The following is a 49818-nucleotide window of genomic DNA, read 5'->3' as shown; positions in this document are numbered from 1 at the left end:
GTTTTTACAATCAGTTCTTTGTTCGGACTAATACCTATTTGAAAAGCTAGAATCTCTTGACTCGCTTCATCAATCATCGCTGAGATATAAGCCCACTGATGGTTAGCTAAGCGGACCTGTGTCACGTCAGTATGAATAACATGATAGGGACGTTTTTCATTGAAGTTTTGTTTTAACCGATTGTCCGCAATCTTACCAACCGTACCATGGTAAGATGAATACTTCCCATTACGATGGCGATTATATAAGGTTACTTGAATATTTAATTCCCGCATTAACTTGCGAATAGTATCCCCACTCAGGTGTAATCCTATTTGATCCAGCTCCATTTGAATACGACGATAGCCCGCGGTCCAACGTCCACGAAGTCTAAACCGTTGGGCAATCTTTAGAATTTGAACTTTAGCTTCTTCATATTTATCGTGGGAGTGGGCAATTCGTTTACGTTCATCATGATAGGTTGCCTTGGCAAGCCCAATGGCTTTGAGAAGATCGCCAATCTTATAGCGCAGTTTCTTTGGTCGCTGTGATTGATCGTCCCTGATCTGATCCACTATTTGGGTTTTCTTCCTGGCTTTGAGGGTCCGAACAGGGACAGCGATTTTTTTAGGATATCACGCTCCATTTTAGTATCATAAAGTTCTTGGTTCTTCTTCGCTAATTCTTCCTTTAATCGTTCCAGCTCACTCTTATTAGCGAGCTGACGAGCCTGTTTTTTAGTATGTTTCACTTTAGACGGCCTACCTTTCGGGTGAGGCTTCAAAGCTGTAATACCGTCCCGTTCAAATTGCGAGCGCCAGCTCGAAACTTGCGCTGTTAAAATATCAAAGCGAGCGGCAACTTCAGCCATCGAATCCTCATGAGTTTGGTAGTAGTCTATCACATTTAGTTTAAAATCGGTGGTAAATATTCGTTTATGCCGCCGTTTTTTTAGTGTATCGATTCCCCTCAATTGGTATCTCTGAATCCATTCTGCGATACGTCGCCCACTAATTTGATATTTCTTACTTAAATCATTAGTACTTTGTGAAGTCGAAAGGTATTTTTGAACAATTTGGTTTTTCAGTTCTGGTTTATATTTGGTCATATAAAAAAGTGCCTCACAATCATTAGATTTCTTGTCTAACAATTGTAGGGCACTTCATTTTCAATACTAGTTAATTGCGATTGGTTTAATTTGATTAAAATCATTACTGTTCTCAGTTTCTGCATTACGAATATCAATATCATTTTGCAAATTTAAGAAATAACGGTCTGATATCCCAAACAATCTACCTAAACGAATAGATGTGTCAACAGTAATTTGCCGACGATCGTGAAGAATATCTTGAATACGGGAAGTAGGGACACCTATTTCTTTTGCAACACGGTATGCTGAAAGGTTAAATGGCTCCATGAACTCTTCTCTTAAAATTTCACCAATCGTAGGTGTAGGAATAGCATTCATTAAATTCACTCCCTTTTAATGATAATCAACAATTTCGACATTCTTAATATTATTTTGTCCATGAACAGTAAAACAAATTCTAAATTGATTATTAATCCTTATACTATATTGTCCCTCTCGATCTCCAGATAGTTGCTCTAAATGATTTGCTGGTGGAATTCTAAGATCATTTATATTTTCAGCATTATCAATCATAATTAATTTTCGCAATGCAATACGTTGAATCGATTGGGGCAACTTTTTAGAAAATTTTTGTTCAAATATTTTTTCTGTTTCTTTATCTGCAAAGCTTAATATCATGATATTTCTCTCTAGTTTTTTATAATTATATCCTTATTGCATGTATATGTAAAGAAGATATGATTTTCACGTTTTATATAAACATTTTTTGGAGAAGGTATTTTTTGAGGGTAGTTAGTTGAGTAAGTTTGTTTTGCTGGAGAGTGATAAGTGTATCTATTTTTGACAAAGTGCTACCAATATAATTTTGTTCAGTTAGTAATGGTAACTTTATTGGTATTATCTTTAAAGTTTCAGCATTTAATTTATATCTTCCGCTTCCAACCAAATATTTAGCATAAGGTACAGTCTTCAAATCGTATGTTAAAAATTTATTCGAAATTATTGACCTTTTACCTGTTAAAACATGTGAATGATTATTAATCCAACTTGGAGAACAAATGAAATAAACAGGGTAATTAAAAATACTATTTGCACCATCTTCTGCAACAAGGACATGCTCACCTGTATGAGTATATCCTTTAACATAATCTTGAACTCCATTTGCACCATAGTATGGTATATTCCCTGGAATTCGTTTAGAAGCTTTAACTGGTTTTCTTTTATTATCTTCTAACTCTATAACTTCCCCCAACTTACGCTGCTCCCAATCACCATTAAAGTTTTTAAATCTTAAGTTAGGTTGTTTGTTATTTTTATCAACAAATAATTGTTGTAACATCGCCTTTTTAAGTTGTTTAAGTTGTTCCAATTTTCGTTGCTGGAGGGTGATAAGTAATTCTACCTTATTTAAGAAGTTACTTACTTTACTTTGTTCGGCTTCTTTTGGTAAAGCTAGACGAGTGTTTGAAACAATATCACTATTTAGATTAACTTGGCTTCCTGGCTGACCATATTTTCTCCATAAAGGTCGAAACTTTTCTAGCCAATAGAACATATAGTTAATATTAAATTTAGAATTTAAAAAAATTAGGAAACCATCGTGTACGCCAATTGGGACATAGTTAATAGCTGGAAATCCAACTGAAGCGGCAATGCTTAATAGAAGATGTGGCTGCTCGAATACTCTTGTTTTTGCTTCTCCAGCTTTAGAAAGATGTTGTGTCAAATGACGAATACGACCATTTTGTTCCGTAACATCCGAAATTCTAATCCACCCTACATGTGAATCTTTTTCAAACCATTTTGGATCTTTAATAGGTCTTGGTGACGCTCCTCTAACTATTTTAGAAACTTCCCCCAACTTACGCTGCTCCCATTTAACATTAATCCGTACTTTTATAAAAATTATTGATAATACTGAGAAGTAACTGGTAAAAAGTTACGATATAATAGGTATTTAGAATATACATTTAATGGGTGAAATTATGGCAGAATATAAGAGAAGATCAGTAGAAAAAGCAATTATTATGGCATTAAGAGATTTGGGTGGATCAGCAAGCCGAAAAGCTATTCGGAAAGCAATCGCAGACAATGAGTATGATGGATTAACCTATGATCAAGTCTATTCAACTAAAGAAGGTAAAACTGGAACTTATTCACCATTCTTATTTGACTTTAATTTTGGCATTCGAAATTTACGAAGCATTCAATATATAGAAGAGCCTCATCGTAATCAGGATATTGTTCTTACGAAGGCCGGAGAGAACGATGATTTAACAAATTATCCTTCGCTAGAGCAGAAAAAAGAAATTCGTGCTTATTGGGATAAAAAAGATAAAGAGCGTGCAGAGCGTAATAAAAGTAAGCAAAGTGAAAAAAGTGGAGACGAATCAACAGGACCAGAAGACCAAGAGGATACTAAAGATTTAAACTGGAAAAACCAATTGATTACTCAATTAATGAAGTTTAATCCTAGTAAATTTGAAAGCTTTTCACGCTTGCTGATTTCAAAAATGGGTGTTGTAATTGATAAAGATCGTGGAATTGTTCGTTCTGGTGACCATGGGATCGATGGCTTTGGATATTTTACATCTGATGAATTCAGAACTAGTCGAGTAGCGATTCAATGTAAAAGGTACACCAAAGGAGCAGTATCTGAACCTGAAATCGATAAGTTTAAGGGTGTAATGGATAGTTTTAATGCAGAATATGGGATATTTATCACAACTAATTATTTCACAGATCGCGCTCGAAAAAAGGCAACTCAAGGAAATAATACTGTAACATTAATTGATGGGCAGACACTAGCTGAATTGGTTGAAAAATATCAATTACATATTACGCCAATTAGTACGTATGCTTTAGATGACTATTACTTTGATTTGAAGTGAATTTAGGAGCTGAAAATGATTGATTATACAACGTTAAAACATCAAGCGGATGGTACTCCGACTTGGGATGCATTTTTAGGAATTATTTTAAAAGTTTCTGTTGAAAGGCAGAATTGGCAAAGCAGTGAATTAATACAAAGAACTTTAGAAGAAGCTAATTTACCGCAAAGCATGTTGCAAATGCGTTATCCACAAAAGAGTCACGATTTGGTCATGCGTAATCGAGTTAGTTTTGCTTTAAGTGATTTGGCAATTTCAGGTTTATTAGATCGACCCAAGAGAGGCCTTTATCTCCCGACTAGTCGCGGGCAAGAGCTTATAAGAAATACAAACAAGAAAAAAGTAACCAAAAGAAAAATAGACAGAAGCAAGAAAATAAAGATTTAGCTGAAAATCAAATTAATGAATGGTTTAATCAGCAAAACGAAAAAACGCAGGATGAATTATTAAATCACTTGATAAAGATGAATCTATATAAATTTGAAAACTTAATGGTTCAGTTGTTATCTGTAATGGGCTACAAGGGTGATGAAGGGCAAGCTTTAGTAACACAAAAATCAAATGATCATGGGATTGATGGAATTATTAATCAAGACTCACTAGGTTTGCAAAAAGTTTATCTTCAAGTAAAAAGATATGCGCCAGATAATTCAGTTCAAATGCCAGAAATTACAGCATTTAGTGGTTCAATTAAGCTCAAGCATGCAGATAGAGGTGTATTTATTACAACTTCTACATTTACTCAAGGTGCAATCAACGCAGCAAAGGACTTAAATATTACATTGGTTAATGGCGAGATGTTAACTAATGTAATGATTCAGTATCAGGTCGGAGTAGAAATAAAAGAACATTATATGACATATAAAATTGATGGTAATATGTTTTAAGATACTAAATCTTCTTTAAGCCTGAAATCGCTTCCTTACATTATCACCCAAATGCGTTATAATTAAACTAACTTATGCAAAGGGGCGATTAGATATGAAGTGTCCATGTCATAACTTATCAAGGAACCAAAAGATTGTTTTATTAACGCTTGTCGCAGGAGCCTTAATTTGGCCAATGTATTTACTGTATAAGCTAGCAAAGAAGAATTAATTATGCGAAGGATCACTTGCGAGTGGTTCTTTTTCTTTTCATGATATAATTTAGAGATTAATTTATGTATGAACAGGCTTGCTAATGTTGGCTCAAAAAGAAATAAGGTGAACTTATGAAACATATGTGGAAACTTAACCTATTTCAAAAGATAATTGTTTGGTTATTTATAATTGCTTTAATTACCTGGCCCATATATTTTTACGTAAAGGCAAAATGGGGCTAAAATAAGAGTGTAGGTAGTGATAGGTTTTTGAATAAAGGAGTAGATTCTTATGAAGAAAAATAAAACTGAAAACAAAACTACACAACCTAAGAAGCATTCAAAGAAGAAGTTTACTATTTTAGCTCTTTTAGCTGGCGCTATTGCTTTACCAATTTATTTAGTAAAGAAAGCGTAAAATTATAACTTATATTGAAAAGGATCACGATCAGGTGGTCCTTTTATTATGTCTTTTTAATTTTATTGATCGACATTAAACGGAATAATGTTCATTTGTTATAATTAATGTAACCGCTATACTAATAATTCACAAAGAAAGGATGACGATAACAAATGACCAAAAAGATAATTCTTGACTGTGATCCCGGACATGATGATGCATTAGCGTTAACGATAGCCGTTGCATCATCGAAGATTGATGTCCTTGCCGTAACAACTTCTGCTGGTAATCAAACACCGGACAAAACTTTAAATAATGCGATGCGGATGTTAACCTTACTCCATCGAGAAGATATTCCAGTTGCTCAGGGAAATCAAACTCCGCTGGTCGTGCCGCTTGAAACTGCACCGGAAGTTCATGGGGAGACAGGTTTGGATGGTGCGGACCTTCCTGATCCAGATTTTGAAGTTCAACCAATTCCAGCTATTGAATTGATCGCTAAAACGCTTCGTGAAAGTGATGAGAAAGTTACCTTAGTAGTTACCGGTCCAATGACAAATGCGGCCTTATTCCTGCGAGTTTATCCCGACTTGGCAAAAGAAAAGATTGATCAAATTGTCTTTATGGGTGGAGCAATGGGACTTGGCAATTGGCGGCCATCAGTTGAATTTAATATTTTTGTTGATCCAGAAGCGGCTAAAATTGTAATGAACTTTGGCCTGCCTCTGGTAATGGCACCGTTGAACGTGACCCATAAAGCTCAGATTATGAAGGGTGAGATTGATCAAATTGGACAAATCGACAATCCAGTTGCCCAGGCTTTCCATGGTCTCCTAAACTTCTTTGAACAGTATCATGAAAATCCAAAATGGGGTTTTAAAGGTGCGCCCCTCCATGACCCATGTACGATTGCTTGGTTGATTGATCCTACTATGTTCGGTACTGACAAAATGAATGTGGATGTTGAAATTCAGGGCGATCTTACACGGGGAGAGACGGTTTGTGACTACTATCAATTAACTGGCAAGCCCCAAAATACTGAAGTTCTCCTTGATATTAATCGTGAGAAATTCATCCAATTGATCATGGACACCCTGCAAAGCTTTTCAGATTAATCATTTAAATTAAAAAAAGCCTCCATTCTTGAGAAATCCTTGAATGGAGGCTTTTTGCTAATGGTTATTTTTCTGAATTAACCGTTTGATTTCGTCTAACTCAGCCTTTAGTTGGTGATTTTCATGTTGAATTTTGACTAACTGGGCGGAAACCTTTCGTTCGTCTTTTTTAGCAAAAAATTCAGTAATTGTACTGGTGAGCATCCCAATAAAACCGATCCCCAGAAGCATCAGGACAATCGCGGCCGCTCGTCCAATTCCGGTCTTGGGAATTACATCCCCGTAGCCAATCGTCGTTGCAGTTGTGATTGCCCACCACAGGGCTGTTTCGTAAGAGACTTTCTCTGAAATACAAAACATTGCAGCAGCCACCATTATGACGGCAATTGTAATATACAGGTAATAGAGTAGCTCGTTTCGTTCAAAGAAGGTGCCAAGGCGGCCGGTGAAACCAACTAAACGCATGATTCGCATGAGTTTAAGCAACTGAAATGTTCTCCCAACTTGATTAATTCGGAAGAGAAAGAACAGGCTGCTGGCGGGAATGATTGAAAGAAGGTCAAAGATATTATCTTTAACAAATTCACGTTTATCCGGTGAAATAACCAAGCGGATAATGTAATCAGTAAAGAAGACCAACCAAATTCCATTGTCAATCATATTATATGGGTAGGTATCAATGTTAATTCGCTTGGCATAATATGCGATCAACATTCCGATAGAGATAACGGCTAAAATAGCCATAGCAATTTGATAGACAATGTAGGTAAACTTTTTATGCACGATTTTTTCTCCTGCCCATAGATTTAATTTTATCTTAAGCGTCTCTTAAAAGGGATGCAAGAATTATTCTGCTTTTCGTTTCCATACGATTGTAATGATTCCGGCAATAATGGTCCAACCAAGGCCAATTAGACTAAGCATTGCGCCTAGTTTAAGTCCCGGTAACTCGTAGTTAAAGGTAACATGGTGAGTTCCGGCAGGTAAATATACTCCTAAGAAAGCCTGATTTGTTCGTAAGGTGCTTGTCTTTTTGCCATTAACCTTCACTGACCAGCCAGTAGAATAAGGAATAGAAGAGGTGAGGACGCCAGGACGAGTGGTTTTAATTGTTCCTTGAACTTGGTTACGTTTAAATTTGACGTTTTCTAAGCGATGATGCTGCAATGTTTTAACTTCATGATAATAGTTATTATCCAGTTTTTCGGCCACTACTCGGTATTTGAGCTCATAAGTTCCGAGCTTTGAGGGCTGGAAGGTGAGAGAAGTCGGGAGTTTGCCGTCATAATAACCAATATTAGGCGTCGAATTGGTAACATGTTTAAACAAGGAAAGAGTACTTTGTCGCGCCTGTTCAATTGTGGCAGTTCCAAACTTACTACCGATATTGAGCTTAAAACTAATATCTGGGGAACCGTTTAAAACATGGTAACGCCAATAGCGATAATGAGTATAGCGTTGATTAATAACATTTCCTGGATTAAGGATTGTTTCCTTTAAATGTGCTTGTTCGTACGCAATCTGTTCTTTCATGGAGAAGGGAGTATACTTGATCTTTGAAAATTCAATATGCAACTCACTACCCTTTAGTTTTTGCTGCATTTTTTTACTTTGCAGTTCTGGTAATTGTAATTGATACGTTTCTTCACTATCGGTATAGGTCAATTTAGCCGGGTTAACCTTATTCAAGCGGTTGGAAACTAACTCGCTTTTAAGGGGATAGACATGCGTCTTGAGCTTAGCGGCCTTCATTCCTCGGAGCTTTGCTTGCTTATCAACCAGAACTCCAGTAGCTAAAACGCGTTCTTTTTCGGTTGGTGAGAGTGATTGATAATCTTTTTTGCTAATGTAGTTATCTTGCCAGTAAAGTAATGGGAAGGCATAGTTCGTTTTATACCGCATCGTTTGCGTAGGCACAAACTCATCCTTACTTTGTGGATTGCTTGGCTGTCCCTCATCATAATTGATGACTGGATCCGTTGCTTTATCTAAAAAGTACCCAGCGGGAATCTTTGTCGCGTTATCACCATTACTTTGAACAAAGAGGTACTTGACGCCGAAGAAATTGTCCATAATTGTTCGGTCATCGGCTTGCCGAATGGGGATATTAGCTTGATATTGATTGTTTTGCAGACTTGTATTAAATTCTCCTAAATACTTATTTTGTAGTGAATAATAAGAATCAATGTTATGTAATCCGGAAGTAAGATCATTATCAAGGTTTGGGCCGTCAATAATTTTGTTTTGACTAATCGTTGAAACGCGGTAAAAGGAATTATTTTTCAGATCTTGATCAAGTTTACCGTAACGATTAGTAGTAATGGCCTGATACTCTCCCCGGCTCAACGTACTACTAGAAAAATCACCATCATAGGGGAAAGCGGCGTAGATGGCGTTTACCCCAGCATTAAGCATTGTAATCGCTAGTAACCACCGGTAAGGGTGAGCAAGTTTATTTAAGTGAATCAACCAGATCGCCATTAGGGAGCCAATTAAGAAAATGACAGGCATAAAAATATCATTTTCATTTTCAAAAAAGAAAGTTGCGATCAAGACAATGAGGTAAATTCCTGTTGCCCAACTCAGAATCATCATTGTCCGTTGATTAAGGGTAGATATATTTTCAGCTAAAATACAGACGGCCATTGCCAATGGAAGATAGATCAAGAGCGTCCAACGGTTAGACGCTGACATCATTCCATTAAAGAAAGCGCCGACTGCTGGAATTAAGAGCATGATTAGTGCAAGACCTAGGCTGATCGTTAGCAAGGGATACTTTCGGGGGCGAGAATAAATGTAAACAAGAGCGATAAAACCAATCGAGACGATCCCTAAAGCAGACCAGAACATGAAATACCACTGGCCACCGTTAATCAATGACTTAGGTAAAAAGAGATAATAGTAAAGAGGATAGGTCTTTAGGCCATTAGCAAATAATGATCCAGTCCGGGTTGAATTGGTGACAGCAATAATTTCTGGGACGAGCAAGACTGCCGATAAGAGGACACTAGTAATTGTCGCAAAGGCAAGTTTAAGAAAAGTTTTCCCATAATTAAGCGTGCGGCGATAATGCGTGCCTACTCGGAGAACAAGGTAGAGAAATGAACCAATTCCTAAAACATAGGCAAGGTAATAGTTGCTTACTAGCATCCATGTAAAGGTACCAGCAAGTGGCCACGGTGAGCCTTCTTGTAATACCCGTTCAATCTGGACCACGATTAATGGGAAGATGATAAATGGCGTGGTAAAGAACGGCTGTGCGATACAGGCATAGAGTAAAAACGAATTGACAAGATAGGTTGTGGCGCCCATCAAAATTACGCTATTACGAAACTTAAAGTGTTGAGCAAAATAGACAAAAGCTAGACCAACACAATACATGCGCACGATATTAATTACCTGGTAGGCGAGGGTAATCTTCGCCGCTGGAAATAACAATGCAAGGTAAGAGAAAATGTCCCCCATCGTATAGTAGGAATATACTTGAAAGGTATCACTGCCTAGTCCCATTTGCCATGACCAGAAGTTTAGGTGGGGATGGTGGAAGAAGCTAATCAGTGCTTCCCGATACTTTGCTAGTAAGGGTAAATGCTGATTGAGGGCATCTTTACTGAGGATAAGAGTATGACCGGTAATTAAGTATGTACCGAAAATACATAGGGCTAAAAAGATGAATAAAATAGTGTATTCACCGTATAGTCGTTTTACTGGCCGTTTTTTAAATGAGAAATCCATAATTCCTCCTTGGATTAACAATCATTTTTTAGGATATCTCTAATATTTTAACAAAAAATTATTAAGAGCGACGTCCTTAATTTTTCAAGTTATGGTGGTAAGTTGTCCAGTAATAAATTACAATGAAAATTATCTTTGTATTATAAGGAGTAATTATTTTATGGAAAATTTAGGTAACACTACAGTAGCAAAGAAATGGGGATCTTTTTTACTGCTGTATTTAGGATATATGATTTTATTTGCTGACCGAACGGTAATGAATATTTCCCTCGCTTATATTGGGAAGGACTTCCATGTTGGAGCGGCAGCATTAGGGACAACTGCAAGTGCGTTTTTCTTGGGGTATACATTGATGCAGATACCTGGAGGATACTTAACCGATAAGTTTGGTAGTAAGGTTATGGTGATTATTTCTCTGTTTGCTTGGTCACTAATGACGATGGTGACTGGGTGGGCTTGGTCACTTGCAGCCTTGATTGCGATCCGTTTTCTATTCGGAATTGCAGAAGGACCGTATCCTGCAGCGGCTTTAAAGCGCATTTCTGAAAATTACGATAAAAGTGAGAAGTCACAAGCAACTTCTGCGTTAATCTCCTCGAATTATGCCGGCGCTGCGGTAGCTCCACTAATTATTGTGCCAATTATTGCTAGTAGTGGGTGGCGAAATGCTTTTGTTTGGCTTGGGATTGGTGGGTTAATTATTTTAATTGCCTATTACCTTGTAGAACGGCCAATTAATAACAGCCAAGAAAATGGGCAGTCCCGTCCCCAGATTGAATGGGAAAAGATTGATCACCGTGTTTGGGCCTTTGTAGTCATTGGTCTTGCACTAAATATCATTACCAAAGGCCTTGAAACCTGGATGCCAGTTTATTTCTTGCAAGAACAGGGGATAAACTTAAAGAACTTGGCTTGGTTAGTACCATTGCCAGTTATTTCTGGGGGAATTGCAGCATTTATTTCTGGATTTGTAATGGTACACTTGTTTAAGAAACATGAGCGATGGATGATTAGTATTGCTTCATTTCTGACATTAGTTTTCATGTTTGGCCTCTTCAAGTCAACCTCATTAGTAGGCGTTGTGATCTTTGATGTCTTAATCTATTTTGTTAAATCATTAGCATTTACTGGCATTTTCAGCTTTATTGCACAGATTTTATCGGAACGGTCTTACGGATCATCAATTGGGATTGTTAACTTTGGTGGGCAACTCGGTGGTTTTGTTGGTCCACTCTTAATTGGGTGGATTGTTCAAGTAGCGGGATCATATTCGGCTGCTTTCTTCGGGCTTGTTATTAGTGCATTAATTGCAGTGATTGCATGTTTATTTATTAGAAAAGCTTAAAAAAAGGTGTTGGGAGAAAATAAAAACTTTCTCTCAGCACCTTTTTTTGCTTTATATGTCCTTAATTCATCAACACTTTTAATAGTTTACCGTGGCAACGATGTAAGGCACTTTGGACGCTCCTTTTAGAGCAATCAAGGGTACTAGCAATCTCAGTTATCGAATAACCAGTATGGAGATAGACTAGTACCTTTCGTTCAAATTTAGAACAGTGGCAAAGTAAACGGTCAAGACTCTGCCGACAATAAATAATTTCATCAGGGGAATGATGTAAAAAGTCAGTAAGTGTTTCAGTAAAATCATCGCTTAATGCGTAAAGACAGCCTGCTGGGATACGTTTGTGGGCCTGAGTCTGTCGTTGAATATCACGAATCCGGTTGGTTAAGCATTCCTTAAAAAAGCAGCTAAACATGCGAGGACCCTGATTATTGTATAAACGAATAACTTCTAGCATCACAACGCGGGCTTCCTGTTCCCAATCCGCCAATTCAAGGCCGCTAATATTATATCGTTGCCACAGTCGGCGAACGAGCGGCCAATAACGGCGGAATAACTCTTCGAAGTCTTTGTTGCTTCCGCGACGGGTATTGTTAATCAACTTAAGGTACTTTTCTTCATCTTCTTCATTGAAGCGCATATCAAACATGCTCTCCTTTAAAACTATAATTTACGCGACATGCTTCCCATCATAGTGTTTGTCCTATTTATTTTTCTTCTCCCCAAATAGGTAAACTGACGACCTAAAAGAAAGGGGTTCATTCCTTAATTCAGGCAAGATAAAACGGTTTAATTTTATCGTGCAGTTCGCCTCGCGTTGGTATTAATTTACCAAACGTCTTATTATTAGAACAATAATGCAATTTATATAATTCGAACGATTAATCGAACGTTAAGGAGAGAAAAGATAATAATAAAGGTGCATAACCAACTTTTATAATTCTGATTAAATTTGTTTTTTAATATTGACTAAAGAAATGATCAGAAATTTAAGGGCGGTGCTGGTTGATTAGGGTAACTAAACTGGTACTAGTGCATTGTCCATTACAATGAATATCAACTTGCCAGGTTTGAATTTGCCGTCCACGTTTAATTGGAACTGCAATTGCACTTAATTTGCCATTCGATACCGCAATGAGGTGCTCTGTGGTAATATTAACACCGAGAGCTATTTGATCTTGTTGACGATCAGCTAACCATTGATTGGCACCTAGGGAAGCAGCTGTTTCGGCAAGAACTGCATTTATTCCGCCATGAACGATTCCGTAAGGTTGCTTGAGCTTATCACTTACTTTAACAGTGATAATGCACTTGTTAGCTGTGACTGATTGAGTTTGAATATCTAAATTTTCTAATAGGTTCATTATTATTGACCTCACAAAAGGAGTAGAGTAGTTATGACAACAGTTGATTGGCAACCGGTTAAAGATTATTCTGAAATTATTTTTGAACGGGCAGGCAAAATTGCAAAAATTACAATGAATCGTCCAGAAAAGATGAATGCTTTTACCCCTGTTACAATTCAAGAAATGATCGACGCGTTTACCATCTGTCGTGATGATAGCACAATTGGAGTGATTATCCTAACTGGTGCTGGTGATAAGGCCTTCTCATCCGGTGGCGATCAAGGAGTTCGGGGGAACGGTGGATATGTCGGGCCGGATAAGATTGCCCGGCTTAATGTTCTTGATTTGCAACACCTGATTCGGATTATTCCTAAACCAGTTATTGCAATGGTAAAAGGATGGTCGGTTGGTGGTGGAAACATCTTGCAACTTGTTTGTGACTTAACAATCGCTGCTGATAACGCCAAATTTGGTCAAACTGGTCCCAAGGTAGGAAGTTTTGATGCTGGTTATGGATCCGGTTACCTTGCCCGCGTGATTGGTCACAAACGAGCAAAAGAAGTTTGGTTTTTAAACCACTTTTATAGTGCTGAAGAAGCCTATCAGATGAACTGGATTAATAAAGTTGTTCCATTAGACCAGGTTGAGTCGGTTACTCTTGATTGGTGTAATGAAATTTTGAAGAAGTCACCAACGGCATTACGGTTTATTAAGGCTGCTATGAATGCTGACACTGATGGCCTGGCGGGGCTTCAACAACTGGGTGGCGATGCGACAATGCTTTTTTACACCACTGATGAAGGTAAAGAGGGACGAGATGCCTTTAACGAAAAACGTGACCCTAATTTTGACCAATTCCCTAAGTTCCCATAAAAGAGGCAAGTTAAATGGAAACACAAAATTGGCTATTAAAGCAAGCGATAACGCAGCCAAATCATATTGCAATTGATGATGGTGAAGAACAACTATCATTTGGTGAATTAAAAAAACAGGTAGAAGCTATCGTAGGGAGACTCAACCACCTTGATCCTGGTCCGCGGGTTGGCCTCCTCGCAACAAATAGCCTCATGAGTTATAAATTAGCATTAGCAATCATGTGTAGTGGGCGGACGATTGTCTGGTTAAATTGGCGGCTTGCTAGTGAAGAGCTAGAACGACAAATTAAAGATAGTCAACTTCAGCTGTGCTTAGTTGAAAACTCTCTCTGGCGACCAGGAATGACGACTCCTTTTAAATCCTACAGCGCTTTCTTGATAACTAGCGCTGATCCGGGAGAGGTGATTCCGGTATTTAAATCGAACTGGGTAGCTAGTATTATGTATACTTCGGGAACGACTGGTAAGCCTAAAGGAGTTTTGCAAACTTTTGGCAACCATTTCTACTCGGCAGTCTCTTCTGCATTGAATCTAGGTTTATCATCAACAGATAAATGGTTATGTGTAGCTCCTATTTTCCATATTAGTGGTTTTTCAATTATTATGCGGGGATTAATTTATGGGATGACTGTTCGCTTGGTCGAGAAGTTCCGTGCCGAAGAAATTGAACGGATTTTAGCAAATGAAACGGTTACTGTTATGTCGGTTGTTCCTTTTATGCTGAAAAAACTTATTCAGCAGCAAAATAAAACCAATACGCACTATAATTCATCATTTCGTTGTATGTTGCTTGGGGGTGGAACGATTGATCGGGAAATGCTTGAAATATGTCTACAACGTTCAATTCCTGTTGTTCAATGCTATGGAATGACAGAAACATGTTCCCAAATTGTTGCATTACGGTCCGTTGATGCACTCCTAAAATTAGGATCGGTTGGCCAGCCACTATTTACGACCCAACTAAGACTCGCTAAAGATGGTGAGATTCTTTTGAAAACCCCAGCCCTAACTCCTGGCTATCTCAATCTTCCTGATAAGTTACCTTCTAAAATGGTTGATGGTTGGTACCGGACTGGAGATATTGGTCATTTTGATAAAGAAGGATACCTCTATATCGACGGACGAGCAGATGAAATGTTGATTTCTGGGGGCGAAAATATCTTTCCCCAAGAGGTTGAACAGGTCTACCAACGTTACCCACGGATTAATGAAGTCGCAGTCGTTGGGCAAAATGATCCTGTCTGGGGGCAAGTACCAGTAGCTTTTGTTGTCAGTGATCATCGTCTTTCTACGACTAAATTAATAAATTATGGTTATGAACATCTTGCGCGTTACAAGGTTCCCCAGCATTATATTTTTGTTTCGGAGTTGCCGAAAAACGCGAGTGGCAAGATTCGACGATTTATATTGCGGGAAAAATTGAATAATCAATAAAAAGACCTGGAGACGCGGGAGAAATTCCATTCGTCTCCAGATCTTTTTAATAAAGCTCTTAAATTTGTCCTATATCCAATTATATTAAGACGAGAGAGATGGTAGTGAGAGAGTGCAACTGTGGTCATTTTATTTTATCCCTGTAAACATTGTAAAAACAGCGTACCGCAAACTATAATTTGGCGATAGTCGTTTTAAATTATCACTGGGCCATGAAAGGGGTTATTTTTGAACTGCTTTAATTGGACACCCTATTCACTTAAATTATTTATCGAGAAAACGCTTAAAATAAATTGAGATGAATAGTTTTATTTTTCGGATATAATAAGAATGTTAAAGAATTTATTGATATTTATGGAATAGTTCGGGTCAGGAGGATGAATTTATGGCAACACTAGAAATAAAGGATCTTCATGTTTCAGTTAAAGATGAAGAAAGCAAAGAAAAAAAGGAGATCCTTAAAGGGGTTAACCTCAAGATGAAGACTGGGGAGATTCATGCGATTATGGGACCAAATGGAACTGGTAAATCGACTCTTTCTCAAACCATCATGGGCCATCCTAATTATCATGTTACGCAAGGAGATATTCTTCTTGACGGGGAGAGCATTGTTGACATGCCGGTTGATAAACGGGCACGAAAAGGCCTTTTTCTTGCAATGCAATACCCAGCTGAAATTCAAGGGGTTACTAATGCTGAATTTCTTCGGACGGCAATCAATGCTCGTCGTCCTGAAGATGATCAAATTTCAGTAATGGACTTTATTAAGAAACTCGACAAGAACTTAGAATTGCTTGATATGAGTCAATCCATGACTGAACGTTATCTAAATGAAGGATTCTCTGGTGGTGAAAAGAAGCGAAATGAGATTTTGCAACTTCTAATGATTGAACCCAGTTTTGCGATTCTTGATGAGATTGATTCTGGACTTGATATTGATGCCCTTAAAGTGGTTTCAAAGGGCGTTAACTCAATGCGGGGTGACAACTTTGGTTCATTAATTATTACCCACTATCAACGTCTCTTAAACTACATCGTTCCTGATACGGTTCATGTAATGATGGGTGGTCGAATTGTTAAAACTGGTGGTCCTGAACTTGCAAAGAAACTTGAAGATGAGGGGTATGCTGGCTTACGTGACGAATTAGGTCTGGATATCAAACTTGTAGATGATGAAGACTAGGAGGCCGGTTTGATGACAGAATTAAACTCAGCAAAAGAACAAATAATTACTGCTAGTAAGGCAAATAATGAACCTCAGCAATTAATCGATCGCCGGCTTAATGCTCGTGAGCTGATGGAAAAGCTTCATTTGCCGCGGATGCAACGATTCGCTTTCCGGACTTGGCCCCTTATTGCGGATCGGCCATTGAGATGGATTAAATCAGACGCTAACTTGGTTGAAAAACCAGAAGTCGACGACGATGAAGTAATTAAGGTCACCCAGTTTGGCCAAACCATGCTCCATGTTAACTTACCACAAAAACTTCAGGATCAAGGGGTTATTCTCACGGATATCTTTACTGCTGCTCACAAATATCCTGAACTTTTCGATAAGTATTTCATGACGACAATTAATTCCAAGGAAAACCTCTTAACTGCTTACCATCTTGCTTATTTTAATACTGGCCTATTTCTTTATATTCCCAAAAATGTTGAAATTGAACGGCCAATTGAGGCTGAAATTGTTCAGGACAGTACGCAAAACGAACCGCTGATTTCACATATTCTAGTAATTGCCGATCGTGGTAGCCGAATTAAATTTATCCAACATCTTACAACGGTTGGTGACTATGAAAATACCGCTAATATGATGATTGAGTTGATTGCACAGGAAAATAGTGAGATCGACTTTTCTTCCTTAGACGAATTTGGACCCCATACTCATACTTACTTTAAACGCCGTGCTGAGATTGGAAAAGATGCGCATGTTGAATGGGCAGTCGGCCTGATGAATGATGGTGACACAGTTGGTGATATGGATTCTGAATTGCTAGGTGATGGCGGTTATGCGAACTCAAAGATGATTGCTGTAACTACTCGTGACCAAGAAGTTGGCATTAACAACCGTGTTACCAACCATGGCAAGCACACCACTGGATTGATCAATCAGCGGGGCGTCATTCTTGAAAAGTCCGAATTGATTTTTAATGGAATTGGCCAAATTATTCATGGTGCTCATGGTGCTAAAGCTGATCAACAAAACCGAGTATTGATTATGTCGGATCAAGCACGAGGGGATGCTAACCCTATTCTTTTGATTGATGAAAACGACGTTGAAGCTGGACATGCAGCTAGCGTTGGCCCGGTTGATCAACAACAAATGTATTACTTAATGAGTCGGGGGATTCCGTGCGCTCAAGCTGAACGAATGGTTATTCGGGGATTCTTAGGAGCAGTTTTAAGTGCAATTCCCGCCGCAGATGTACGAAATAAGTTGATCACAATTCTTGAAAGGAAGCTCGCTGATGGACAACAATACGAATAACTATTTAGCGGACTTTCCAGCACTTAATCAGGAGGTTAATGATGAACGCTTAGTATACCTTGATAATGCTGCGACTGTTCAGCGCCCGCGTCAGGTGGTTCAGGCCCTTGTTGACTTTTATGAACAAGATAATGCAAATGTTCATCGCGGAGTTTACACGCTAGCAGAACGTGCAACTAAGGATTATGAAGAAGCACGAAAAAAAGTGCAAAAGTTTATTAATGCACCGAGCCCTAATGAAATTATCTTTACTAAGGGATGCACAGATGGATTAAATCTTGTTGCTGCAACCTACGGCGAACAAAATATTCAATCTGATGATGAAATTGTTATTTTAATAATGGAACACCATAGTAACCTTATTCCTTGGCAACAATTAGCCAAGAAAAAGGGCGCTGCCTTAAAATATATTGAATTAACTCCAGATGGCGAACTTGACCTTGCTGATGCGAAAAAGAAGATTACCGACAAGACAAAGATTGTGGCAGTCACTCATGCCAGTAATGTCTTAGGAACAGTGACGCCCTTGAAAGAATTAGCAACGATTGCACACCAACATGGGGCGGTTATTATCGTTGATGGAGCTCAAGCGGTTCCTCATATGCACGTTGATGTACAAGCTCTTAATGTTGATTTTTATGCTTTCTCTGGCCATAAGATGATGAGTCCGATGGGAATTGGGGTTTTGTACGGAAAAGCGAATTTATTACGAGCAATGCCACCTTACCAATATGGCGGTGAAATGATTAATGATGTTCACCGCGATGAGAGTACATGGGCTGATATTCCGTTTAAGTTTGAAGCGGGAACTCAGAATATTGCCGGAGCAGTTGGTCTGGGAGCTGCGATTGATTATTTAAATAATATTGGAATGGATAGGATTGCGCAAAAAGAACGAGAACTTGTTAACTATGTATTGCCCAAGTTAATCGCTATTCCAGATGTCGAAGTTTATGGTCCACAATCACCAGCAAAGCATACGGGGGTAATTGCCTTTAATATCAAAGGCCTTCATCCCCATGATGTTGCTACGGCTCTTGATATGGACGGGGTAGCAGTTCGCGCCGGTCACCACTGTGCGCAACCGCTTATGGAATACTTAGGAGTAACAGCAACCGCGCGGGCCAGCTTCTATTTTTACAACACTAAAGAAGATGCTGATCAATTAATTAACGCAATCAAGGAAACGAAGGAGTTCTTTAACATTGGGACTGTCTAAGTTAAATAATTTATACCGTGAAGTGATTCTCGATTATGCTGATCATCCACATAATAAGGGGAGATTAGCAACTACTACGAATGCAATGACCCTTCATAATCCTACTTGTGGAGATACGATTAATCTTCAGGTTGAAGTAGAAGATAATAAGATCAAAAACATTGCCTATACTGGTGATGGTTGTACGATTAGTCAAGCATCGGCAAGCATGATGACCGATGCTGTTAAAGGGAAAACAATTGAAGAGGCCCTTGCAATGGCAAAGACTTTTTCTGATATGGCAATTGGTAAAGAACATTCCAAGGCCGATTTGGATCAACTAGGGGATGCTCGGATTCTTACCAGTATCATGGAATTTCCAGCTCGAATAAAGTGTGCCACGCTTTCATGGTGGGCATTACAACGAGCACTATTGAAAGATAGTAAGGAGGAAGAAAATAATGAGTAATGATGCGACTAGCATTATAAATAATAATGACCAGTACGAATACGGCTTTCACGATGATGTTAAGCCAGAATATTCAACTGGGAGGGGATTAACAGAAGAAACTGTCCGTAAAATTTCAGCTGCTAAACATGAACCTCAATGGATGCTGGATTATCGGCTTAAGGCTTACAAGATTTATCAAGAATTACCAATGCCGAAATTCGGGCCAGATTTATCAGAATTAGACCTAAAAAATATGCTTTACTACCAAAAGATGACCGATAAAAAATTTCGCGACTGGAAAGATGTTCCCGAAGATTTAAAACGGACTTTTGATCGCTTGGGGGTTCCAGAAGCAGAGCGAAAATACCTTGCCGGCTCTTCAGCTCAATATGAATCTGAAGTTGTTTATCACAACATGAAAAATGAGTTTGAAAGGCTAGGGATCATTTTTACTGATACGGATACAGCCTTAAAAGAATACCCAGAATTATTTAAGAAGTGGTTTGGCAAACTGGTTCAACCAACTGATAATAAATTTGCGGCCTTAAATGCAGCAGTATGGTCGGGTGGTTCATTCATTTATGTGCCAAAGGGCGTTAAGACAACGACGCCAATTCAATCTTACTTCCGGCTTAATGCGGAAAATTCAGGACAATTTGAGCGGACCTTGATTATTGTTGATGAAGGGGCAAGTGTCGATTATGTTGAAGGATGTACTGCTCCCAATTACTCTTCCGATAGTCTCCATGCTGCAGTTGTTGAGGTTAACGTCTGCAAAAATGCTTATTGTCGCTATACCACTATTCAGAACTGGTCTGATAATGTTTATAGTCTAGAAACAAAACGGGCGGCTGCAGCAGAAAATGCAACCATGGAATGGGTCGATGGTAATCTGGGCTCAAAAGTAACGATGAAATATCCAAGTATCTACCTTAATGGTGAAGGTGCTCGGGGAACGATGCTTTCAATCGCGGTTGCCAGCAATGGAATCCATCAAGATTCAGGAGCCCGAATGATCCACAATGCTAAAAATACATCTAGTTCAATTGTTTCAAAATCGATTGCAAAAACGGGTGGATCAACTGATTATCGTGGAACAGTCCGCTTTGGTAAACACTCTGACGGCTCTAAAGCTCACGTTGAATGTGATACGATCATTATGGATGACCAATCATCCTCAGATACGATCCCCTATAATGAAATAGATAATGCCCATGTAGCAATGGAACACGAGGCTAAAGTATCTAAGATTTCTGAAGAACAACTTTACTACCTTATGAGCAGGGGAATTTCAGAAGCAAAGGCAACGGAAATGATTATTATGGGTTTTGTTGAACCATTTACGAAACAATTACCAATGGAATACGCAGTTGAATTAAACCGCTTGATTAGTTTCGAAATGGAAGGTTCAATTGGTTAATTAAATTAATAAATAAGTTTGGAGGAACGTTTATGGCTGACGAAAAAGATACTCCCTTTTCACCAATTGAAAATAAAGTGATGGATGCCTTGAAAGAAGTTATTGACCCAGAATTGGGAATTGATCTTGTTAACCTCGGTCTTATTTATGATGTTAAGGTTGATGATAATGATGAATGTACGGTCACAATGACTTTAACGACAATGGGGTGCCCATTGGGTGATATCTTGAACCGTGACATTACCAAGGCAGTTACTTCCGTTGAGGGAGTTACCAAATGTAATATTAATCTTGTGTGGGAGCCAGCCTGGGATTTGTCAAGAATGAGTAGGTTTGCTAAGATTGCACTAGGAATTCACGGCTAGATATAGGAGGCAGACGTGGAGATTAAGGAGGTTAACCCCAACTGAAGTAAAAGGTTTGTTTCAATAAAAATAAATGTTGTTGAAGTTCAAGTAGCTGCCTTTGACAGTGACAATAATTCTCAAAAGTTAATCAAGCTTTAATTTAAGAGTAAATTGATTGAAGAAAAAATAATAATCATCTAATAATTAATGCATTTATAGATTATTTGATCTAGAATATAATTACTAGCTATTCTTAAATCAGAGAAAGGTGAAGCATTGATGGCAGAAAAAACATTTACAACAACCGAGCTCGCTGAGTTCGATGGTCGAAATGGACACCCTGCGTACGTTGCTGTTAAGGGTGTTGTTTACGATGTCTCTAACGTTCCGCAATGGAAGGGTGGTAAACACCATGGAAACCTTGCTGGTCGTGACTTAACTTCAGTAATGCCTCGTTCTATTCATTTGGAATCAGTTCTTGAAGACATTCCTGTTGTTGGTAAACTAGTTGACTAGGAATAACTATGTAAAAAGCTAGGAATTGGTAGTTTTAACCTATCTCTTCCTAGCTTTTTAGATTGTAATCTTAAAATAATCCCGCAAGTATTTTGCAAGTCCGTTGTGTTCATTATCAATTGGCGTTATATCATTGGCAATACTCTTCAACTCAGGAATCGCGTTATGCATTGCAACACCACGTCCTGCTGCATCGAGCATTTCTAAATCATTATGTTCGTCACCAAAAGCAATAATATTTTGTCGATCAATTTGATACTGTTTAGCAATATAGAACATCCCTGACTCTTTATGGGTGCCACGATGGATCAGTTCTAAGATGTTGTAAGAGCCTCCCCATACTCGTGGTTCAACAAAATCACCGTATTTTTCATTAACTGCTTTAATAATTTCCTCTTGGTGTTCCGGTTCATATTGAATTGTCATTGCGATTGGATTGTCTGTTAAGTTAGCTGCAGTTAAGATTTGATCATCTCGCAACTTATTTGGTAAAAATTCAGGTAAATCATTACTAGCTTGATTAGCCCACACATGATGTTTGTTTTCAACGGTAATTGTTTTGATTCCTAGTTCTTTATGATGGGCTAGGAGGTCTAAGGCCAACTCCCGGGTTAGTTCAACATCGTATTCTTTATCCCAGTGTTCATGTGGTATATGAGTCAAAGCTCCATTAAAATTTACCATGGGAGTCTTAATCCCAATTTCATCATAAATGTGTTTGGCAATTCGGTAAGGGCGGCCAGTAATGATACTAATAATATGACCATCCCGGGCAAGGGCACGTAAAGTTATAATTGTTTCATTGGTTAATTTTGATTGATTATTTAATGTTGTGCCATCAAGATCAAGCGCGATCAAGTGTTGAGCCATTACCATCTCACTTCTCTTTCCATAAAAAATTCAATTATAATATTGTAAACAAAAACTTAACGCTTTGCCAAGTATTTTGTCTTAAAAAGACTAAAAAATAAGTTACAATAAAGATATTATGATAAAGAGGAGCGATAAATTAACGTGCAATTACCAAATGAATTTGTCACGAAATACAAAAAACTAATGGGAGCAGAGGCTGATAAGTTTTTATCAGCACTTACCCAGTCAAGTTATAGTGGCTTTCGCGAGAATCCATTAAAGAGCGGACAGCCAGTTGCAACAATTGAAAAAGCAACAGGGAAAGTACCATATGTGCCTACAGGATATTATGGTCAGGTAAATGGAAAATCATTAGACCATGTTACTGGGTGGGTATATAGTCAAGAGCCATCAGCAATGTTTGTAGGAGAAGTAGTTAATCCCCAAGCAGGAGAACGGGTATTAGACTTATGTGCAGCTCCGGGAGGTAAAACAACGCACCTCGTTGCTAAAATGAACAATCAAGGATTATTAGTTGCCAATGAAATTTTCCCTAAGCGGGCGAAGATATTGGCTGAAAACCTAGAACGATGGGGTGCAAAAAATACAGTTGTTACTAGTGAAAGTCCAGCAGATTTAGAAAAACAATTTCCCCAATATTTTGACCGAATTCTTGTTGATGCGCCTTGTTCCGGAGAAGGAATGTTTAGAAAGGAGCCAGCGGGAATTGAATATTGGTCGCCAGAATATCCCGCTGAGTGTGCTAACCGGCAGCAAAAGATCCTCACATCCGCAATGAAAATGCTAAAGCCAGGGGGAATATTAGTATATTCGACCTGTACTTTTGCGCCAGAGGAGGATGAGCAAAATATTTCATGGTTGCTTGGTAATTATCTAGCTTTAAAGCTTGTACCAATTGAAAAAGCAACGGGGATGGATGATGGTCGTCCAGAATGGGCTGATGGCAATGAAGAGTTAAAAAAGACAGTTCGCCTATTCCCACATCACCTTAAGGGGGAAGGACATTTCATTGCTAAGTTAGTAAATGGTGAGCCTGAGTTAACTGTTAAAAAGCACAAAAAGAAGAATAAGCGGAAAAAACAATCAATTGTAAAACCGGACAAAAAGCAGCTCAAACTCTTTAACCAGTTTGCTACAAGCGTTTTTCCAGACTATCAACCACACCAATTGATTTTATTTGGTGACCAGCTCTATGATTTGCCATTAGAAGAGGACAAGATCGAGGGACTAAATGTACTCCGACCTGGACTTCACCTCGGCACTTTTAAGAAAAATCGATTTGAACCAGCGTTGGCATGGGCCCTTGCTAGTTTACCAAGTGAGGCCAACCGGGTCATTGAACTAAGTAAAGAACAGTGGCATCAATATGTCCATGGGGATGTGGTCAATATTGATGATGATCTTTCAAATGGTTGGTACTTATTAGTATGTGACGAACATACCATTGGATTTGGAAAGTTAGTTGGTAAAACAATCAAAAACTTTTATCCTAAGGGGTTACGTTTTTAAATTAGGAGGATTATCGATATGAAGGAAAAAGCAGCCTTTCACGTTAACGGCTACCTCGGGTTACTCGGCGCAATTTTTATTGGCCTAATTAGTTTATGGCTGATGTTTATTGGTTTTACGCGTAATCTTCCGGTGGTCCTGACAATTGGAATTATTTTATTCTTGATTGTGGTTCTTTTTAGTACATCATTGACAATTGTTCAGCCAAATGAAGCTAAAGTTTTAACTTTTTTTGGTAATTATATTGGGACTATTCGTGATGCCGGCTTATTTATGACGGTCCCATTTACAAATAAGGAAACCGTCTCTCTTCGTGTCTGCAATTTTAATAGTCAAATTTTAAAGGTTAATGATTCGAAAGGTAATCCAGTCGAAATTGCGGCCGTTATTGTCTACAAAGTTGTCGATACTGCAAAAGCACTTTTTTCGGTCGATGATTATGAGCAATTTGTTCAAATTCAAAGTGAGTCGGCGGTTCGTCATGTTGCTAGTGAATATCCATATGATAGTTTTGAAGATCAAGATGCGATTACCCTTCGCGGAAATCCAACCGAAGTATCAGAGCGGTTAACTGCTGAGCTACAGGAACGGTTAAATGTAGCAGGGGTCAAAATTATCGAAACACGGTTGACGCACTTAGCCTACGCAACTGAAATAGCGAGCGCTATGTTGCAAAAACAACAGTCATCGGCAATCTTATCAGCGCGGAAGATAATCGTTGAAGGAGCTGTTTCAATTACTGAAGAAGCAATTGACCGGCTAAGTAAAGAAGCTAACCTTAATTTGACTGATGAGCAACGTTTGCAGATCATCAATAACATTATGGTAGCAATTATTAGTGAACGAGGAACGCAACCGGTAATCAATACAGGGACACAAGGATAAATGATCTATTTAACAATTTTAATGGCTGAGCGGGTTGGTTTAATTATTATTCTAGCGTTTTTGCTAGTTAGTGTGCCCTTATTTCGCCGCTTGTTATTTAATCAAACTATTAGCGCCAAAATTCAACTAACGATTCTTTTTTCTATTTTTGCTATTATGGCTAATATGACTGGAATAGAGATCGACGCAAATAACCAGTTGCATAACAAAATCATTCTTACGGCAATTTCAACAAATGACTCGATTGTTAATGCCCGTATTTTAGCTGTTTCAGTTGCTGGAATTATTGGTGGGCCATGGGTTGGTAGTTTAGTAGGATTAGTGGCAGGGGTTCACCGGATTATTCAAGGTGCGCCCCTCCAAGGTTGGTTTTATGTGCCTAGTTCAGTTTTGATTGGTGCTCTTTCTGGTTTTTTGTATCATGATCGAAAAAGTTATTTCAAGGTAATGACGCCGTGGCATGGCTTTATTGTTGGAATTTTGATGGAAAGTATTCAAATGCTTTTTATTTTGCTATTTAGTCCAATGGGCTGGGCGTTGGTTAAATATATTGCCCTGCCAATGATCTTGGTTAATTCACTGGGGACGTCAATTTTCTTATCAATCATCTCAATGTACCTTCACCAAGAAGAAGAACTTCGCGCTATGCAAACTCATTCTGTCTTACAATTAACAAATGAAACCTTGCCTTATTTTCGTCAAGGACTAAATGAAAGATCGGCTCAACAAGTAGTTAAAATCATAAAAAAATATACTAATTTTGATGCAGTAAGTATCACCGATAGACAAAAGATACTTGCGCATATTGGGGCCGGTGATGATCATCATATCCCCGGAAATAAGTTAGAAACTTCTTTATCGAGTAATGTAATTAAAACGGGACAAATAAAGATAGCAAATAATAGTAAGATGATTGGTTGTATTGATCCCAATTGTCCCTTAGAAGCCGCAATTGTTGCTCCTTTACGAATTGGAAATGAAGTTATTGGAACCTTAAAAATGTATTATACTGATCAATGGCATTTAACCCCGGTTGAAGTTCAGTTAGCAATAGGGTTATGTGAAATTTTTGCTAACCAAATTGCATTAGGTGAAGCAGAAGTACAGGCTCAATTAGTTCGTGATGCTAAGATAAAAGCCTTGCAAGCACAAATAAACCCGCATTTCTTCTTTAATGCTATTAATACGATTAGTGCAATTCTACGCCGAGATCAAGAGAAGGCGCGTGAACTTCTAATTCAACTTAGTAATTATTTCCGAGCTAATTTGATTGGGGCCCGGGAGACCGAAATTACTTTGGGCCAAGAGCGTACGCAAGTCGATGCATACCTTGAACTGGAACAAACTAGGTTTCCACAGAAATATAACATTACCTTTGATCAACAAGTCAAAAATGATGTTTACCTGCCACCGTTTACAATTCAAGTATTAGTTGAAAATACTCTTAAGCATGCTTTTGGAGCACGTAAAGACCATAATAATGTTCAAATAACAATAAAGAAGCTAAAAGCACGGTTGGAAATTCAGGTAATTGATAATGGAAAAGGGATTGCACCGGAACTTCTTCCTAAACTGGGGAAAGAACCATTGACTTCTTCAAAAGGAAGTGGAAATGCGCTATATAATTTGAATCAGCGGCTAATTGGTCTGTATGATGAGCATAGTGCTCTTCAAATTTCGAGTAGCAATAAAGGAACCCAGATCAAAATTTCTTTACCATATCACACTAAGGAAGGTGTAGACAATGAAAGTCTTAATCGTTGATGATGAACCGCTTGCTCGTGAAGAACTTCATTATCTGATCCAGGGAAATAGTGAAGTTACCGAAATACTTGAAGCAGATGGGATCTTTATGGCAGAGGAACAAGTAAAAAGTAAACATCCGGATATGGTTTTCTTAGACATAAAGTTATCTGATGGAAATGGGATGGCATTAGCTGAAAAAATAAAATCATTTGATAACAGTCCTCATATTGTCTTTGCTACTGCTTATGATTCCTATGCGTTAGATGCCTTTGAAGCAGATGCAGTTGACTATATATTGAAGCCATTTTCTGCTAAAAGGGTCAACGAAGCAATTATGCGTGTGGCAAAATTAATTTCGCTAGATGATGATGTCACCAAAGCTAAGATGGAATTAAGACAGAATCCTCGAATTTCGATTCAAAATGACGAGCGAACGATTATTTTACAGAAAAAGCAAATACTTTATGTCCAGGCACAACAAGGCTTTGTTTATATTTGGACATTTAACCAGCATAAAATTATTAGTCGGCAAACGCTCACTAATATTTATGGTCAATTAAAATCTCCAGCATTTTTACAGATCCATCGTAGTTTTATTGTCAATTTAAATGGCGTAACAGAACTTCAGCCTAGTTTTAATCATACTTATGAACTGACTTTAATCGATGGAAGTAAATTACCAGTAAGTCGTTCATATGTTAGTACAACCAAAAAAGCATTAGGTTTATAAAAAGGATTGATGAATTGTTTATCTTTTCACCAATCCTTTTTTGAGTAAGGGCATTTTAAGCTAACTAGAGGGCATTTTAACGTAAATTTAGGTTATTTAATAGTGAAAACGAATACAAGTCGGGAAAAATTAGTAAAATAGATTGTGATAAATGGTATTAACGTTAATGCCTAAACATATTTATCATGTTTAGGAGGATTATCATGAAGAAAGAAGAAAAGAAGAAGGAAGCGCCCATTTTAGTTCAAATGGGAATCTTTGCTGCAATTTTATTTGTATCACAATTAATCTCTAATCTTTTTCCTAAGAGTTTCGTTGTTCCTACACCATTAATTGGAATGATTTTATTATATATTTTATTAGCTTGCCATATTGTTAAGTTGGAACAAGTTGAAAAGTTCGGAGATTTCATGATTAGTTTAATTGCCTTTCTGTTTGTCCCATCAGGAATCCAACTTGCTGGGAGTCTTGGTTTAATGAAAAAAGAAGGGCTACAAGATGTAATTGTTATTATTATTTCTACAATTATTTTATTAGCAGTGATTGCTTATGTTGGAGCATTCTTTATTGGAGTACATCATAAATTATTCAAGACTAACAAGGGGGAAAATGATAATGACTAATGTGTTTATTACAAATCTGGCGTTACCTTTTACCGGGGTATTCATTTCATTGCTGGTCTATTTAATTGGGATGTGGCTTTTCAAAATTAGTAATGGCTTCTTCCTTTTCACACCATTGTTAGTCGGGATGGTATTAGGAATTGTAATTCTAGCAATCTGGGCCAAGGTCGCTAATTCAACGACTGCAATAGTCTATAAAAAATTTTACCAGCCAGGTGGAAATTTGATTTTTTGGTTCTTGAACCCAGCAACGATGGCATTTGCGATTCCGCTTTATCGCCGGAACGATGTTTTTAAGAAGTATTGGGTCGATGTAATTCTCACATTATTTGTGGGTGGATTCATTTCATTATTTTTGATTCAGGGAACAGCTAAATTATTTGCTCTTTCCCGTGTTTCAACGGCCGCTATGCTTCCCCAAGCAGCTACTACTGCTGTTGCAATGCCAATCGCAAAGGGAATCGGTGGTGATCCCGCGGTAACAGCAATGGCATGTATCTTAAATGCAGTTATTATTTATGCTCTTGCCGAATTCTTGATTAAGGTCTTTCGATTAAAGAAAATTTCAAAGGTTGGGACTGGTCTTGGTCTTGGATCCGCTGGACACACTGTTGGATCTGCTAAGGCGGTTCAACTGGGTTCAATTCAAGGAGCAATGGCTGCAGTTGCAGTTGTTATCGTTTCATTAGCAATGGACATTTTAGTTCCTATTTATGCTCATCTTTTTATGTAAGTTTTAATTGGGGAGAGAAAAAGAAGTATGGTGACAGAAGAACATCAAAAGGTTGTTTTAATTGGTGATGGAGTGGTAGGGTCTGCTTATGCTTTTAGTGTGGTCCAACAAGGATTGGCTGAAGAATTAGTAATTATAAATAAGCGGACTGAGCGAAGCGTTGGAGATGCACTTGATTTGGAAGACGCCACGCCATTTACTGCTCCGGTAAAAGTTAAAGCTGGTAATTATCAAGATTGCAAAGATGCTGATATTGTTACTATTTGTGCTGGGGCTGCTCAAAAGCCAGGAGAGACACGACTTAAATTGGTTGAACGAAACTTGAAGATTATGAAAGAAATCGTTCAAGAAGTAGTTAATGCCGGATTTAATGGAATATTTTTAATTGCTGCTAACCCAGTCGATATTTTAACATATGCTGTTCAAAAAATTTCTGGTTTTCCTGCACATAGAGTTATTGGGTCGGGAACTTCCCTTGATTCAGCGCGCTTAAGAGTAGCTATTGGTAAAAAACTAACTATTGATCCTCGCAACATTCATGTTGATATGTTAGCGGAACATGGTGATTCAGAATTTGCTGCTTATTCTTGTGGAACAATCGGTGGAACGCCTTTAATAGATTACGCTTTAGATAATGGACTAACAAAGCAAGAACTATTAAGTTTAGAAGAACAAGTTCGTAATAAGGCTTATGAAATTATTAACCGTAAAGGTGCAACTTATTATGGAGTAGCTACTGCTTTGGCAAGAATAACAAAAGCAATTTTATATGACCAAAATAGCGTATTGCCGGTAAGTGCATATTTAGATGGTGAATATGGAGAAAAGGATATTTATCTAGGGACGCCTGCGGTAATTGATAAAAGTGGTATTCAAAGAGTAGTGGAATTACCATTAAATACGCGAGAGCAACAGGCCTTGAAAAATTCAGCATCAGTTTTACGTGAAACGACAGCAAATGGAATGACTAAAGCGGGTCTATTGAATTATCTTTGGAAATAAAAAATGACTAAGGCTGAGAAAAATAAAAGTTTTTTCTCAGCCTTAGTCATTTTTATATTATTTATCTTTTTCAATTAACTGCTTTGCCAATGCAAAATTACCAAGAGTAGCCGAGCCATTTCCCGGAACAGAAGGGTTGACAATATATTCATCAAGTGATCCAACTGGAAGATAATCATTCCATAACATTGCAAATTGTTTCCGGACACGTTCAAGAAAGGCTGGACGTGAAACACTTCCACCGAAGATAATTTTTTGTGGCCGCAAAATTGCCGTAACTTGAACAGCAGCCTGAGCAACGTAATATGCCATGATATCCCAAACAGGATGATTATCAGGGACATCTTCGCCACTAATACCTAGCCGTGCTTTAAAAGTTGGACCGGATACTAATCCTTCTAAACAATCGTGGTGGTAAGGACAAATACCAGTAAAGTTTAGATCAGCTGGGTGACGTTGTAAGCGAACGTGGCCCATTTCTGGAGTACTAATTCCACCAATAAAACGTCCATTCTGAATTGCACCAGCACCCACACCGGTTCCAAGGGTATAGTAGACCAAAGCCGGAGTATCATCCTTATCTTTTAAATTAACATATTCGCCATAAACTGAACCATTGACATCAGTTGTCCAGTAAACCGGAATATTGAGTGCGTTAGTCATTGTACCGACAAAATTACAATTTTGCCATTTAATTTTAGGAGTATCAGTAATATAACCATACTTTTCACTGGCTGGATTAGTATCAATTGGCCCAAAACTGGCAATTGAAAGCGCCACTAGGTCAGGATACTGCTTAAAAAATTCAATTGAAGCTCCTAAAGTTTCTTCAGGCGTAGTTGTAGGGATTATTTTTTTATCAATTTCATTAAACTTTTCATCACCGACAGCACAGACAAACTTAGTGCCGCCAGCTTCAATACTTCCTAATAACATAATCAAAAACCTCATTTAATTAAAGTGAACGTCTATCAATCTGATAACCATGTTTGAGTATAAACCTTAGAAAACGGTATCACAAGCACAATTCGTCTCTTTTTACTTATAAAACGTTTCACTAATTCAAATTAATTTCTGAACTTTCGCGCCAAGTGGCTTTGGCGGGCAAATTAATATGAATAGGGATATCATTCGGATTGTTCAGACGGTGGACTAGCCTTTGAACCGCTATTTTACCCATTGAAAGACTTGCGGGATTGATGGATGAAAGAGATGGAACTAAATATTCAGCAATATTTGAATCATTATAGCTAATAATTTGCAAATCTTGGGGAACCTTTATCTGATGCTGTTCAAGTGCTTGATATGCACCGATAGTTAGTTGATCACTAGCTATTAATACAGCCTGAATATTATCTTTTAGGAGACCGTTCATGCTATCAAAGCCATCTTTAGGAGTCCACCCATTAAGGATAATCAATGGAGAAATATTATGAAGTTTTGTCCACATTAAATAGGCCTTAGCTCGAATATCTTGATACGAGTCTGTCACTTCGCCATTATTATTCATTGGATGAATATTTCCACCGATAAAGGCGATTTTATTAAGTCCATTTTCTAGTAACTGATCAAGAACGATCTGAGTGGCTTCAAAATACGAATTACGGATAATATCGTAAGCGGGGAGATAGCGATAATCGTCAATTAAAACGATATGGGAATTGTTTTTAGCTAAATTAGCGTAGAATTCTTGCGTAAAAACTCCGGCGACAATTACGCCATCATATTTTTGAGCGTCAGTAAATTGAAAGTCTTTATTGGGAAAACGAACAAAAGCTTTGATTTGAATATTTTGCTTGGAAGCTTCCTGAATAATTCCATCATGGACTTGAATGAAATAAGGGTCATGAGCTTCTGTCTCGAGCGAATGAGTTGTAAGTACTAGGATTGAATGAGGAGGTGTTGATTGAGTCACGGCCCTGTTTAGGTGAGGATGGTAATTGTACTTAGCTGCTACTTTTTTAATTCGTGCTCTTGTTTGTTCACTTACTGAAAAAGATGAATCATTGCTTAAGACACGTGAAACGCTGGCAGGAGATACACCAGCCTCACGTGCTATTTTTCTGATACCAGTCATAGGGAAACCTCCTTTTAATCACTTTCTAGCATAACATATTTTTAGTAAACGTTTAGTAGTCAATGATGACGGTTAATTATTGTTACATCAACAATGAAAGCGTTTGACGAACAATAACTAAACGTTTATTATAGAATCGATTTCAAGAAAGGGGCCACAACGAATGATTATATTTGATGAACAACAACGTGTTTTTCACTTAAAAAATAAAGAAATTTCCTATTTATTTTCAGTAGAAGAGGGAAATATCCTCAGTCACCTTTACTTTGGACCGGCAATTCGCAACTACCATGGTGAACGTCGATATCCACGAGTTGATCGTGGATTTTCAGGAAATCTTCCTGGATCGACGGACCGAACTTATTCGAAAGATGATTTGTTGCAGGAATATTCGGGAAACAATACCGGAGACTATCGCGTGCCTGCAATTATTATCAAAACAGAAAATGGTTCACGACTGACTGATTTCCGTTATAAGTCTTATAAGATTTTACCGGGAAAGCCCAAATTAGCAGGGTTGCCTGCTTCTTATGTTAAGAGCGATGAAGAGGCAGAGACGTTAGAAGTTACTTTGGTTGACGAGACGATTGGTACACAACTTATTCTTTCATACACTATTTATAACGAACGGCCAGTTATTACGCGGAACGCACGATTAATAAACACAAGCAATCAAGAATTACGAATTGAAAAGATCGCCTCAATGCAGCTTGATTTAACTAAACATGATTATGACGTTATCTCCGTTCCAGGCCAATATGCCCTTGAACGGCAACCTGAACGACAAGAATTACGACGGGGGATAACAGAATTTTCTAGTCGACGAAATTCTAGTTCTCATCATATGAACCCATTTGTGGCCCTGGTTGATAAAAATACGGATGAATTTCAAGGAAATGCCTTGGGAGTGCTCCTTGTCTACTCAGGTAATCACCAGTTTACTCTGGAAAAAGATCAGATCGATCAGATTCGCCTAATGACCGGAATTAATGATTATAACTTTGAATGGGTTCTTGAACCGGGAGAAGATTTTCAAACACCGGAAGCAATCATAGGCTTTAGTCAACAAGGCTTAAATGGAATGTCACAAGTATTCCATAAGTTATTACGCGATCGGGTTGCTCGTGGTAAATATCAATATGCGGACCGACCAATTGTTATTAATAACTGGGAAGCAACCTTCTTTGATTTTGATGATAAGAAATTAGATCAAATTATTGATGAAGCAAAGCCGTTGGGAATTGAAATGTTTGTTCTTGATGACGGCTGGTTTGGCCACCGGAATGATGATAACTCATCGCTTGGGGATTGGTTTGTCAACCAGGACAAGCTTACTGGTGGATTAAAGCGGGTAGCAGATCGGACCCATGAGCATGGCATGAAATTTGGCCTCTGGTTTGAGCCAGAAATGATTTCAGTTGATTCTAAGTTATATAAAGAGCATCCAGACTATGCCTTACATGAGCCGAACCGTGGCATGACACTTTCTCGTAATCAATTAGTACTAGACTTTAGCCGTAAAGAAGTCGTTGATAATATCTACAATCAAATGTGCTTAATTTTAGATAAGGTGCCGCTTGACTATATTAAATGGGACTTCAACCGTAATCTTACTGAGGTCTTCTCTAGTGCTGCTGATGCAGAACATCAGGGGGAGGTTAGTCACCGTTATATTTTAGGCCTATATGACTTAATGGAGCGGTTAGTTACTCGTTATCCTAATATCTTATTTGAAGGATGTTCAGGCGGTGGGGGCCGCTTTGATGCTGGTATTCTTTATTATATGCCGCAAAGTTGGCCATCAGATGACACAGATGCGGTCGAACGGTTAAAGATCCAATACGGAACATCTTTAACTTATCCAATTTCATCCATGACCGCACACGTATCGGTTTCACCTAACCAACAAACTGGCCGTTCTACTAGTTTTAAGATGCGGGGTGATGTTGCCATGAGTGGGGTCTTTGGATACGAACTTGACTTAGCAGATTTGACTGAAGAAGATCGGCAAATGGTAAAGGAACAAATTAAGTTCTACAAGGCTCACCGCCACCTGATTCAATATGGTGACTTTATTCGCTTAGAAAGTCCTTTTGATAGCAATACAGTTGCTTGGGAATTTGTCAGTCCTGATAAGTCAGAAGCATTGCTATTTATGTTTAAGCAGTTGCATACTAATCGTTTTGAAATTAATAATACTAAGATGGCAGGGCTTGATCCAACAATTGATTATCATGATGAGATGACTGATAAGACTTATGGTGGGGATGAATTGATGAATGTCGGTTTGTTCCGTGACCCGACTCATACGGGGGACTTCACTTCCGAAGTGCATTACTTTAAAGGCAAATAATTTAAAATAATAAAAATCCGAGAAATTTTTTCTCGGATTTTTATTATTCTTTACTCTTTATTAATGCATCAATCGTCCACATCCAGATTGCATGTCCTAAAAATTCAGAAACATGTTCTTCAAGTGGTTGATCTTTCGCAACGGGCACTGTTCCCATTAATGGCATTAGCTTGAGATGGAAGAAATCCCAAACAGCAATCCCAAATGGCACCCCATTGCCTTTTTTGATCCACGGCGCCAACTGTCCGCCAATACTATAGAGAACGCCAAAGCCAGCTGAGAAACTAAAGTGAACAACATAGCTTACCCATGGCAACTGTTGGCCGGAATAGGTATAGGTAGCATGAGTAAGCTGTGTCGGAACCCCAAATTGTTCAAGCATTTTTTGTGGTGGATTCGTTTGATCTCGCTCTGGTGTCCGTGGTGGAAGAATATTTTCCCAACCAAGTTTAACAAGGCCGGCAACAAGACCAGCAGTTATACCAACTGTAATTGATTTGCCCCAATTAATTTTATTCACTTCAATCACCATCCAAACCTTTAGTCGTTAAATCAATTGTATCAATCTTAATAAGAATTTCAATTATTTAAGTTAGCGCAAGTGTCGTTGACGAGCATATGATAGCAAGTCCGTTCCTAAAACATATTCAACACGTGAAAGCTCGGTAAAGGATGAGCAACCGAGGAGCGCGAGCAAGCGTTTGACAATCACTTGCCATTCACTGAGCGTTTGATCTAATGCTTCATACCCTTCATTTTGAAGAATATTAAGGAAATACCCAGCGACACCAACCGCCCGGGCGCCTAATACACCAGCCTTGATAACATCGAGAGGAGAAATAATTCCGCCAGAGGCAATGATTTCAGTCTTACCGCGCCGAATTGAATGAGCTTCCAATAGTGATTCGGGGGTTGTTTGTCCCCAGTCCAATAAACTCTCAAAATTAATATCATGGTTACGTCGATTTTCAATAGCAGCAAAGTTTGTGCCACCACGTCCACTAACATTGATAAGGTGAACATCATGGGTCTGCAATTTAGCGATTGTCGTTTTACTCATTCCAAAGCCAACCTCTTTTACAATAACAGGGACTTCCAGTTCACTGACAAGGTACTGGATATTATCCAACCAATTAAAATCTCGGTCCCCTTCAGGCATAATTAATTCTTGGGCCACGTTGATATGTAGTTCAAGGGCGTTTGCCTTCAGAAGAGAAATAGCATTTACGGCTTGGTCAAGACTAGCATTTGCACTTAAATTTGCAAAAATAATGCCATCTGGATTTTCTTCACGAATTATTTCAAAAGACGAAAATGCTTGGGGGTCTTTTGAAATAATGCTGAGCGATCCCGTTGCCATTGCCAAATGGTGCTTATGGGCTAATTGAGCAAGTTGCCGGTTGATTTTAAGCGCTTGGTCACTCCCGCCAGTCATTGCTTCAATATAAAAAGGACATTCAATTTCTAGATTATCAGCTAACTGGACATGCAAATCAACATCATCTGTTGTCATTTCAGGTAAGCTATCATGAATAAGACGTACCTGATCAAAATAATGGTGTTGATGAACCTGGTCATAATATTTGGCAGCTAATGAAAGATGTTCGTTTTTTCGTTGGGCATGACGTGATTCCATCATGGAGCCTCCTTTAATCTACTTGTGAATGTATGAAAGATGGTGCTTAACAGATTTTTTGAAGCTTTTTGCGTTACCGATAAAGTGTACGGATAAAGGAAGTTGTTCAATATGATTTTTGGCCCAACTCTTTAAGACATTTCCAAAGTTAGAGTTACTATCAATAGCGACAATTCCACAATCACCGCCACCGGCACCAGATGTCTTAGCAGCCCCACCAAAAGATTCAGCAATTTGGCAAAGCCTAGATAATGATTCTGTTTCGATGTTTACCCCTGAATTAGTACCAAGTTGTTTTAAAAGATCACGGTTATAACGAATTTCGTTTTTAATCGCTTCAAGATCTTGACAGTGAAAACCATCAACCATTCGTTGAATACATGATTTACTTTTTTCGAGAAAATGATGATATTCAGTTTGGCGACGTGCTTTAAAAAGGGAAATTTTATCAACAAGTTGAGAGGTAGATGCGGGCTTGCCAGTCCAGCCAATTAAAAGCTCTAAGTTTTTTGGAGCAGTTAAGGACTCAATATTAAGGTCAGGCCAAGGCAAGTCGATGATCGTCTTTAGGTCAAGGTACTTGCGTTGCTGGGCAAGCCACTGACGATCGAATGAATGGTAAGAAATCCAACCACCATATACAGAAGCAGCAACATCACCCAATGAACCATTTCCTTGAACTTCAAAATGGGCTATCGCAGCTAATTTAAAGATTTGATCCTTGTTGACGGGCAAATTATAGAAACGACAAAGAGCCTTGACAGTTGCCACGGTAACTGCAGCAGAGGAACCAAGACCATATTTTCGACCATTAGCACTGTCTAATTGACTGTCAATATGGATATTAAATATTCGTAAGTCGCGACCAAAAGTACGAGCATATTCTTCTGTAACCCTAATAGCCGAAAGAATATAAGAAAAAGGATTATCACGTTTGTCAACTACCATTTGATCTCCTAAGCGTCGCCAGGATAGTTGATCGTTATTATATTGACGACTAATAATTTGGCCAACTTCTTGAGCACTTTCCTCAATCGTACAGGTAACAAATTGATCCAGCGCAACTAAAATTGCAGGATAACCATTTTCAACAACAGCATATTCACCGGCAATATACAATTTGCCGGGAGCTTTTTCAGTAATCAAAATTTAAAGTCCCCTTATCATTAAATTTTATTCATTCCAAATTTTTATTCCAGGTCCCGGTTGTGAAACCACCAACCGTTCTGAGCCAACGATATTGCTTAATTTTTCAACAATCTTACTTCGGTTTCCTCGGTCATAAATAACTTTGACGTTTGGACCAGCATCCATCGTATAATAGCAGTTTACTCCCTGGTTACGCAAGTCTTCCACGGCTTTAATAATAGTTAACGTTTCACCATTAAAATAGGTAAAACCAGGGTCAGCTGAAAAGGTAAGTGCATGCATTCGAAGGGCATTTTCTTCAGCAATATGGCCGATTTGGTCAATATCTTTTGCTTTGATAGCTTTCTTTATAGCAACCATATCATTCGCTACCACTTGGCGCCAAGCATCATAGTAGGGTGAAGTTTCAACACTAGACTGCATTCCAGATCGACTGGAAACTTTTTTCTTTTTAGTATTGACAAGGACTGCTAACATTTCGATTGGAAAATCAACATTTTCTAAAATTGGTTGTGCAAATGAGGAATTATCATCAGTTCCTTTCTGCCATTCAACCAGGCCCCCATAGATAGATCGCGTCGCTGAACCAGATCCGCGACGTGCAAGACGTGAAAGATCACGGTTTGAGAGTTTTAGTCCAGCTGCAGTACTGGCAGCCCCGGCTAAAGCGGCAAATGCGGAAGCTGAAGAGGCAAGGCCGGCAGCAGTTGGAACATGATTAATTGAATCTACGCGTGCAAAAGATTTAATTCCACTTAGTTGACGAACAATATCTAAAACATGAACTACTTTTTGGGCCTCTTTCTTACTAAGGATATGTTGATCGATGGCAACTAAGTCTGAAGTAAGATGGCTATCAAAATTTACGGTAGTAGTAGTGTAAAACTCATTAAGTGTTAGCGAAAGACTATCGGTTTGTGGAATGATTAATTCTTGGTCCTTCTTTCCCCAATATTTAATAAGTGCAATATTAGTATGTGCTTTTGCAGTTGCCATTAGTTATTACCTCGCTTATCAAGTGGTTGGAGCCAAATATCATGCGCGCCATTCTCTTTTAGAATGCTTGCAAGGCGTCGAGCCCCCATAGCTGTTTGCATTAAAGCGATCATGCAGCCACCGCGACCGCCACCAGTTAATTTAGCCCCAAGAGCACCATTGTCACGTGCAACCTGAATAAGGTGATCTAATGATGGATCTGATACGTTAAGAGCAGCTAAATCGGTTTGCGCAAAGTTAAGAGCGTCGCCTAATTTTACAATATCGTTTTGCGCAAGATAATCTTTGGTTTGCTTTACTAATTCACCGAGATGCTTAATATGTCTCTCAGCATTTTCATTATTGCTTTTTAGTTCATCTTTAACTGCTAAAATGGCTTCCTTAGTAGCACCTTTTTTTCCGGTATCAGCGATTACTAAAGAGGCATCGAGATTCATTTCAATTGGTACTCCAATCCGTCCTTTAACATAAAAAAGCGGTTTATCTGAACTGACAGTAGCAGCGTCTAAACCGGATGGACTACGATGTGTAATTTGTTCCTCAACATCTGCAAGCTGAAGCAATAATGTTCGATCAAGTGGTTCATCATAATAATCAAAAAATGCGCGAATAATTGCAATCGCACTGGCGGCAGACGACCCCATTCCTCGTTCAGCAGGTAATTGACTTTCAATTTTTAAGTCCCAACCATTTTGATCATCAAACCTTGTAGATAAGGCGTCGATTAATTTTTTAATTCCTATCATGGAGGAAGGTAAATTTTCTAAACTACCGTGATAATAACGGCTTTTAATAATTCGCTGGTTATCTTGGCGATTGCTTAGCGTAACTGATAATTGAACGCTTGGCAATGGTAAGGCAATTGCCGGTTGACCGTATACTACGCTATGTTCTCCCATTAAAATGATTTTCGCATGGCTAGTACCAATCCCTTGTTGTTTCACCATCGTAACCTACTTTCTACATAAAAATTCAAACTTAATCATAGCATAAAACAATAATTCTAGCTAAAAACGATTGTAGATATTACCAAATCTCAACATTTTACTACGAAGAGAGAACGATTCGTGTAAAAATGAGAAATTTTTAGTAGAATGGTGTATCATTTAATTTAGAATATATTAGCAACTTATATAATAACTTCGGAGAAATATGGTGATAGTGTGACACAGCATAGTAGTCAGCGCCTAAAAAAGCGTGATAAAGAAGCGCCAATCTACTCAGTTGTTGATTTAGAAACAACCGGAACGAATGTTAATCACGGAGATCGAATCATTCAAATCGGTTGTGTTCTCGTTCAAAATGGCAAAATCATAAATCACTTTGAAACAAAAATAAATCCACGAGAGAAAATTCCACGTTCAATTGTCCAATTAACAGGAATTGAAGATAAAGATGTGCGAAAAGCACCTTTATTTGAGGATGTCGCTGGAACTATTTATAGTTTGTTGGCAGAAACGACTTTTGTAGCGCACAATGTTAATTTTGACTTTCCTTTTTTAAATGCAGAATTAGAACGAGCTGGATATCCTGCCTTATCAGTACCGGCAATTGATACGGTAACTCTTAGTCAGATTCTTCTTCCTACCGCAAAGAGTTTTCGGTTACGAGATTTAACTAGTTCGTTGCACATTGAACATGATCACCCTCATAGTGCAGTATCAGACGCCGAGGCAACTGCAGAATTGCTTAATGACTTATTAAAACGAGTTCAAGAATTACCAACGCTCACGCTGGAAAAGATTACTCAGCTAAAACTCAATCTACCACAGCAAACGGCAGGCGTTTTTGATACTGAATTGCAGCGTCGACGTAAATCGCCACAGCCGTTAAGTGAAGAATTGTATGTTTCTCACGGAATTGTTCTTCATAAGTCACGGCCAATCACTGCTAATGGTCAGCGGGAGAAGCATAAATATCCTTCAACTAAAAAGGCAAAGAAAAGGCTATATGGTGACACGTTGAAACTACGATCTGTTCAAGCAAAAATGATGAACAGCATTTATAATAATTATACTCATGATGAACCCAAGAATATGATTGTTGAGGCGGGTACTGGAGTAGGGAAAACATTGGGCTACCTATTTCCACTAAGTTATGTTGCATATCCTGATAAGAGGATTGTGGTTAGTACGGCAACTAATATCCTTCAGCAACAAATTATTGATACCTCAATCGCACAATTAAATAAGGTCTTACCTTTTAGGGTGAATAGTGTGATTATCAAGGGAAATGCTCATTATATTGATATTGCTCGTTTTGCTCATTCCTTAAGTGTGATTGAAGATTCAAAACTTGTCCAGTTGTTAAAGGCTAAGATTTTAGTATGGTTGCTTTCAACGCAAAGTGGGGATCTTGATGAACTTAATTTAAATTCTCAGCAGTCGCCATATTTTACTGAAATTCGTCACCAGGGGATTAGAAGTTTGAATCCATCCAATGCCTTCTATCATGATGATTTTCTTGTTCGACGGGAAAAGAGACTTCATCAAGCTGATATTATTATTACGAATCATGCGTATTTAGTTGCTCATGCTCAGGAATTGGGTGATGGAACTCGACGGCCATACTTAGTCATCGATGAAGCCCAACATTTAAGCGAGAGCATCTTAAAACGCTCACGGCGAACATTTAATTTTCAACGATTACGGACAGCAGTTCACGTAATGTCGGGGTTAGTTAATAATGGCAATGACCGAAATTTAACCGATATTTTTGCGGAACAAGCATTGGGCAGTTATAATGTTGAACTACTTCGAGGAGACCTCAATGCGGTAGAAGAGGCGGTTGCTCTTTTTCAACAGGCCCTTTACCGTCAATTTATGGCAAATGCTACTGGTAATCCGGACAATGAATTAATTGAACAACCACTTCAAAATGATCAAGTGATGGACCTCTTAGATATTAGTGGTCCGGTGATGATGAAGCTAGAACAATCATTGAGTAGTGTTCAACTTCATTTTTCTGCCCTCAGTCATCTTTTTAATAGTCAACTGGACCGGTGGCTATTAAGCGATCGTTATCTAATGAGTCAATTTCAAAGTCAACTTGCAAAATTAATTGAAGCCGATCAGACACTAAATGAATTTAACGAAACGCTCCAACAACAGGGGGATGCGGCTGCCTTTTGGATTACTATTCGCCAATCAAGTGAGCAAAGTGCCTTACAGCTTAGTGGGGGTCTACTGGAAGCAACGCACTACCTTACAAAGAATGTCTATCCCTATTTTGCTCAACCATTATTTGTGGGGGCAACATTGTTCACATCACCCCGATCGCAATATCTGTACCACCAGTTGGACTTAGAGCGTAATAATACTTTAACGCGCCGCTTTGCATCACCATACGATTATAAACAGAATGCTAAATTATTGATTGCCGAGGATGCACCGGTACCAAGCGCGCAAAATAACAGTGACTACATTAAATATCTTAGTGATACGATTTATCAACTAACGAAGAATGCTGATTATCAGACAATGATTTTGTTCAACTCACTGGTAATGATTGAGCAGGTGTACAGTCAGCTTCGCGAAACAGACTTATTTGATCAACGGGATATTCTCGCTCAAGGGATTACAGGTAATCGTGATAAAATTTTAAAACAGTTTAGTAGTGGAAAAAATTCGATTCTTCTTGGGGCTTCTAGTTTTTGGGAAGGGATCGATTTACCTGAATCTGCCCTTGAACTTTTAATCATTACGCGATTGCCGTTCGATTCTCCTGATGAAATAATGAATCGTGCGCATAATAAATTACTTCAGCAACAAGGTAAGAATCCGTTTTATCATTTAGAATTACCCAAAGCAACGATGAGGTTACGGCAAGGTATTGGACGATTATTACGGACGGAAAATGATCATGGGATCGCAGTGGTTCTTGATCCACGATTGCAGACAAGGCGGTATGGAAAGACAATCTTGAGTAGTTTTCCCACTGATTTACCAGTTAGCAGCAAAAAAACTGATGAATTAGTTTCAATTACCAAGAAGTTTTTACAAAATACCAAAGCAGATAAAGTTAATTAAACTTTATCAACTTTTATTTACCTATTTCTGGTATAATCAAAAACGATTGTCATATAAGAATTTAAAACTAAAGAGATAAGAGGGAAAAGATATGCAAAGTCGGCGTGAAGTTCAGCGTGAACAGAGTCGAGGTTCCTCAATGCGGACAATTCGTAACCTTTTGATTGCGATTTTATTAATCTTGTTAATAGTGTGGAGTGTTTTTGCGGTTAGCAATCAGCCGCGAAATTCAGCACGACGGCAGACAATTGCACTTGCTGAAAAATATGCTCATCTCCGTTCTCCTGACAAATTTTACATTTATAATCGGGAGAACACCTACTATACGATTAGTGGTAAGAATCAGTACAATCAGCCAATCCTGGTTATGGTCCCCCAACATGGTGGCAAGATTAGGGTTCTAAAACAATCTAGTGGGATCACTGCTGCGAGAGCACAAGCAATGATAAAGTCAAATCGTAATCCACGCGAGATCTTAAAAGTTGCTCCTGGGATATTTAATGATAAGATTGTCTGGGAAGTAACATATCGTAATCAAAAAGGGAATCTCTGCTACGACTTGATTAACTTTAAGACTGGACAATATGTTCAAAATATTAATAATCTTTAATAAAAGCTGAAACTAATAGAGGCTGGGATTACTCAGTCTCTTTACTTTTGCAAAAATATTTTCTAAGAGGGGAGCTGATTAAATGACAGATTCAGGCCTATTACAGCATTACTTGCAAGCAGGAGAAACAAATGTAAGCAACTTACTGCTACATCATTATAAAGAGCTAGGGATGACAACTTCTCAATTTGTTTTATATTTGCAGTTCAAATCTTACCAGGATCGGGGGATAATGAATCCGGATGTTCGCACAATTGCAAAGAACTTAGGGACAAAAGAGCGGCAGGTATTTGAACAGCTTCACCAGATGATGACAAACCACCTTGTTGAGCAGAAAATGCGAAAAATGGAAGATGGTAAAGAAGATGCGATATATGACTTTTCGCTTCTTATCAATAAATTAATATTGCTTAACGAAAATGAGCAAGCGATAACGGTTAATGTTAAAAATACTAACAGTCGGGTTGAGACGTTTAATCAGTTAGAGGCTGAATTTGGGCGCCCTCTATCATCAATGGAATTGCAAATCGTTAATGACTGGTTAGATAAAGATAAGTATTCAGCAGTAATGATTAAGCTTGCTTTACGACAGGCAGTTATGAATAGTGCGCTAAATCTTCAGTACATGGACCGGATCCTGCAAAGTTGGGATCGTCAGGGGCTACGAACGGAAAGAGATATCAATGAACATGAAAAGAAGTTCGAGCAACGAAAAGAGGACGGACGAAAGCCTGAAAAGAAAACATTAAAAAAGCCTAAAATACCGATTTATAAATTAGGTGAATGAAATTAAACAAAGGGTGGTTGACATGGAAAAAGCTTCTTCTCAAGTAATGAAGGGAATTATATGGGCAGCAGTTGCTTCTGCTATGTGGGGAATATCAGGGACAGTTCTACAGCTTATCTCACAAAACTTAGCAATTCCTGCTACGTGGATGCTTTCGATGCGGACTTTTGCAGCAGGGGTTATCTTGTTAATAATCAGTGTATTTTTATATGGAAAAAAGATTTTTAACGTATTTAAGACACGAGCAACAGCTATTTCAGTTATCAGTTACGCTATTTTGGGGTTGATGGCTAATTTACTTACATTCTATTATGCTATTCAAACAGGAAATGCTTCAGCAGCAACAATTCTTCAATACCTTTCCCCCCTTTTTATTGTGTTCGGTGGAATTGTTTTTATGCATCGTCGTCCATTTAGGAGTGATATTATTGCATTTGTTGTGGCTTTAATCGGGGTGGCTTTATGCATCACCCGTGGTAACTTTACCCAATTGGCCTTTCCGTTTGTATCACTTCTTTGGGGCCTCGGATCTGGAATTACAGCTGCATTTTATGTTGTTCTTCCGCAACGTGCTGCTGATGAAAATCCGCCAATTGTTGTCTTGGGTTGGGGTACCATGATTGCCGGAGTTTTATTTAACTTTTATCGACCATTTTGGGTTAACCCGCCACATATTACTACCACGTTAGTAGCTTCAGTAGCGACAGTTGTGCTATTTGGAACGATTTTACCATTTGGAATTTTGCTCCATGCAACTAGATATGCACCATCTGATGTAGTTAGTATCATGGATGCTGTTCAACCAATTACAACCACAATTTTAAGTGTGATCTTCTTTAAGTTAGACTTGAATTGGGCAGAAATTTTAGGAATTGTTTTAGTAATTATTGCCGTCTATATTCTTCAAAATGGGCGACGCAAACAAGATATTCATTATTGAAAAAGTTGATAATAAAAAGGATTGTGGAAATTTCCACAATCCTTTTTATTATCGTTAAATTTCAAGAAATCTTATTATGGGTTAGCTGTACTTGGCTGAGTAGCAGGGGCTGGACCAGAACTTGAGCTTTGTGCGGGGGCAGATGAACTTGAACTAGCCGGAGCACTGCTTGATGAAGATTCAGCCGGAGCACTATTTCGCCCTTCTGATCGACTTTCACTGCTACTGCTGGAAGCAGAGCTAGATGAAGATGAAGACGATGATGATTCGCTTGAGCTAGAAGTGGAACTACTATCACGATCATCCGATGTATCTTCAGTATAATCGAATGCCCATTTTGAGTCACGAATTACAAGTTGACGTTTACCTTTAACTCGAACAGCTTCAACAGTATCTGGCATCGTCCAGTCAGAGGCATGATTTTGGCTGTCAAGGTATTGCATTAAGTCCTTATAAAGCAATTGTGCCGACTTTACATATTGTTCTGAAATACTGCCACCAGGTTCAAGTGGGTGGTCATAACCAGTCCAAACTGCAATTGAGTAATTCTTGGTATAACCGGCCATCCAGGAATCCATTACGCCAGACTGGTTCGAATTCCCAGGATAGTTTGTCGTCCCCGTCTTACCAGCCTGGTTAACACCGTCAAGTCGAGCGTCAGTTGCACTTCCTTGTGAATCTGTGAAAACTCCTTTAAGCATATCAGTGATCATGTAGGCAGTAGCCTTATTCATTGCGCGTTTACCTTTAGGGTTGAATTGTTTTACTGAACCATCTTGGGTAGTAATTGAGCTAATGTAGTAAGGCTTGTAGTAAGTACCGCCATTGGCAAAGGCCGCATATGCAGCAGAAACTTGGAGTGGGGAGATATACAAAGCAATTCCGTTTTGTAAAGTATATGGTTGCTTTTGAGAAATTCCTAACCCATCTAGGAAAGAAGTAGCACGCTTTATTCCAACGGCTTGCAATGCCCGAATAGCAGGTACATTCCGTGATTGAATTAAAGCCTCACGCATTGTCATATTGCCCTTATATTTTTTATCAAAATCGTGAAGAACAGTATTAGTACCAGGAAAGACAAACCGAGTATCAGCAATTGACTTAAAAGTTGGCCATTGTAAGTATTCAATAGCCGGGCCATAATCCATTAATGGCTTTGCGGTTGATCCAGAACTACGGTTGCTTTGTACAGCTCGGTTAAGACCATACACTACATTTCCTGTATGGCGGCCACCGAGCATAGCAATAATTTGTCCGTTGTGCGGGTCAGTAACAGCAACTCCGGCTTGCATTTTATTACTTTGGAATTGAACGTTTTTATTTGCAGCATCATAAAGGTGTTGTTGAGCATCAAGATCAAGATTGGTATGAACCTTTAGCCCGTCGCTATATGGGTTATATCCCTGCGCCTGTAAATCAGCAAGAACTTGTTTTACATAGGGGTCAACAACTTTAGCATCTACAGCAGTTCCGCTTCCTGAAATATTACCATGATCTGGATCTAAGCCAGCAGCAACACTTTCTTTGGCTGCTTGGTTAGCCTGTGACTGAGTAATGTAATTGCTGCGAACCATTGCATTCAATACTTCATTTCGCCGTTGCGTTGCATACTTTGTATTACTTACAAGTGGATTATAGTAAGTAGGGGATTGCGGCATTCCGGCGAGAAGAGCTAATTGGGAAAGGTCAAGCTCATTTAAATCTTTACCATAGTAGTACTGAGCTGCTGTTTGCATTCCATAAATTCCATTTCCCATGTAAACCTTGTTAATGTAAAAATCCAAAATCTGACTCTTGCTAAAATGTTGCTCAACATTAATAGCAAGCCATGCTTCTTGGGCCTTACGTTTTAATGTTCGATCAGAGGCAGCTGTTGAAAAGACAGATAATTTAACTAACTGTTGAGTCAGCGTACTTCCTCCCTGCATTCCAGCTGAACGACCAAAAATATTAGAAGTGGCTGCTCCAAGAATTCGAATTGTATCAACACCATGGTGCTTGTAAAAGCGTCGATCCTCGATTGAAACAACAGCATTTTTTAGCTGCTTTGGAATTTGATTATCCTTAGCATATTCTCGCTTCTGTGCCCCTAAACGAGAAATTACTCGATTTTGATCATCGTAAATAGTCGTAATACTCTGGCTTGTTAAGTCGCTTTTACTAATTTTAGGAGCGCTTGAGGCATAGTAGAAAAATAAAGCTGCCGATGCCACCATTAGTAGAACAACGATTCCTGCTACCCATAGCAAGATTTTCTTTATTAAGCCGCCAACATTGCGCTGCTGAGTGTCATTGTTATTATGACGCTCACTACGCGTTGACTGATTATCATTTGACATAGTAAACTCCTTTACGCTTTTGCAGCAATTATTTTATCAACAGCGTTTAAATATGGTAAACGCGGATTGAGTTGATAATGAATTTGATAGCCTTCTTTGGCGATATCAGTTCGCAAAATAGATTTACGGCCGCCGCTTTGCTGTTGATCCCAATATTTAAATAGGATGGACGCGGGGAGCAGATAAAGCAGGTCAAGCTCCGTAAATTTAATGAAGGCAAAGCAAATCCCCCCCTGGGCTACACATTCACGCATATGTTGAATTTGGTGGGGATGAAAATTTTTCAATGGAAAAGAATTTTTATTACGGGTTTCTTTAGCATCAAAATCAATATAATATCCACGGTATACACCATTATAATCAGTAGTTGATGGCCGCCTGAAGTATGCCTCCTTGATAACAGCCGCACTCCGTTTAGGATAATCAACTTTTACAAGCTGGATAGGAGTGGGTTTTTTATGGATAACAGCGACATGGCGAGCTAAATAATACTGATTACTATGATTGATCTCATCCTCTAACGACATCCCACGTTTGGCGTAAATAGATTGATGTGGTGTCGGTAATTCATTATGTGTATTATAGTGTTGTACAGGTTGCTGACCATTGGGATAGTGAATGGTCACAGTGATCACTCTCCTAACTAGAGATTTATTATACCAGACTAGTTACATAATGATTGATACAAGATGATTACAAGTTTAAGTTAGAAGACTTTATATCTATTGATTTAAGGAGGATTTTATGAAGAGAGTGTGGATTACCGGTTATCGAAGTTACGAACTAAATATATTTAAGGATAATGATCCCAAAGTTCGAGTAATCAAAGCAGTTCTTAGAAGGTATTTAAGGTCGCAATTAGAATTAAATGATGATGAATTCTGGATAATAACAGGGCCACAAATGGGAACTGAAAGATGGGGACTTGAAGTTGCGTTAGAGCTTCAAACCGATTTTCCACAATTAAAAACAGCTTTAATATTTCCCTTTGCCGAATTTGGAAAGCAGTGGAATGAAACTAACCAATTGAAACTGACGAATATTACGCAACAAGTTGATTTTTTTGCTAATGTTTCAGATAAGCCTTATCAATCCCCACAACAATTACGGAATTGTCAGCGGTTTATGCTTCTCCATACTGATGAAGCTTTTCTTCTCTATGATCCAGAATATGAAGGGAAAAGTAAATACGATTTTGAAGCAATTCAAAAATATAAAGAAGAGAGTGAATATTCAATGCTTCTTGTTGATTTTGATGAACTTCAAGAAGAAGCAGAAGTATGGGCTGAGCACCAACGGGAAAAAGAAGAATTTTAACCTTGCATTTTTTCCTTGGTTTGGTATTATAGTTATTGGACTACGCAAACTAAACAATTGAGGTGTTTAAGTTGGATAACATAAAATTTACTCCACAAGATATTTTGCACAAGCAATTTAAGGAGAGAAATATTGGCAAAGGCTATGATGAAGCGGATGTTGATGCTTTCTTAGATGATGTTATTAAAGACTATGACACCTATAATAAAGAACTCGAACGTTTGAATGATGAAAATGAACGTTTGAGAGCAAAAGTTGATGAATTAAACCGTCAAGTGGAAGTTGGTTCCTCTATGAGTAACCAGACAGCTTCACGCCAACCTGTATCAAGTGCTACAAATATGGATATTTTAAAGCGTTTATCTAATCTAGAACGTCGCGTATTTGGTTCGCAATTAGATGGTAGCGATAATAATGACTCACATTTGCTTTAGTGCGTGTCGAATAGTTTATTAATAATTTTGCAAGTTTTGGGTAATTGAGCACAGCTTATGTTGTGTTAGGAAGGTCCATGCTCGCACAGACTGCGATGTCTGTAGTGTTTGTGCTCGCTGAAAAAATAAGGCGGGGCACCATTCTATGGTGACGGCGGAAAAACGGGCTAAGGTTTTAACTATGTCCTAGTATTCCTGAAAAGTGCCACAGTGACGATACAATATTGGAAACGATATTGATGGAACGCGGTAAACCCCTCAAGCGGTAAACCCAAACTACGGTAGGGGAGCTTTGGATAACAAATTGAAGTGATTCCAGGGGAGAGTATTTTGGTACTCTGAGATAGATGATTACCTCGATATAATTATGCCTGATAGTTATATTACGACAAAACATGGCCTACAGATACTTGCATACAGGCACCCGAGTTCGCTCGGGTTTTTTTTTATTTTAAAAATCAGAGCATAATTTTATTGGCTTTCTTTGATATCTTGCATTCATAATTACTGGTTTGAGAAAAAGGTTAAACAGCGATAAATTAAAATTTGGGTGTTTTGGATAGAGATGGCTTGAAATAGCAATAAAAGATAAAAAATCGTTTCATTTTATTGTAAGTGTGCCTATAATGTTAAAGGAGTAAAAAATAAGCTATTTATTAATCGACTTATCTTTCGATTGATAAAATACCAGATAATGAAGTTAGGGAATTATGGATAATAAGAGAATTAAAATTGTATATATGTCGTTTTCTGGGAATGTACGAGCATTTACTCATCGGCTTCAAGAATACGCAACACAACAGCATCATTTGAATAAAGAAAATCCTTTAATCGATTTATTGGAGGTTTCAGAGAAGACGCTCCCGACCGAAAGCGATAGTAAATTTTTTGTTTTACTACCAACATATATGATTGGTGGAAGTGGATCTACGTCGACGTTAATAGAACTTCTAACAACACCAATGCATAATTATTTGGAAAGTTATGATAATGTTAAACGTTGTGCGGGAATAATTGGCAGTGGGAACTTAACCTTAGGGAAGATGTATGTAATAACTGCCAAGACATATGCTAAAGAATACGATTTGCCTTTATTAGCAGCATTTGAATCTCGTGGTACCACTCGGGATATTGAACGTATTTATAAAATATTAACTGATAAAGCAAATTAGAATTCATTAATATGGTTAGATTAAAATTAACTACCATTTAAAAACAAAAGAGATTGCAAATTGTTAGTTTTGCAGTCTCTGAAGTGCCCTACAATTGTTAGACAAGAAATCTAATGATTGTGAGGCACTTTTTTATATGACCAAATATAAAACAGAACTGAAAACCCAAAT

The 49818-nt window shown here is 38.3% G+C and carries 49 protein-coding genes and 1 other RNA gene; 31 read left to right on the top strand and 19 right to left on the bottom strand.

The window, feature by feature from the left end:
• The 5 genes from H5R88_RS09790 to H5R88_RS09830 form a co-directional block, all read right to left on the bottom strand.
• On the bottom strand, positions 1 to 554 hold a 554-nt coding region (locus tag H5R88_RS09790), incomplete at its 3' end, for an IS3 family transposase (protein WP_310735480.1).
• Positions 554 to 1087 carry a helix-turn-helix domain-containing protein gene (locus H5R88_RS09320; protein WP_182600871.1) on the bottom strand — a complete coding sequence of 178 codons (534 nt, stop codon included), beginning with the start codon at positions 1085 to 1087 and terminating at the stop codon, positions 554 to 556. The genes H5R88_RS09790 and H5R88_RS09320, both read right to left, overlap by 1 nt.
• 66 nt (positions 1088 to 1153) lie before the next feature.
• Positions 1154 to 1447 (bottom strand): HigA family addiction module antitoxin, encoded by a 294-nt coding sequence (locus tag H5R88_RS09315; protein WP_182600870.1) that lies wholly within the window; start codon positions 1445 to 1447, stop codon positions 1154 to 1156.
• 15 nt (positions 1448 to 1462) lie between these two features.
• Positions 1463 to 1747 carry a type II toxin-antitoxin system RelE/ParE family toxin gene (locus H5R88_RS09310; RefSeq protein WP_182600869.1) on the bottom strand — a complete coding sequence of 95 codons (285 nt, stop codon included), beginning with the start codon at positions 1745 to 1747 and terminating at the stop codon, positions 1463 to 1465.
• A 73-nt stretch (positions 1748 to 1820) separates the two neighbouring features.
• Positions 1821 to 2930, bottom strand: a complete 1110-nt coding sequence (locus H5R88_RS09830) for a restriction endonuclease subunit S (protein ID WP_220477605.1) — start codon at positions 2928 to 2930, stop codon at positions 1821 to 1823.
• 112 nt (positions 2931 to 3042) lie between these two features.
• Here H5R88_RS09830 and H5R88_RS09300 point away from each other — a divergent pair, with 112 nt between their 5' ends.
• From H5R88_RS09300 to rihA, 5 genes are all read left to right on the top strand, one after another.
• A complete protein-coding gene (locus H5R88_RS09300; RefSeq protein ID WP_182600868.1) occupies positions 3043 to 3960 on the top strand; it encodes a restriction endonuclease in 918 nt (305 codons plus the stop codon).
• 15 nt (positions 3961 to 3975) lie between these two features.
• Positions 3976 to 4347 (top strand): winged helix-turn-helix domain-containing protein, encoded by a 372-nt coding sequence (locus H5R88_RS09775; RefSeq protein WP_231824843.1) that lies wholly within the window; start codon positions 3976 to 3978, stop codon positions 4345 to 4347.
• 77 nt (positions 4348 to 4424) lie between these two features.
• Positions 4425 to 4847 carry a restriction endonuclease gene (locus tag H5R88_RS09770; RefSeq protein WP_231824848.1) on the top strand — a complete coding sequence of 141 codons (423 nt, stop codon included), beginning with the start codon at positions 4425 to 4427 and terminating at the stop codon, positions 4845 to 4847.
• A 486-nt stretch (positions 4848 to 5333) separates the two neighbouring features.
• Positions 5334 to 5459, top strand: a complete 126-nt coding sequence (locus H5R88_RS09765; protein WP_003666121.1) for a hypothetical protein — start codon at positions 5334 to 5336, stop codon at positions 5457 to 5459.
• 155 nt (positions 5460 to 5614) lie between these two features.
• The gene (gene rihA, locus H5R88_RS09290) at positions 5615 to 6556 is read left to right on the top strand and encodes a pyrimidine-specific ribonucleoside hydrolase RihA (RefSeq protein ID WP_182600867.1); all 942 of its coding nucleotides are present in this window, start codon (positions 5615 to 5617) and stop codon (positions 6554 to 6556) included.
• A 57-nt stretch (positions 6557 to 6613) separates the two neighbouring features.
• Here rihA and H5R88_RS09285 read toward each other — a convergent pair whose 3' ends face one another.
• Entirely contained in the window at positions 6614 to 7339 is a 726-nt protein-coding gene (locus tag H5R88_RS09285) for a potassium channel family protein (protein WP_182578340.1), read from the bottom strand.
• 63 nt (positions 7340 to 7402) lie between these two features.
• Complete coding sequence (locus H5R88_RS09280) at positions 7403 to 10291, bottom strand: YfhO family protein (RefSeq protein WP_182600866.1); 2889 nt, start codon at positions 10289 to 10291, stop codon at positions 7403 to 7405.
• A 160-nt stretch (positions 10292 to 10451) separates the two neighbouring features.
• Between H5R88_RS09280 and H5R88_RS09275 the strand changes: the two genes are divergently transcribed.
• A complete protein-coding gene (locus tag H5R88_RS09275) occupies positions 10452 to 11636 on the top strand; it encodes an MFS transporter (protein WP_182578342.1) in 1185 nt (394 codons plus the stop codon).
• A gap of 61 nt (positions 11637 to 11697) precedes the next feature.
• Here the strand turns inward: H5R88_RS09275 and H5R88_RS09270 are convergent, their stop codons facing one another.
• Positions 11698 to 12273, bottom strand: coding sequence for an RNA polymerase sigma factor (locus H5R88_RS09270; RefSeq protein WP_182578343.1), 576 nt, complete (start codon positions 12271 to 12273; stop codon positions 11698 to 11700).
• A 349-nt stretch (positions 12274 to 12622) separates the two neighbouring features.
• On the bottom strand, positions 12623 to 12997 hold the full coding sequence (locus tag H5R88_RS09265) for a PaaI family thioesterase (RefSeq protein ID WP_182600865.1): 375 nt from the start codon (positions 12995 to 12997) through the stop codon (positions 12623 to 12625).
• A gap of 33 nt (positions 12998 to 13030) precedes the next feature.
• Here H5R88_RS09265 and menB point away from each other — a divergent pair, with 33 nt between their 5' ends.
• The 9 genes from menB (at position 13031) to H5R88_RS09220 (ending at position 21708) form a co-directional block, all read left to right on the top strand.
• Positions 13031 to 13852, top strand: coding sequence for a 1,4-dihydroxy-2-naphthoyl-CoA synthase (gene menB, locus H5R88_RS09260; protein ID WP_144227027.1), 822 nt, complete (start codon positions 13031 to 13033; stop codon positions 13850 to 13852).
• Positions 13853 to 13866: 14 nt separating this feature from the next.
• Positions 13867 to 15288, top strand: a complete 1422-nt coding sequence (locus tag H5R88_RS09255; protein WP_182600864.1) for an o-succinylbenzoate--CoA ligase — start codon at positions 13867 to 13869, stop codon at positions 15286 to 15288.
• A gap of 385 nt (positions 15289 to 15673) precedes the next feature.
• Entirely contained in the window at positions 15674 to 16471 is a 798-nt protein-coding gene (gene sufC, locus H5R88_RS09250; RefSeq protein WP_182600863.1) for a Fe-S cluster assembly ATPase SufC, read from the top strand.
• A gap of 12 nt (positions 16472 to 16483) precedes the next feature.
• A complete protein-coding gene (gene sufD, locus H5R88_RS09245; protein WP_182600862.1) occupies positions 16484 to 17776 on the top strand; it encodes a Fe-S cluster assembly protein SufD in 1293 nt (430 codons plus the stop codon).
• Entirely contained in the window at positions 17757 to 18995 is a 1239-nt protein-coding gene (locus H5R88_RS09240) for a cysteine desulfurase (RefSeq protein ID WP_182600861.1), read from the top strand. The genes sufD and H5R88_RS09240 overlap by 20 nt, the downstream gene beginning before the upstream one ends.
• Positions 18982 to 19443 carry a Fe-S cluster assembly sulfur transfer protein SufU gene (gene sufU / locus H5R88_RS09235; protein ID WP_182600860.1) on the top strand — a complete coding sequence of 154 codons (462 nt, stop codon included), beginning with the start codon at positions 18982 to 18984 and terminating at the stop codon, positions 19441 to 19443. The genes H5R88_RS09240 and sufU overlap by 14 nt, the downstream gene beginning before the upstream one ends.
• Positions 19436 to 20845: a Fe-S cluster assembly protein SufB gene (gene sufB / locus H5R88_RS09230; RefSeq protein ID WP_182600859.1), complete on the top strand. Its 1410-nt coding sequence runs from the start codon at positions 19436 to 19438 to the stop codon at positions 20843 to 20845. Before sufU ends, sufB begins: the two co-directional genes overlap by 8 nt.
• 32 nt (positions 20846 to 20877) lie before the next feature.
• Entirely contained in the window at positions 20878 to 21210 is a 333-nt protein-coding gene (locus H5R88_RS09225) for a metal-sulfur cluster assembly factor (RefSeq protein ID WP_182600858.1), read from the top strand.
• A 261-nt stretch (positions 21211 to 21471) separates the two neighbouring features.
• The gene (locus H5R88_RS09220) at positions 21472 to 21708 is read left to right on the top strand and encodes a cytochrome b5 domain-containing protein (RefSeq protein ID WP_182578352.1); all 237 of its coding nucleotides are present in this window, start codon (positions 21472 to 21474) and stop codon (positions 21706 to 21708) included.
• Between the two features lie 57 nt (positions 21709 to 21765).
• Here H5R88_RS09220 and H5R88_RS09215 read toward each other — a convergent pair whose 3' ends face one another.
• Entirely contained in the window at positions 21766 to 22578 is an 813-nt protein-coding gene (locus H5R88_RS09215; protein WP_182600857.1) for a Cof-type HAD-IIB family hydrolase, read from the bottom strand.
• Between the two features lie 144 nt (positions 22579 to 22722).
• Between H5R88_RS09215 and H5R88_RS09210 the strand changes: the two genes are divergently transcribed.
• From H5R88_RS09210 to H5R88_RS09180, 7 genes are all read left to right on the top strand, one after another.
• On the top strand, positions 22723 to 24090 hold the full coding sequence (locus tag H5R88_RS09210; protein WP_182600856.1) for an RsmF rRNA methyltransferase first C-terminal domain-containing protein: 1368 nt from the start codon (positions 22723 to 22725) through the stop codon (positions 24088 to 24090).
• A gap of 18 nt (positions 24091 to 24108) precedes the next feature.
• The gene (locus H5R88_RS09205; protein ID WP_182600855.1) at positions 24109 to 24975 is read left to right on the top strand and encodes an SPFH domain-containing protein; all 867 of its coding nucleotides are present in this window, start codon (positions 24109 to 24111) and stop codon (positions 24973 to 24975) included.
• Positions 24976 to 26739 carry a sensor histidine kinase gene (locus H5R88_RS09200; RefSeq protein WP_182600854.1) on the top strand — a complete coding sequence of 588 codons (1764 nt, stop codon included), beginning with the start codon at positions 24976 to 24978 and terminating at the stop codon, positions 26737 to 26739.
• On the top strand, positions 26720 to 27451 hold the full coding sequence (locus H5R88_RS09195; protein ID WP_182578356.1) for a LytR/AlgR family response regulator transcription factor: 732 nt from the start codon (positions 26720 to 26722) through the stop codon (positions 27449 to 27451). Before H5R88_RS09200 ends, H5R88_RS09195 begins: the two co-directional genes overlap by 20 nt.
• A gap of 203 nt (positions 27452 to 27654) precedes the next feature.
• Positions 27655 to 28074: a CidA/LrgA family protein gene (locus tag H5R88_RS09190; RefSeq protein WP_182600853.1), complete on the top strand. Its 420-nt coding sequence runs from the start codon at positions 27655 to 27657 to the stop codon at positions 28072 to 28074.
• Complete coding sequence (locus tag H5R88_RS09185; protein WP_094500817.1) at positions 28067 to 28807, top strand: LrgB family protein; 741 nt, start codon at positions 28067 to 28069, stop codon at positions 28805 to 28807. Before H5R88_RS09190 ends, H5R88_RS09185 begins: the two co-directional genes overlap by 8 nt.
• A 27-nt stretch (positions 28808 to 28834) precedes the next feature.
• A complete protein-coding gene (locus H5R88_RS09180; protein ID WP_182600852.1) occupies positions 28835 to 29809 on the top strand; it encodes an L-lactate dehydrogenase in 975 nt (324 codons plus the stop codon).
• 57 nt (positions 29810 to 29866) lie between these two features.
• On the opposite strand, the gene scrK is transcribed toward H5R88_RS09180, so the two are convergent.
• Positions 29867 to 30745: a fructokinase ScrK gene (scrK, locus tag H5R88_RS09175; RefSeq protein WP_182578358.1), complete on the bottom strand. Its 879-nt coding sequence runs from the start codon at positions 30743 to 30745 to the stop codon at positions 29867 to 29869.
• Between the two features lie 121 nt (positions 30746 to 30866).
• Entirely contained in the window at positions 30867 to 31886 is a 1020-nt protein-coding gene (locus H5R88_RS09170) for a LacI family DNA-binding transcriptional regulator (RefSeq protein ID WP_182600851.1), read from the bottom strand.
• Between the two features lie 163 nt (positions 31887 to 32049).
• Here H5R88_RS09170 and H5R88_RS09165 point away from each other — a divergent pair, with 163 nt between their 5' ends.
• Entirely contained in the window at positions 32050 to 34239 is a 2190-nt protein-coding gene (locus tag H5R88_RS09165) for an alpha-galactosidase (RefSeq protein WP_182578360.1), read from the top strand.
• Positions 34240 to 34282: 43 nt separating this feature from the next.
• Here the strand turns inward: H5R88_RS09165 and H5R88_RS09160 are convergent, their stop codons facing one another.
• Genes H5R88_RS09160 through mvk form a run of 5 tightly spaced genes read right to left on the bottom strand, consistent with a single transcriptional unit; the run spans position 34283 to position 38967 of the window.
• Positions 34283 to 34771 carry a DUF1440 domain-containing protein gene (locus tag H5R88_RS09160; protein WP_182578361.1) on the bottom strand — a complete coding sequence of 163 codons (489 nt, stop codon included), beginning with the start codon at positions 34769 to 34771 and terminating at the stop codon, positions 34283 to 34285.
• Positions 34772 to 34831: 60 nt separating this feature from the next.
• On the bottom strand, positions 34832 to 35878 hold the full coding sequence (gene fni, locus H5R88_RS09155; protein WP_182578362.1) for a type 2 isopentenyl-diphosphate Delta-isomerase: 1047 nt from the start codon (positions 35876 to 35878) through the stop codon (positions 34832 to 34834).
• A gap of 15 nt (positions 35879 to 35893) precedes the next feature.
• Complete coding sequence (locus H5R88_RS09150; RefSeq protein WP_182578363.1) at positions 35894 to 37021, bottom strand: phosphomevalonate kinase; 1128 nt, start codon at positions 37019 to 37021, stop codon at positions 35894 to 35896.
• A 27-nt stretch (positions 37022 to 37048) separates the two neighbouring features.
• Positions 37049 to 38020, bottom strand: coding sequence for a diphosphomevalonate decarboxylase (gene mvaD, locus H5R88_RS09145; RefSeq protein ID WP_182600850.1), 972 nt, complete (start codon positions 38018 to 38020; stop codon positions 37049 to 37051).
• Entirely contained in the window at positions 38020 to 38967 is a 948-nt protein-coding gene (gene mvk, locus H5R88_RS09140; RefSeq protein ID WP_182578365.1) for a mevalonate kinase, read from the bottom strand. Before mvk ends, mvaD begins: the two co-directional genes overlap by 1 nt.
• Before the next feature lie 216 nt (positions 38968 to 39183).
• Here mvk and dinG point away from each other — a divergent pair, with 216 nt between their 5' ends.
• The 4 genes from dinG (at position 39184) to H5R88_RS09120 (ending at position 44385) form a co-directional block, all read left to right on the top strand.
• The gene (gene dinG, locus H5R88_RS09135) at positions 39184 to 42048 is read left to right on the top strand and encodes an ATP-dependent DNA helicase DinG, 3'-5' exoribonuclease type (protein WP_182600849.1); all 2865 of its coding nucleotides are present in this window, start codon (positions 39184 to 39186) and stop codon (positions 42046 to 42048) included.
• Between the two features lie 91 nt (positions 42049 to 42139).
• Positions 42140 to 42658, top strand: a complete 519-nt coding sequence (locus H5R88_RS09130; protein ID WP_182578367.1) for a cell wall elongation regulator TseB-like domain-containing protein — start codon at positions 42140 to 42142, stop codon at positions 42656 to 42658.
• Between the two features lie 82 nt (positions 42659 to 42740).
• A complete protein-coding gene (locus tag H5R88_RS09125) occupies positions 42741 to 43445 on the top strand; it encodes a DnaD domain-containing protein (RefSeq protein WP_182578368.1) in 705 nt (234 codons plus the stop codon).
• Positions 43446 to 43467: 22 nt separating this feature from the next.
• A complete protein-coding gene (locus tag H5R88_RS09120; RefSeq protein ID WP_182578369.1) occupies positions 43468 to 44385 on the top strand; it encodes a DMT family transporter in 918 nt (305 codons plus the stop codon).
• A gap of 74 nt (positions 44386 to 44459) precedes the next feature.
• On the opposite strand, the gene H5R88_RS09115 is transcribed toward H5R88_RS09120, so the two are convergent.
• Together H5R88_RS09115 and recU are read right to left on the bottom strand one after the other, a co-directional pair.
• The gene (locus tag H5R88_RS09115) at positions 44460 to 46724 is read right to left on the bottom strand and encodes a PBP1A family penicillin-binding protein (RefSeq protein WP_182578370.1); all 2265 of its coding nucleotides are present in this window, start codon (positions 46722 to 46724) and stop codon (positions 44460 to 44462) included.
• Between the two features lie 11 nt (positions 46725 to 46735).
• Positions 46736 to 47350, bottom strand: a complete 615-nt coding sequence (gene recU / locus H5R88_RS09110) for a Holliday junction resolvase RecU (RefSeq protein WP_182578371.1) — start codon at positions 47348 to 47350, stop codon at positions 46736 to 46738.
• A 118-nt stretch (positions 47351 to 47468) separates the two neighbouring features.
• On the opposite strand from recU, the gene H5R88_RS09105 reads away from it, so the two are divergent.
• The 4 genes from H5R88_RS09105 to H5R88_RS09090 all read left to right on the top strand — a co-directional run bounded on the left by H5R88_RS09105 (position 47469) and on the right by H5R88_RS09090 (position 49647).
• The gene (locus H5R88_RS09105; RefSeq protein WP_182578372.1) at positions 47469 to 48041 is read left to right on the top strand and encodes an SLOG family protein; all 573 of its coding nucleotides are present in this window, start codon (positions 47469 to 47471) and stop codon (positions 48039 to 48041) included.
• 71 nt (positions 48042 to 48112) lie between these two features.
• Positions 48113 to 48475 carry a cell division regulator GpsB gene (gpsB, locus tag H5R88_RS09100; protein ID WP_182578373.1) on the top strand — a complete coding sequence of 121 codons (363 nt, stop codon included), beginning with the start codon at positions 48113 to 48115 and terminating at the stop codon, positions 48473 to 48475.
• Positions 48476 to 48507: 32 nt separating this feature from the next.
• An RNA gene (gene rnpB, locus H5R88_RS09095) (RNase P RNA component class B) lies at positions 48508 to 48883 on the top strand.
• A gap of 302 nt (positions 48884 to 49185) precedes the next feature.
• A complete protein-coding gene (locus H5R88_RS09090) occupies positions 49186 to 49647 on the top strand; it encodes a class Ib ribonucleoside-diphosphate reductase assembly flavoprotein NrdI (protein ID WP_182600848.1) in 462 nt (153 codons plus the stop codon).
• Positions 49648 to 49818: the final 171 nt, after the last annotated feature.

Origin of the sequence: Limosilactobacillus agrestis (genome assembly GCF_014145585.1) — a bacterium.
Lineage (GTDB): Bacteria > Bacillota > Bacilli > Lactobacillales > Lactobacillaceae > Limosilactobacillus > Limosilactobacillus agrestis.
This window is presented reverse-complemented; position numbering and strand designations above follow the sequence as displayed.

Excerpts from the sequence above, each read along its gene's own strand:
- H5R88_RS09310 (WP_182600869.1), bottom strand. The coding sequence starts at position 1,747 with ATGATATTAAGCTTTGCAGATAAAGAAACAGAAAAAATATTTGAACAA.
- H5R88_RS09775 (WP_231824843.1), top strand. The coding sequence starts at position 3,976 with ATGATTGATTATACAACGTTAAAACATCAAGCGGATGGTACTCCGACT.
- H5R88_RS09195 (WP_182578356.1), top strand. The coding sequence starts at position 26,720 with ATGAAAGTCTTAATCGTTGATGATGAACCGCTTGCTCGTGAAGAACTT.
- mvk (WP_182578365.1), bottom strand. The coding sequence starts at position 38,967 with ATGGTGAAACAACAAGGGATTGGTACTAGCCATGCGAAAATCATTTTA.
- H5R88_RS09770 (WP_231824848.1), top strand. The coding sequence starts at position 4,425 with ATGAATCTATATAAATTTGAAAACTTAATGGTTCAGTTGTTATCTGTA.
- H5R88_RS09185 (WP_094500817.1), top strand. The coding sequence starts at position 28,067 with ATGACTAATGTGTTTATTACAAATCTGGCGTTACCTTTTACCGGGGTA.
- H5R88_RS09190 (WP_182600853.1), top strand. The coding sequence starts at position 27,655 with ATGAAGAAAGAAGAAAAGAAGAAGGAAGCGCCCATTTTAGTTCAAATG.
- H5R88_RS09300 (WP_182600868.1), top strand. The coding sequence starts at position 3,043 with ATGGGTGAAATTATGGCAGAATATAAGAGAAGATCAGTAGAAAAAGCA.
- H5R88_RS09125 (WP_182578368.1), top strand. The coding sequence starts at position 42,741 with ATGACAGATTCAGGCCTATTACAGCATTACTTGCAAGCAGGAGAAACA.
- H5R88_RS09265 (WP_182600865.1), bottom strand. The coding sequence starts at position 12,997 with ATGAACCTATTAGAAAATTTAGATATTCAAACTCAATCAGTCACAGCT.
- H5R88_RS09170 (WP_182600851.1), bottom strand. The coding sequence starts at position 31,886 with ATGACTGGTATCAGAAAAATAGCACGTGAGGCTGGTGTATCTCCTGCC.
- H5R88_RS09165 (WP_182578360.1), top strand. The coding sequence starts at position 32,050 with ATGATTATATTTGATGAACAACAACGTGTTTTTCACTTAAAAAATAAA.
- H5R88_RS09120 (WP_182578369.1), top strand. The coding sequence starts at position 43,468 with ATGGAAAAAGCTTCTTCTCAAGTAATGAAGGGAATTATATGGGCAGCA.
- H5R88_RS09275 (WP_182578342.1), top strand. The coding sequence starts at position 10,452 with ATGGAAAATTTAGGTAACACTACAGTAGCAAAGAAATGGGGATCTTTT.
- H5R88_RS09130 (WP_182578367.1), top strand. The coding sequence starts at position 42,140 with ATGCAAAGTCGGCGTGAAGTTCAGCGTGAACAGAGTCGAGGTTCCTCA.
- H5R88_RS09160 (WP_182578361.1), bottom strand. The coding sequence starts at position 34,771 with ATGGTGATTGAAGTGAATAAAATTAATTGGGGCAAATCAATTACAGTT.
- sufD (WP_182600862.1), top strand. The coding sequence starts at position 16,484 with ATGACAGAATTAAACTCAGCAAAAGAACAAATAATTACTGCTAGTAAG.
- H5R88_RS09270 (WP_182578343.1), bottom strand. The coding sequence starts at position 12,273 with ATGCGCTTCAATGAAGAAGATGAAGAAAAGTACCTTAAGTTGATTAAC.
- H5R88_RS09765 (WP_003666121.1), top strand. The coding sequence starts at position 5,334 with ATGAAGAAAAATAAAACTGAAAACAAAACTACACAACCTAAGAAGCAT.
- menB (WP_144227027.1), top strand. The coding sequence starts at position 13,031 with ATGACAACAGTTGATTGGCAACCGGTTAAAGATTATTCTGAAATTATT.
- H5R88_RS09115 (WP_182578370.1), bottom strand. The coding sequence starts at position 46,724 with ATGTCAAATGATAATCAGTCAACGCGTAGTGAGCGTCATAATAACAAT.
- H5R88_RS09215 (WP_182600857.1), bottom strand. The coding sequence starts at position 22,578 with ATGGCTCAACACTTGATCGCGCTTGATCTTGATGGCACAACATTAAAT.
- H5R88_RS09280 (WP_182600866.1), bottom strand. The coding sequence starts at position 10,291 with ATGGATTTCTCATTTAAAAAACGGCCAGTAAAACGACTATACGGTGAA.
- H5R88_RS09315 (WP_182600870.1), bottom strand. The coding sequence starts at position 1,447 with ATGAATGCTATTCCTACACCTACGATTGGTGAAATTTTAAGAGAAGAG.
- fni (WP_182578362.1), bottom strand. The coding sequence starts at position 35,878 with ATGATGGAATCACGTCATGCCCAACGAAAAAACGAACATCTTTCATTA.
- H5R88_RS09090 (WP_182600848.1), top strand. The coding sequence starts at position 49,186 with ATGGATAATAAGAGAATTAAAATTGTATATATGTCGTTTTCTGGGAAT.
- sufC (WP_182600863.1), top strand. The coding sequence starts at position 15,674 with ATGGCAACACTAGAAATAAAGGATCTTCATGTTTCAGTTAAAGATGAA.
- H5R88_RS09255 (WP_182600864.1), top strand. The coding sequence starts at position 13,867 with ATGGAAACACAAAATTGGCTATTAAAGCAAGCGATAACGCAGCCAAAT.
- H5R88_RS09200 (WP_182600854.1), top strand. The coding sequence starts at position 24,976 with ATGATCTATTTAACAATTTTAATGGCTGAGCGGGTTGGTTTAATTATT.
- scrK (WP_182578358.1), bottom strand. The coding sequence starts at position 30,745 with ATGTTATTAGGAAGTATTGAAGCTGGCGGCACTAAGTTTGTCTGTGCT.
- H5R88_RS09105 (WP_182578372.1), top strand. The coding sequence starts at position 47,469 with ATGAAGAGAGTGTGGATTACCGGTTATCGAAGTTACGAACTAAATATA.
- H5R88_RS09180 (WP_182600852.1), top strand. The coding sequence starts at position 28,835 with ATGGTGACAGAAGAACATCAAAAGGTTGTTTTAATTGGTGATGGAGTG.
- mvaD (WP_182600850.1), bottom strand. The coding sequence starts at position 38,020 with ATGGCAACTGCAAAAGCACATACTAATATTGCACTTATTAAATATTGG.
- H5R88_RS09320 (WP_182600871.1), bottom strand. The coding sequence starts at position 1,087 with ATGACCAAATATAAACCAGAACTGAAAAACCAAATTGTTCAAAAATAC.
- H5R88_RS09225 (WP_182600858.1), top strand. The coding sequence starts at position 20,878 with ATGGCTGACGAAAAAGATACTCCCTTTTCACCAATTGAAAATAAAGTG.
- sufB (WP_182600859.1), top strand. The coding sequence starts at position 19,436 with ATGAGTAATGATGCGACTAGCATTATAAATAATAATGACCAGTACGAA.
- H5R88_RS09220 (WP_182578352.1), top strand. The coding sequence starts at position 21,472 with ATGGCAGAAAAAACATTTACAACAACCGAGCTCGCTGAGTTCGATGGT.
- rihA (WP_182600867.1), top strand. The coding sequence starts at position 5,615 with ATGACCAAAAAGATAATTCTTGACTGTGATCCCGGACATGATGATGCA.
- H5R88_RS09240 (WP_182600861.1), top strand. The coding sequence starts at position 17,757 with ATGGACAACAATACGAATAACTATTTAGCGGACTTTCCAGCACTTAAT.
- H5R88_RS09205 (WP_182600855.1), top strand. The coding sequence starts at position 24,109 with ATGAAGGAAAAAGCAGCCTTTCACGTTAACGGCTACCTCGGGTTACTC.